Raw genomic sequence first — 57671 nt, 5'->3', positions numbered from 1 at the left:
TATGCCGTTAGCGTGGCGCTTTACGAACACGGACTGCCGGTAATCGGCGTGGTGTATGAGATCAATCGCGGAGAAATGTTTTACACCTATAAGGGCGGTGAGGCATTCCTCAACGGTAAGCCTATCCGCGTTTCAGCTACAGAGCGGCTGGGGCAATCTTTACTTGCAACGGGATTTCCTTACTATCAGTTTGACAAACAGGAAGCTTATATGAAGCTCTTTGGTCAAATGATGCAAAGCTGCCATGGGCTGAGGCGTATTGGTTCGGCGGCGGTAGACCTGGCGTACGTGGCCTGCGGTCGGTTTGATGCCTTTTTTGAATATAATCTGAATGCCTGGGATGTAGCTGCTGGTGCGTACCTTGTGCAACAGGCCGGCGGAAAGGTTTCTAATTTTAGCGGGGGAGATGAATTTGTTGATGCCAGGGAGATTCTGGCCTCAAACGGGCTGACAGATCAGGAAATCCTTGAAATGATGCGTAACCATTTCAAGGATTAATATTCGATCGGCGTTTATAGTGCCTCGGAGATAACTTCTTTTACTTCTGGAACCATGCGCTGTAACAGGTTTTGGATACCTGATTTAAGCGTAATGGTAGAGGACGGGCATCCGCTGCATGAACCTCTGAGCTCTACAGTCACCACGCCTTCGTTTTCGTCGAACGACTTGTAGCTGATCGCACCGCCATCTTGCTCTACAGCCGGACGCACATAGTCGTGCAGGATCTGCTGAATCTTAATTTCGGTGTCGGTGCCTTCAAACGCAGGTGTTTCTTCAGATGAAACGTCTTTGATCTTGTATTCCGATTCCACAGCTCCTTTAACAAACTCTTTCAGGATCGGCTCTACGTCGGCCCATTCCGCGTCGTCTGTTTTGGTGATTGTTACGAAGTTGCTGGCAAAGAAAACACCGTTCACAAAATTGAATTTGAAAAGCTCCCTGGCGAAGGGTGATTGCTCTGCGCTTTCCCTTGTAGGAAAGTCTTCACTACCGTTGATCAGTAACTTATTGACCATGAATTTCATGGTTGCAGGATTTGGTGTCTGCTCGGTATATACGTTGATCGTCATTGTCTTATTTTTTTATACAAAAATAGAGAATTGATCGATGCAATTCCAGACCTGATGTCTGTTTTAGGTCATATGTTAAAAGACGCCGGTATAGTTAAACGGGGTGATCTGTTTGAGTTCAGACTTTACGCTGTCACTCACGTTCAGTCCGTCGATAAACGTCGCCATCGTTTCCGCAGTGATCTTTTGATTGGTGCGGGTCAGATCTTTAAGTGCCTCGTACGGATTAGGATAAGCCTCTCTCCTTAAAACGGTTTGAATGGCTTCTGCTACCACTGCCCAGTTGTTTTCAAGGTCGGCATGGATGGCCTCTTCATTAAGCAGCAGTTTGTTTAAGCCTTTCATTGTCGACGCGATGGCAATTGCGGTATGAGCCATAGGCACACCTACATTCCTGAGCACGGTAGAGTCCGTAAGGTCGCGCTGCAAACGTGAAATGGGTAGTTTGGACGCAAGGAATTCAAACATCGCATTGGCGATACCTGCATTGCCCTCTGCATTTTCAAAATCGATAGGGTTCACTTTGTGCGGCATTGCCGATGAACCTACTTCGCCGGCTTTGATCTTCTGTTTGAAGTAGTTTTTAGATATGTAAGTCCAGATGTCGCGATCCATATCAATGAGGATATTGTTGATGCGCTTTAAGGCATCGCACTGTGCGGCAAACTGGTCGTAATGTTCAATCTGTGTAGTATGTTGTGCGCGGCTGAGTCCGAGGATCTCATTGACAAAATGATTCGAAAACGCTACCCAGTCGGTGCCCGGGTAAGCAATATGATGCGCATTGAAATTTCCGGTAGCGCCGCCGAATTTGGCGCTGTTAGGTATTTGCTTAAGGTTGTTGAGCTGAATTTGTAAACGCTCGGCAAAAACGATGAACTCTTTCCCTAATTTGGTTGGTGAGGCAGGCTGACCATGGGTATGCGCCAGCAGGGGCACATCTTTCCATTCGGTAGCCAGTTCTTGAATCTTTTCTATGAGCTGGGCTAGCTGCGGGTAATAAACCTCGTTTAACGCCAGCTTAAACGTATATGGAATAGCGGTATTGTTGATGTCCTGTGAGGTTAGTCCGAAATGGATAAACTCTTTGTATGGTTCCAAAGCAAGCTGGTCGAATTGCTTCTTAATAAAGTATTCTACGGCCTTAACGTCGTGGTTGGTGATTTTCTCTGTGTCTTTAACTTCCTGTGCATCGCCATCGGTGAATGACTTGTAAATTTCCCGAAGTCGAGGATAGTTGTCTTTAGGGAAATCTGCCAGTCCAGGCAAGCCGGCCTCACATAACGCAATGAAATATTCTACCTCTACAAAAATACGGTATCTGATAAGTGCAGATTCTGAGAAGTACTGTGCCAGATCTTGTGTGGTGTTTCTGTAGCGCCCGTCGATAGGGGAGATCGCCTGAAGGGGAGATAAGGTCATTATGCTTTATACGTTTACGAGCGCAAATGTAGCATTCCTGGGGGTAATAAAAAAGGCCCCGGGTTATCCGGAGCCTTTTCTATACGGTCAATTTAGCTTAGTGAGCTGCAGAGTCAGTAGTAGTTGTAGTAGTAGTTACTGTAGTATCTTGTACAGTTGAATCAGTTACTGTAGTGTCAACTTCAGTGATAACTGCTGAAGAATCAACCATTGTAGTGTCTGAAGACTCGCCTGATTTTTCTGAGTTACAAGCTGCTACTGATAAAGAGATTGCTAAAGCTAAAAAGCCAAATTTAAATGCATTTTTCATTTCGATTCTGTTTTAAATAATTAATTAATTTTACAGCTTAATACCACAAAGTCTAAAAGGTAACCCGGGTAACCCGAAAAAAGTGAAAAAATATTTCAGCATTTTTTTTCCTATCATTGGGTTACCATTCACGTTAAAATGTATTAATTGGTGAGTAATAAGTTAAGCAGTTCAGTTCCAACGGATAGAGAGGTTGTTTTAGGGATTCTGAATAACTCAGAAGATGCACTGAATAAATTGTATACCGGGTATTTTCCGATGATTTTACAGTTTATATTGAATAACAACGGTGACGAAGATGATGCAAAAGACGTGTATCAGGAAGGAATCATCGTTTTATACAATAAAATAAGGAGCGGGGATTTTGAGTTGAGCAGCAAATTGAAGACCTACCTGTACTCTGTGTGTCGGCGCATCTGGCTGAAGAAGCTGACGCAGAACAGCAGAAAGACGAGCAATGTTTCAGACTTCGAAGATGTGATCTCGGTTGACAGTGATCTGGAGGTACATGAGGAAAGGGACAGGCAGTTTGAGAAAATGCAATCGGCACTGGTTCATTTGGGCGAACCCTGCAAAACAATTATTCAGGACTTTTATATACACAATTTGTCGATGCAGGATATCTGTGAAAAATTCGGTTATACCAATACAGATAATGCCAAGACTCAGAAGTATAAATGTCTGCAACGGTTAAAGAAATTATTTTTTCAATTATAACGGGAATGAAGAACGAGATTGAGTTAGACAGTATTATTGAAGATTATCTGAACAACAGGCTTACACCGGATGAGACTGCTGCGTTTGAGAAATTGCGCAGTAATGATCCGGCTATAGATCATAAGGTTGTTACCCATAAGGCCTTTCTGGACGCATTGAAGGAGTTTGGAGAGGTCGCTGAATTGAAGCATCGGATGAACTCAGCGCATGATCAGATTGATGTTCCAGCCTTGAGTGCGGCGTTGGGCCCACATCCTTCATTTATAGTTAACCTGTGGCGGAAGAACAAAGCTGCTATAGCGGTGGCTGCTTCGTTTGTTTTGTTAACGATAGTTACTTTATATTCGATTAACCAGAATACGGAACAAATCGGCAAGGTTGAACTGATGAGAAATGAGCTTGGTAAGATTAAAAACTCGCAAAGCAGCCTGATCAGGAAGATCAATTCAAGTTCGCAAAACACGACAAATGAACGTCCGGCTAATTACGGCGGTACAGGTTTTGCCCTTACCGAAACCGGTTTTATCCTCACTAATTTGCATGTGATCGAAGGCGCAGAGGCCATATCAGTTCAGGATAACCTCGGTAAGTCGTATAAGGTGAGTGTGGTAAGAACAGATTCTCAATACGATCTGGCTATCCTGAAAATTACCGATACGGCATTTCGCGCATTGCCAAATCTTCCTTACCGTTTAAAAGGCAATACTGTAGGTATGGGTGAGGAGGTTTATACGCTTGGTTTTCCGAAGGACGACTCGGTTTATGGAAGAGGGTATGTAAGTTCGAAAACCGGATATAACGGGGATACAACGCAGTATCAGGTTTCTATTCCGGTGAATCCTGGCAACAGCGGTGGGCCGTTGCTGGATCAGCAGGGCAATATTATCGGGGTGATTAGTGCAAAACAGAGCCAGGTTGACGGTGCTACCTTTGCGGTGAAGTCAAGGTATATTCAGGAAGCTTTGAATTCCATTCCGAGCGATTCTTTAGGTAACAGCGTGCCGTTCAGTAAAAAGAACTCACTGCAGCACCTGACTAAGGTGAAACAGGTAGAGAAGCTGAAGAACTATGTATTTATGATCAAAGTATATAAGTAAGATATAAGACCCCAAATCTTCTATAAACCCCGAAACTTTTTTGTAAGTTTTGGGGTTTTATTTTATACGCATTTTAATATGGATTTCGGAAAGCTTGCATCTGCTGAACTCAAGGACGTTGATTTTACATTACCCGCCGATGGGAGGCAGACCTTAAACATACTTTCGTCTGCGCCTGCTAAAGATCCGGCTTTCTATGTGGGCTGCGCCAAATGGGGTCGGAAGGAGTGGGTAGGCATGATTTATCCGCCGAAGACCAAAGAAGCTAATTTTTTGGATGAATATGTGAAGCATTTCAACTCAATAGAGTTAAATGCGGTCTTCTACAGTATCCCGAAGCCGGAGCTGATTCGCAAATGGCGCGAAAAAGCTGATCAAAGCGGTCAGACAGACTTCCTCTTTTTTCCAAAGTTCTCAAGAACGATCAGTCATATCAAGCGGTTAAAAAACGCCGGGGAGGCGACCGACCAGTTTTTGAAGAGTATTTATGAGTTTGGCCCTTATCTGGGTCCATGCTTTTTGCAACTGGGCGATAATTTCGGTCCTAACAATATGGATGTGCTCCAGGCCTATTTAGAAAGTTTACCGTTGGACCTCAGGGTATTTGTAGAGGTAAGGCATCCCGCGTGGTTTGCCGATCCGGATGCGAACAGGCAGTTGTTTGCGATGCTTTCTGATTTAAAAAAGGGGGCTGCTATTACCGACGCCAGCGGCAGGCGCGATTGTCTTCATATGGAAGTGACAGTACCCCAAACCTTTGTCAGGTTTGTGGGCAACGGCAGCGAACATCAAGAATCGGACTTCCGGCGCATCGACGACTGGGTGCAGCGAATAAAAATATGGATGGAGGGCGGACTAAGCGAGGTTTACTTTTTTCTGCATCAGCATGATGAGAAGGATACGCCTATCCTGGCCGACTATACGATAAAGCAGTTTAACCTCCACCTGAATGCGAGAATCCCTGAGATCCGCTTCCTGGGTGGTTCTGATAATTCAGGGCAAAGTAATTTATTTACATAGTATACTGGAATTGTAGACTTTTAGTTATTTTGCACGATAGACAATGTTTCACTTAAATATACCATTATGAGTTTAAGAATCGGGGACACCGCTCCCAACTTTAGGGCACAAACTTCAATTGGCGAAATTGACTTTTATGAATACCTGGGCGATAGCTGGGGTGTTTTGTTTTCGCATCCTGCAGATTATACACCGGTATGCACTACCGAACTTGGCCGTACTGCCTCATTGAAAGGGGAGTTCGACAAGCGTAATGTAAAGGTATTGGCGCTTAGCGTAGATTCGGCAGAGTCTCATAAGGGCTGGATACAGGACATCAATGAAACGCAAAATACCAATGTTGAATTTCCGATCATAGCTGATGAGGACCGGAAGGTGGCAGACTTGTATGATATGATTCATCCGAATGCGTCTGACACCCTGACGGTACGTTCGTTGTTTGTGATCTCGCCTGACAAGAAGGTTAAACTTACGCTTACTTATCCGGCTTCTACGGGCAGAAATTTTAACGAGGTGCTGCGTGTGATTGACTCGTTGCAGCTGACAGCTAACTATAGTGTGGCTACGCCGGCCGACTGGGAGGATGGTCAGGATGTGGTTGTAGCCAACAGCATCAAAACCGAAGATATCCCTTCCAGGTTTCCTAAGGGGCACAAAGTCATTAAGCCATATCTAAGGACAACGCCTCAGCCAAATAAATAATCTAAAGCACTATGCAGGACTACAAGAACCACATCCAATTCTACGCACCCCACCATTTTGTTTTTTATCCGGTGATTTTAGGAGCGGTGATTTTTTCCGCCATTCAGGCGGCTTCTGACGAACGGAATCGTTTGCTGTGGGTTCTTGTAGCCATTTGCTTTGCTGTAATCGGCTGGCTTTCTTTCCTGCTCAGACAGCACTACGCACTGACGCTTCAGAATCGGCTGGTTGTTACGGAAATGCGTTTCCGGTATTATGTTCTCACACAGCAGCGTTTAGAAGAGCTTGAAGATCGTCTGAGTTTCGGACAGATTGCGGCTTTACGCTTTGCTTCCGACATGGAATTACCGGGTTTAGTTGAGGCTACGATATCGGATAATTTGAGGCCTGACGACATTAAAAGGAGGATTAAAGTTTGGCTTCCAGACCACAATCGTGTGTAGTTTGCTATGTCATTTTAAAATCCTTTAATCCCATTATCAATTTTTATTTCCTTTTTTCAAACAATTTAATTATAATTTAAGTTACCTTTGTAAACAATTTAAAATATCATTATGCAAAAAGGAACAGTAAAATTCTTCAATCAAACAAAAGGCTTCGGTTTCATCGCTCCACTTGACGGCGGACAGGAGATTTTTGTACACGTTACAGGTCTTATCGACGAGATTCGCGATAATGACACTGTTAACTACGATGTAGAAGAAGGCCGTAAAGGCTTAAACGCGGTAAATGTAAAAGTAGCTTAAGAAGACTATATAAATTAATCGTGAGCATTTCCCAAAACGGGAAATGCTTTTTTATTTTGTAATTGCTCATCATAGATGAGCTTAAATCATATTCAGCCTATGGCAAAATCGCAAGCGAGCTTTATGAAAAAGCAGTTGGAGACCAATAAGAGAAAAAAACACGAAGACAAAAAGCAGCGGAAAGAGGAACGTAAGAAGAATTCCCCTGGTGGCGGATTGGAAAATATGATGGCTTACGTGAACGAGTATGGAGAAATATCATCAACACCCCCCGAAAAGCGTTAAAATAGTATGGTCATTATTTTTTTCTTTGTGGCCCACTGGTTCACATCTTTGTTTTTTCAAACGTTCTTTCTGCACCGTTATGCATCCCATCGCATGTTTACAACCAGCAGGGCATGGGAACGGGTATTTTATATCATGACTCTTGTTTTTCAGGGATCGTCATTTCTTAACCCCCGCGCCTATGCGTTGATGCACAGGGAGCATCATGCCTACAGCGATACTGAACAGGATCCTCATTCGCCGCATTTTGTACGCGACGTTTTCCAGTTAATGATGATGACACTGCGTACTTTTAAAGATCATGAGCAACGTTTAAAGGCGCCTGAAGCACGGTTTGGCGGACATTACCCCGAGTGGCCGGTTATCGACCGTATCGGCTCTTCCATTGCTTCACGGTTATTTTTTGGTGTGCTTTATACAGTATTTTATATCGTTTTTGCTACAGAATGGTGGATGTTCCTGTTGCTTCCTGTACATTATCTAATGGGACCAATTCATGGAGCTATAGTAAACTGGTGCGGACATAAATATGGTTATGCAAACTTTGATAATAATGATAAGTCTAAGAATACCTCGCCTTTTGATTTCTTAATGTTGGGGGAGCTTTTTCAGAATAACCATCACAGATATCCAAATAGTGCAAATTTTGGTAAACGCTGGTTTGAAATAGACCCGGTGTACCCGGTTATGAAAAGCTTGCATCACCTTGGTATAATCAGGCTGCGTAAGGCCATTTAAATTTTTTTTCGTCGTGTGTAGCAAAAAGCGAATTAGGAACGTCTAATCAGAAACGATTACTCGAACAAAGCATACACACTATGGAACGTTTTCAGGCATTAACAAACCAGCAACAAGTTGCAAATCAAGACGCTTCGTCGCCTTTTCTAATTGTCGACAGTGACGATACCCAACGTATTCAATCGCTATCGGTCATGTTTCCCCGACTTGGAATGATGATTAAAAACAATAGGAATAAAAATCTGGTATTGAACTTCAGGGACGAAAAACAACGGTCATTAATTATTATGGTCGTTTGTAAGCCGCCTGTTGAAATGGCAAGCTGATATATATGAGATATTTTTTTGTAGTTCTTACGGTAGTTGCAGCCCTATCCGGGTGTAGCGTTAAGCGGGCGGGTCAGTCGGCTCACGTTTCATTGGCCGGAACTGTTGAAGAGCTGGGCATGACGACCTTTCAGTATGGAACCCATTTATTAAAAACAGGTGACAAGTCTTATGCGCTTAAAAGTGACAAGGTCGACATAAACAAGTATGTTGGAAAGCCGGTTAAACTGGAAGGCAAAGTGGTTGATGGCTATCCGGTTGAAAACGGTCCACAACTGATTGACGTTAGCAAGATGACTGAGCGATAAACATGTTGGATATCATTTATCAGGATGATCACCTGATCGCGATCAATAAGCCGCACGGCTTGTTGGTTCACCGCTCGCCGATTGCAAGCGATGCAAAAGAATTCGCACTGCAAATGTTGCGTGACCAGGTGGGGAGACATGTCTACCCCGCCCATCGGCTTGACCGGAAGACTGGAGGTGCTTTGTTGTTTGCTTTTGATAAAGAAACTGAGATCGCTATGCAGCAACAATTTATGAATGGCTTGGTGACAAAGAAATATCTGGCAGTCCTGCGCGGACACGCGCCGGATCATCAAATCATAGACTATCCGCTTGCAAAGGAGAACGGTACGCTGCAGGATGCGACAACGGTTTTTACGACATTGAAGCGTGCGGAATTGCCGGTACCTTCTGGAAAACATTCAACCTCAAGATATTCATTGGTGGAGGCCACACCCACAACAGGCCGTATGCACCAGTTGCGGCGCCATTTTGCGCATATCTTTCATCCGATCATCGGCGACCGGCCGCATGGCTGCAACAAACAAAACAAGCTTTTCAAAGAAAAATGGGGTATGACCACAATGCTCCTTCACGCGTCAGAGCTTTCCTTTAGGCACCCGCTAACGGGACATCCGATCATCTTGCGGGCAGGGCTGCGATCAGAGTTTAAGGCAGTGATGAATTTGATGGGCTGGTAAATGCCCGGTATCGTATATTCTGTTCGATATCGAACACTTCTTATCTGATTAGTTATATGTAAGACATTGTTTAGTAGATAGTTATGATTGGTATCTGGATTGCCTCTTATGGGGAAACCAGACAATAATGGATAAACCAATCGAACACTCAGTTCTATTAAAGAAAAGGCGAAGAAAGATCGCTGCGATCGTAACAATCGTTCTGGCATTGACAGCTAGCCTGGTCCTGTTGCGAGGCTATATCAAGCCTTCAATTAAGCGCTCCTCTTTCACTACGGCTATTGCAGAAACCGGAGACATAGAAAATACGCTTGATGCCATGGGCGAGGTGTTGCCCGAGTTTGAAGAGGTATTGGTGAGCCCTATAAATGCTGCCGTCCGCGAAGTGCAGATGGATGCGGGTATGAAGATACGGTCGGGACAGTCCATTCTCACGCTTGACAAATCCGCTGCTCAAACTGAATATGAAAAGCTAAGTTTCCAGATCGAGTCAAAAGAAAATGAGATACGCAAGCTAAAGCTGGACCTGGACAAGAGCTTTTATGATATTAACTCGAACAATAAGATCAAGGAACTTCGCATCAGCAATTTTAAGGATGCAGTCTCGAGTGCCCAGCGGTTGTACAAGGCCGGGGGTGGAACAAGAGAGGATATTGAAGCGGCAGAACTGGACCTAAAAGTTGCCATACTTGAAAAGCAGCAACTTGAAAATGAAATTAAAAGCAAGCAGCAGACGATGAAGATCGAAATCAGGGAGGCTGAGATTGCGCTGGCGATTCACCGGAGTGATCAAATGGCTTTGAAAAGGAAGCTCGATCTGGCTAATGTGACCGCCACGCGGGACGGCGTAATTACCTGGGTGAATAAGAATATCGGAGCGAGCGTAAGCGAGGGAGATCCCCTTGCCCGTATTGCCAACCTGAGCAGCTATAAAGTCGCCGGCAGCATATCTGATGCACAGCTCGGTTCCATCAGATTGAATATGCCCGCCATTATCCGGATTAATCAGCAACAGCTTCGTGGGATTGTGAGCAATATATCGCCCTCGGTGAAGAACGCTATAGTTTCGTTCGACGTACAACTGGACAAAAAGAATAGCAAGCTGCTGAGGCCGAATATGAAGGTGGATGTGTTTTTGGTAACCGAAAAGCGAAATGGGGTAGTGCGTGTTGCAAACGGCGCTGCATTCAAAGGTGCCGACAGTCAGTATGCCTTTGTGCTGTCAAACGGAAAGGCGTTACGGCGCGAGATAAAGACCGGTATGAGCAATTTCGATTTTATTGAGATTGTTAGCGGTATCAATCCGGGTGAAGAAGTCATTAATTCCGATATGGAAAAGTTTGAATATACCGGGGAAATAACTATAGAACACTAGAGATATGCGAGCCCTGTTCATCATTTTATTTCTCTCATTGCCCGGCCTAGCTCTTGTGGCGGCAGCCTCATCTACGGTCAACAGGCAGGATGATACGCTCCGGCTAAGCCTGAGTGAGGCAGTTGCCCGGGCAAAAGCCAATTCCATTGCTGCTAAACAAGCAATTACACAAAAAGAAACCAAATATTGGGAATGGCGGACCTTTCGGTCAAACTATCAGCCGCAACTGGCGCTGAGCGGGATTTTGCCTGGCTATAACAAAACCTATGCACAGGTACTTCAGCCGAATGGAACGATCCTTTTCCAGCCGATCCGCAACGACAATTCTTCGCTTACGCTTGATTTTACGCAGAGTATCGCGGCTACAGGGGGGACTATATTTGGTACGACAGAGTTGCAGCGTTTCAGTGATTTTGATCGGAAGACCGTATTGTATAATGGTACGCCGTATGGTATAGGGTATACCCAGCCTTTGCTGCAGTTCAACCGCCTTAAATGGGATAAGAAAATAGAACCGCTCAAATATCGTGAAAGTCAGCAGGCTTATATTGAATCACAGGAGGAGATTTCCATGCAGGTAGCCGAGTATTTTTTCGATTTGCTGCTTGCACAGGAAAACCTGCGCCTGGCTGAGAGCAATTTTGCCAATACAGAAAAGATCCTGAGCATAGCCAATACCAAGTTCGAATTGGGAAAGATTGCAAGAAATGAGATTTTACAGCTTCAGCTTGAGCGGCTGAACGCTCAGAAGGCCGTGGGCACTGCCAACCGTGATGTGGAGATTGCCACGCTGAATCTGAGAACCTATGTAGGGATCGAAGAGGGTGACCGCCTATCGGCGATCATGCCCGGACTGGTAGGAGATATCAGCATTCCCACAGAAAAGGTACTTGCCGAAGCCTATGAGAACCGCTCGGATGCCATTGCCTTTGCCAGACGTTTGGCTGAAGCAAAAAGGGATGTTGCAAAAGCAAAGGGTGAGAATGGTCTGAATGCCACATTGAACGCCAACCTGGGATATTCCAATGCCGGCAACCGGGTGTTCGATGTATACCGCTCACCAAAAAGTCAGCAATCGGTGGTACTGCAGCTTTCCATACCGGTGCTCGACTGGGGGCGGTCCCGTTCGAGAGCCAAAACCGCCCTGGCAAATGAGCAACTGGTGGTTTATGAGGTTGAGCAGGCGCGGCTGAATTTTAAGCAGGAAATTATTACACAGGTTACGCTTTTTGATATGATGAAGGAGCAAATGACGCTCACCGCACATGCTGCGGAAATTGCGCTGGAAAAATACCAGATAGCCAGTGAGCGATATGTGCTCGGGAATCTCAGCATCACGGATCTCAGTATTGCCTTTCAGGAGAATGACCGCGCTAAACGCGATTATATCGCGGCGCTTAGAAATTTTTGGGGCGCATATTACCAGTTGCGGTACCTGTCGCTTTACGACTTTGAAAAAAATGAAAAGATAAGATATGATTAAGAACTATTATTATGATACAACTACAAAACATTGAAAAGGTGTACCGCACCGACACGGTTGAGACACTCGCCATTAATAACATTAGTTTGGATGTAGCACCGGGTGAATTTCTTTCCATAATGGGACCCTCCGGCTGTGGCAAAAGTACACTGCTGAATGTAATCGGACTGCTGGACGAGCCATCGAAAGGCTCGGTGCGGATAGACGGGCAGGAGGTTACCAGCTATGGAGACCGGCAGCTGGCACGTTTCAGGAATCAGAAGCTGGGATTCATATTTCAAAGCTATCACCTGATCAATGATCTGCAAGTGTTAGACAATGTAGAGCTGCCCCTTCTTTACAGAAACGTTTCGGCCTCGGAGCGCCGCAGGCTGGCTGCTGAGGCTCTGGAAAAGGTAGGGCTGAGCAACCGGCTTAAGCATTTTCCTACCCAGTTAAGCGGCGGTCAGCGGCAACGGGTTGCCATTGCGCGGGCTATCGTGGGCAACCCGCGGATCATTTTGGCAGATGAGCCCACTGGTAACCTGGATAGTGCCATGGGCAATGAAATCATGAATATACTCATCGGGTTAAATCAGAAGGAAGGCACTACCATTGTGATGGTTACGCATGATGAACAAATGGCGCTGAAAACACACCGCTTGGTTAGGTTATTTGATGGATCCCAAGTATTATAACTATGCTTAGAAATTATTACAAAATAGCGATTGCGGTGCTGAAACGGCGGAAGTTTTTTACTTTCATCAGCCTGTTCGGCATCAGTCTCACACTAACCGTGCTCATGGTTACGACCGCATTCATGGACAAGATTTTTAGCCCTGCGTATCCGGATGTAAAAAGAGGCAGGTCTTTATTTATAACCAAGGGGTCGCTTACGAATACCAAAGAAGGCTGGTATAATGGTAGTTCAGTATCTTTTGATTTTCTTTATCACTATGTCACCAAGTTGAAGACGCCGGAAAAGGTTTCGATATTTACCTTCTCCAGTTCCACCAATGCCTATGTAAATAACCGGAAGCTTTCCATAGAATATAAGTTCACTGACGGCGCTTTCTGGGAAGTAGCCGAATTTAAGTTCCTGGAAGGGCGCTCCTATACAGAACCGGCAGTGGAACGGGCCGACCGCGTGGCTGTAATCACTGCACGCACGCGAAAGCGATATTTTGGCGACGATGCAGCAGTAGCAGGAAAATACATTGAGCTGGATAATGTGAATTACCGTGTTATAGGAGTGGTGGCCGACTTGCCCAGAAGCAACCGCAACTATTACAGCGATGTATACCTGCCATACACGGTTTCCAAGATCGATTACCGGCGTGTGGGACAGCCCGGTATAAACAAGATATCTTTGGTCGACCGCTACCTCGGTGGATTCGGAGCTGTAATGGTGGCGCGTTCAGAATCTGAGGTGCCAAAGATGCGTCAGGAATTTAAGCAGATGCTTGCCAGATCGTTTAAGCCGGATACAGAATATGACAAGCTCTATATCCATGCGGATACGCCTTTCGAGGAATTTTCGAGAAACATTTTTGGCAACGACGAGAGCACCGGCCTGGCAGCAACCATAGGTGCCGGGATCCTGGTGGTGTTACTGTTTCTGTTGTTGCCCGCCATCAATCTCGTCAATGTCAACATTACGCGAATTATGGAGCGGTCATCAGAGATCGGCGTCCGTAAGGCTTTTGGCGCATCGTCCAAAATGCTCGTTTATCAGTTTCTTGTGGAAAATGTGATCCTAACCTTGATAGGAGGCTTGATAGGCCTGGTGCTATCGGCTATCTCGATATACTTCTTTAACCAGTCGAGTCTACTTCCCGATCTGGACCTGGCGCTCAATTGGACGGTTCTGGGGGCCGGTTTGCTGTTGTGCCTGCTGTTTGGGCTGCTTTCAGGTGTCTATCCCGCCTGGCGGATGTCAAGATTCAACGTGGTCCATGCACTGAAGTCACAATAATGGTATTTACACTTAAAAAGCACACATATGTTTAAGCATTTGTTTAAATTAATTTGGAATAAACGCCGGCAAAATTTTCTTTTCCTGTCGGAGATCTTCGTCTCCTTCCTGGTGATCTTTGCCTTATGTTCAATGTTGGTTTACTATTTAATAAACTATTCAAAACCACCTGGCTTTGAGTATGAACGCGTATGGAACGTCCGGTATTCAAATCCATTCAAATCAGAGAATAAGGATTCGCTACAAGTATTTTATGAGAATATCAGACGAAATATCCTGGCGTTTCCGCAGGTTAAGGAGGTAACATTTACCAGTGCCAACTTTCCTTATTCTACCAGTCATTCAACCACCGGAATAACCTTTAAAGGTCAGCAAATAAGTATGCTCAACTTCTATCAGGTTGAAGATGATTATCAAAAAGTACTCAATATGCAAGTGCTGGAGGGGAGGTGGTTTAACAAATCGGACGCCTCTGGCAAAAAGGCCATCGTAATTAATTCCTCGATGAGAAAGAAGCTGTTTGGGGAAGAAGCCGCAGTTGGCAAGGTTATCGGCGACTATGACGATAAAAATCCGATGCGGATCATCGGTGTAGTGGCAGACGTAAAAGCAGACGGAGATTTTCAGCCTGCGGGTCCCGGGTTTTATAACCGTATGGACACAACAGCCTTCAACTGGATAGATCATATGCTCATACAGGTAAATGCAGATGCGGATGCGGCTTTCGAAAGCCGCTTAAGTAAGAAGCTCTCGCAGCTTATGAAAAATTCCGATCTTGAAATACAGCACCTGACGGAAATGCGCGACGCTAAGAATGGTAATACCGTCATGCCGATGATTATATGTTTAATGATCGCAGGTTTTCTGATCATCAATGTCGCACTAGGCCTCTTCGGCGTGCTATGGTACAGTATCAGTCAGCGACGTGCCGAGATAGGTTTGCGTATGGCCATCGGTGCCAGTCGTTCTGCAGTATCCAAACAGCTTGTTGCTGAGGCGCTGGTATTAACGACCCTTTCCTTAGCGGTTGGGGTGTTCTTCGCTATTCAGTTCCCTATTCTCCACGTTTTCAATGTTCCTGCGCTGGTATACATAATCGCGTTACTGACTGCCATGGCATTCGTGTACATCCTTGTCTTCATATGTGCGCTTTATCCGGGCAGACAAGCTGCGGCAATACAACCTGCGGTCGCACTGCATGAGGAATAATCAACTATATTTGGATATGATTCTGATTGTCGACGATGATATCGCTGTGCGGACTTCCCTGGAGCTACTGCTTGAACGCAGTGGTCACCAGGTGCTTACAGCAGACAACCCTGCAGATGCGCTATCTATCGTTGAGCAGGTGCGGCCACGTCTTATCGTCCTGGATATGAATTTTTCGATAGACACGTCGGGCCACGAAGGCATCTCATTACTAAAAGCCATCAAGGGAATAGCGGCTGATGTTCCGGTGATACTCATCACTGGCTGGGCCAGCATAGATCTGGCCGTACAAGGGATGAAACTTGGGGCGGCAGACTTTATACATAAGCCCTGGAGCAACGAGCTTGTATTACAATCGGTAGCCACCTTACTCGAGCTCGGCGCGTCGAAGCCCAGGCATGTGGGCAGAAAGGCGCTGGACGAGCAGTTCTACTTCCGGCAGATTGTTACGGAAGATCCTGCAATGCTCGATATTCTGGAAACTGTGGGCAGGGTTGCCACCACCGATGCCTCTGTCCTGATTCTTGGCGAAAGTGGCACTGGGAAGGAACTCATAGCAGAGGCACTGCATGAAAACAGCAACAGGCGCGAACGGCCTTTTGTAAAAGTGAATCTGGGTGGTATCTCATCTACCTTATTTGAGAGCGAAATGTTCGGCCATGTAAAAGGAGCTTTTACCGATGCGCGTTTTGACCGTACAGGAAGATTTGAAGTAGCCCATAAAGGAACGATATTTTTAGATGAAATCGGTGAATTGGAAGCAGCAAGCCAGGTTAAATTGCTGAGAGTGCTTCAGGACCGCACCTATGAAGTACTGGGCAGCAGTAAAAGTAAATCGGTAGACGTCAGGGTGGTGTGTGCAACAAATAAAAATCTCCCGGAGATGGTCGGTGCGGGCACTTTCCGCGAAGATTTGTTGTATCGCATCAACCTGATTACCATCAAGCTGCCGGCCTTAAGAGAGCGGAGAGGTGATATCCCTTTGCTTGTCGACTATTTTGTCAGAAATCTGCGCGAGATTTATGGCCGTCCCACGCTTAGTGTTGACCCTGCGGCACTAAAATGGCTTCAGCAGTCGGATTTCCCAGGCAATATCAGGCAGTTGAAGAATATCGTTGAAAGAGCTTTGCTGGTGAGCAGATCAACTAAGCTGGAAATCGCCGACTTTAAGGCGCAGCTTGACATGTCCGGCTCCGGTAAACGCACAACGCATCAATTGCCAGTGGTAGGAACTATGACTCTTGAAGAAATGGAGATCGAGATGGTCAGAAAAGCAATGAGTTTTCATAACAACCGGATAACAAAAGCTGCGGCCTCTCTTGGTATCACGCGGAATGCGCTGTACAGGCGGCTGGAGAAGTATCAGATACCTTTTCATGACACTGAAGACTAAGTATATATTCTTTATCGGCTTTTTACATCTGTTATTGCTGGCATTAAGCTACCTCGCTTTCAAGGACGATAAACCGTTGTTTCTCGCAATCGAGTTTATTGTTATCTGCGCTGCCGTGGTAGCAATAAGGTTGTACCAACAGTTGCTCAGCCCCCTTCAATTGATTAAGGAAGGCATAAATGCCATTCGTGACCAGGATTTCAATGTGCGTTTTGTACCCACTGGCAAACGCGAGGTGGATGAGCTTATAGAAGTTTATAACCAGATGATGGACGCTTTGAGGGAAGAGCGGACGAAGCAAAAAGCGCAGCATTTTTTTTTGCAGAAGTTGATTCATACTTCTCCTACGGGCATCATTATATTGGATTTTGATCAGCAAATTAAGACGATCAATCCTAAGGCAGCACTGATTTTAGCTGAGGACCAGAACGCCTTTATCCGTTGTATAATGACCATGAAGGCCGGCGAATCTCGGATGCTTAAGGTGGGGAGCATAAAGACCTATAAAATTCAAAAATCAAATTTTATTGATCGTGGTTTTTCGCGGTTTTTTGTGATGATCGAAGAGTTAACTGCCGAAATTGCCGAGGCTGAAAAAAGTACCTATACCAAGGTGATAAGGATGATGGCCCATGAAGTCAATAACACGGTGGGCGCTGTAAATTCTATCATTGGTCAGGTATTGGTTGATGAGCGGTTTTGGCAGGATCAGCCTCCGGCCCTGAGAAAGGCCCTGCGTATTGCATCAGAGCGGAACGAAAACCTGAATATCTTTATGCGGAACTTTGCCGAATTGGCTAAGCTTAGCCCGGCAAATAAGCAGCAGGTGGATCTTTGCCGTTTAATGGAAAATGTGATCAGCCTGATGCAGGTGTTTGCAGAAAGAGCGCAGGTGCGGTTCACGTCTGATTTGCCTTCATCCGCCTATTTTATTCATGCCGACGCGCAGCAAATCGAACAGGTACTGCTTAACATCACAAAAAATGCAATCGAAGCTGTTGACGGGTCGGGCCTCGTACATTTTAGATTAGACGCGACTGCCCACATACTAAGCATCAGTGACAGCGGTCAGGGTATTCCAGCAGGAGTCCAGGACCAACTATTTAACCCGTTCTTTAGCACGAAGAAGGACGGTCAGGGTGTTGGCCTTACGCTGGTTCGCGAAATCCTGCTAAGTCATGGCTTTGATTTTTCCCTTGGTAGTCAACAGTTTTCCGATGAGCGTGAGCAGTTGCAAACAAGCTTTGTAATTAAATTAAAGCCTTAATGGAGCCTATATTCATATTCGTGTCATAACATCCCCTTCCAACCTTCATCCTGACTTTTATACTACAATATTCAGTAGTTGAGTAGTAACTTTGCGTCAATTTCATGGTCTAATTACCAAACAACGAAATGAACGTAAACTCTTATTATACATATATATTGTCTTTCCTGACGCTTCTATTCAGTGCTGTAATGCCGGTGTGGGCACAGCAGACTGTGGTAAGTGGAACCGTCATAGATGCCTCGACCAGAGAAACTATTCCTTATACCAGTTTTATTCTGATGCCAAGCGGCAAGGGTGGTAAGACTGATGTTGACGGCAAGTACAAAATTACCTTAAACAGTGGGGATAGTCAGATCAGGTTTAGCTATATCGGTTACAAATCAGAAACAAGAGCAGTAAAACCAGGAGTTTCGCAGCAGATAAACATCCAGCTCCAGCCGGAAGCTATGCAAATGAATGAGGTGGTTATCCGGGGGGCTAAGAAGCAGCCCTATCGTAACAGAGATAATCCCGCGGTTGAACTGATCCGGAACGTAATTGCCAACAAGGAAAAAAACAGGGTCCAACACTATGATCATCTGGCTTATCAGAAGTATGAGCGGATGCTTTTCTCTATGAGCAATGTGTCTGATAAGTTTAAAAGCAGGCGGATTTTCCGCAACATGCAGTTCATGTTTAAGGAACAGGACTCTAACAAAATAGGGGGTAAGCGCATGCTGCCTCTGTTCCAGCAGGAAAAGGTTTCCGACAATTATTACAGCAAGAATCCAGAGGAAACCAAAACGATAGTCCAGGCCGATAAACAAGTAAATTTCGACGACCGTTTTATTGATAATAAGGGTATCAGTTCATATTTCGAGCGTATGTATCAGGATATTGATATATACGACAACAACATTATGATTGTAAGCAATCAGCTGTTGAGCCCGATATCCGATTCCTCCCCGGCCTTTTATAAATTTTTTATAACCGACACGATTAAAACGCAGCAGCCGTACCTGGTGGAACTTTCTTTTACACCAAGAAACAAGATGGACCTGTTGTTTGAAGGAAAGTTGTACGTAACTCTTGATGGCAACTATGCTGTTCAGGGCGCCTTTCTTTCTGTAAATAAAAATATCAACCTGAATTTTGTCCGGGCACTAGAGGCGAAGCTCGATTTCGAGCAGAACCCGGATAAGCGTTACCGCCTGGAAAAAACAAATCTTGTGGTCGATTTCGGTATTACAAAAAATTCCGGAACAGGCTTTACAGCAGAGCGCACCGTAACTTACAGCAATTATAAAATCAACGAGCCATTTGCAGATCCAGTGCTCAAAGATGAAAACGTAGTAGTTGCAGCGGAAGCAGATAGGCGGAGCGACGAATTTTGGTCGGCCAAAAGGCCTGAGGCCACTGCAGCTTACACCGATCAGGTTTATAAAAACCTGGACACCCTGCAAAGTCTGCCTTCCTTTAAACGTACCATGGATATTGTCACGCTGCTTTTTGCGGGTTATAAGGACTTCGGACCGTTTGAGGTGGGCCCGGTAAATACCTTTTACAGTTTCAATGAAGTGGAGGGTTTTCGTCTCCGACTGGGTGGAAGAACGACGCCTGCTTTTAGTAAGCGCATTTATTTTGAAACCTACGGTGCCTATGGCTTTAATGACGAAAAATTAAAATACTTCCTGAGCGGTACGTATTCCCTGAACAGCAAGTCGATCTATGCTTTTCCGCAGAATTATATCCGGGCCAGTTATCAGCGCGACACACGTATTCCGGGTCAGGAACTACAGTTTGTGCAGGAAGATAATTTCTTTTTATCGTTTAAACGCGGTGAAAACAATATGATGTTGTACAATGACTTTTACCGGATAGATTATTTGAGAGAATTCGAAAACCACTTTTCATACAGTGTCGGTTTACGTAAATGGGTGCAGTCGCCTGCCGGTGGCTTATACTTCAATAACTCAGTCGCCAATCAGTTCAGTCGTTTGTCTCAGATCAGCACCTCAGAAGTATCCCTGGAGCTGAGATATGCGCCGAATGAAAAGTTCTATCAGGGCAAAGTGTACCGTACGCCGTTAATAAGCAAGTATCCCATTTTTAATTTAGGATATACCGCCGGCATCAAAGGTGTGCTTGGGGGCGAATATAACTACCACAACTTGCGGGCAAGTATCGACAAACGTTTTTACCTGAGTCAGTTAGGCTATACCGATATGACACTCGAAGGAGGTTACATCTTCGGTCAGGTGCCATTTCCACTGCTTTCCATTCACCGGGCCAATCAGACTTATGCGTATCAGCTCAAGTCTTATAACCTGATGAACTTTATGGAATTTGTGAGCGATCACTACGCCAGCATCAATATTGATCACAGCTTTAACGGTTTCTTCTTCAACAAACTTCCTTTGCTTAAGCATCTTAAGCTGAGGGAAGTGGTATCCTTTAAGGCTTTGTACGGGGGCTTGAGGGATGAGAATAACCCAGCCTACAACAATGGTACACTTCAGTTTGTACGAAATGATGAAGGCGTTCCGATCACCAATTCCCTGAACAGCGAGCCTTATATCGAAGGAAGCGTTGGCGTGGCCAATATTTTCAAGATACTCAGGGTTGACGCCGTGAGGCGGTTTACCTACCTCGACAATCCAAACGTCTCAGAATGGGGAATCAGGGCGAGGGTCAAGTTTGACTTCTAGCCTACTCCTCCCGGTTTAGTTTTCCCTGCGGAGTGGCGCTTTTCGGCTGCTCCCTGGCCATGTTGTCTTCCATCTCGTCATCGCTGGTCAGGTTGGGCATGCGTTCCGGGTCGTCCGACTGGTCGCCGCTTCCCTGCTGTTGCGAGTAAGCTGCCGCATTGATGTCTGCTGCTTTATCCCCTGCACGCTCTGGTTCAAGGTTATTATCCAGGCGCTCGTTCCATTGGTCGAGACCCGTTTTGTTCTCTTTGTTTTCCATGTTAGTATTGTTTTATACATAACGGCCATGCCCGCTATATTGTTTAGTGTGGTTATTTTCCTATTTTAGAGCGACCTTTACACACAACCAAATGAAATCAGTAAGTTTTTTGTTTTGCGCCTTTGTTGGCCTGTCCGGTTCTGCCTTTAGTCAGACGCTTTTTAATCCCTCCGATCTAAAGCTCGTGAGCAGCCAGTTTTCCTTTACGGAGGGTCCGGCAGTCAATAAAAAAGGTGAGGTGTTTTTTACGGATCAGCCTAACGACAAGATATGGAAATATGGAACGGACGGGACATTGTCGGTTTACATGGACAAAACAGGACGCGCTAACGGATTGCATTTTGATCGTAAGGGCAATTTGCTCGCCTGTGCCGATGAAAAGAACGAACTATGGTCTATCGACAAAAATAAACGTGTTACCGTGCTTATCAACGATTTGAACGGGCGTAAGCTAAATGGCCCTAATGACATGTGGGTCGATAAAAGCGGGGGCATCTATTTCACTGATCCTTACTACCAGCGCGATTATTGGACAAGAAAGAAGCCGGATCTCGAAGGCCAAAATGTGTACTATCTTCCCAAAGGGGCGAAGCGCTCTACCAGCATCATAACCGTAATTGCCGACATGAAGCAACCGAACGGCATTGTTGGAACACCTGATGGGAAATACTTATATGTATCCGATCTGGGTGCCCAAAAAACCTACCGCTATACCATTTCCGGGAAGGGTAAGCTGGAAGAAAAAAAGCTGATGTTTAATAAGGGTTCCGACGGCATGACGCTGGATGAGCAGGGCAATATTTATATTACCGGGGGCGGTGTTACTGTGTTTGATCCGAACGGGACGCAAATCGCCCATATTCCGCTCAAAGGCTGGACGGGTAACGTCTGCTTTATCGGGAAAGACAGGAAAACGCTGTTCATTACGTCATCAAAATCCGTTTATACCCTTCCTATGAATGTCAGGGGTATTGAATAAGGCAGAAAGATTCCAGATTATATAGGACTTTTTTTTGTTCATGTTGTCTATTTATTGGAACTTGTGTATTATTATTCACTCGTTTAACCAAACATAACCAACATGACGAATGTAAACCTGGTTCGGGCTGCCGGCCGACGCCTTAGTTACGGTCTATCTATGGTATATTTGCTTTTCACCGGGTGCTCCCCTTCGGGACAGTCAGACTCGGAAAAAGTGGTCGAAAATCCGCTGTTCAAGCTGCTGGATGCCAGTCAGACCAACATCAGTTTTGCAAACACCATTGCTGAGAACTTTGATCAGAACATCTTTAACTATCCAGCCTATTATAATGGGGCCGGGGTAGCCGCGGGCGATCTGAATGGAGATGGTCTAGATGAACTTTATTTCTCGGGGAACATGGTGGGTAATAAACTTTATCTGAACCATGGCAACATGCAGTTTTCCGACATTACCGACGTTGCCGGGGTTGCTGGCCGAGGTGCCGAAGGTTGGAAGAACGGTGTAAACATGGCTGATGTTAACGGTGATGGCCAACTGGATATTTATATATGCTACTCCGGTCTGCACGATGGTGAACAGCGGAAAAACCAGCTTTTTATTCACCAGGGTTTGAATGAGAGCGGTATTCCGGTGTTTAAAGACGAAGCCGAGGCCTACGGTTTGGCAGATTCTGCTTACTCCACCCAGTCTTTTTTCTTTGACTACGACAAGGACGGCGATCTCGATCTTCTGCTGGTCAACGAAAACATAAAAGTATTGTCAGAACTGGATGATTCAACCATTCAGGAATACCGGGCAACTAAAGACCCGATGTCAGGCAGCAAGCTATACCGGAACGACAATGGCCGGTTTAAAGATGTTACCACGGCAGCGGGAATTTCCAATTCCGTCCTTTCATATGGCTTAAGCGGAGCAATCTCCGATGTGAATAATGACGGCTGGCCGGATATTTATCTATCGAACGACTATTCGATTCCAGATCATCTTTATATCAATAATGGTGACGGAACCTTTACGGATAAGCTAACCTCCACGTTAGATCATATCTCCATGTATTCCATGGGAAGCAATATCTCTGATATTAACAATGACGGGCTGCAAGACATCTATACGCTCGATATGATTCCTGAAGATAATAAGCGGCAGAAACTTTTGCAGGGCTTTGACAACTACGAATACTTTTACATGAATCTTCGTAACGGTCTCTATTACCAGTATATGCGCAATATGCTGCACGTGAACAATGGCAACGGTGGCTTTAGTGAGGTGGGGCAATTGGCCGGTGTGTCTAATACAGACTGGAGCTGGGCGCCTTTATTTGCGGACCTCGACAACGACGGCCACAAAGACCTTTTGGTGACGAACGGATATCTGCATGATTTTACGAATATGGACGTCATAAAATACAATGACAATTATTTCAGAAGCCTCAATGGACAGGTGGAGCCAAAGCATATTCTGGATATGCTTAGTAAACTTCCATCTTCCGATGTTAAAAATTACGTCTATAAAAACAACGGCAATCTAACCTTTAGTAATAAGATCGTAGAATGGGGGATGAGCGAGCCTTCCAACAGTAGTGGTGCCATTTATTCCGACCTGGATAATGACGGCGATCTCGATCTTGTGGTGAGCAACCTCAACAAGCCAGCCTTTGTTTATCAGAATCAGACCGATACGGCAAACCGCTATCTGAAAGTCAGGCTGGAAGGGTTGAAGGGCAATACGGACGGTCTGGGCGCAAAAGTGACCATATACCACAAAGGGAAATTGCAGTTGCTCGAACAGAGTCCGGCACGGGGCTACCTGTCCAGTGTTTCGCCTACGCTTCACTTTGGCGTCGGAAAAGCGCAGCAAATTGACTCCTTGAGGGTGGTATGGCTCAGCGGCAAACAGCAAGTGCTCACAAATGTGGCTACCAGCCGCTTGCTCATCCTGAACGAAAAGGATGCCGCCGGTAAATATTTTCCGCCTAAACCTGCAAAGCCAGTATTCGAAGAGATTACTTCGCCTGTGGGTTATGCCCAGGAAAAAAACAGGCGTAACGACTTCAAACGGCAGCCTTTACTGGTCAACGCCATCTCTTTCTCAGGTCCCTGCATGGCCAAGGCAGACGTGAATGGCGATGGCCTCGAAGATGTATTTGTAGGGGGCGAAGCGAACCAGCAGGGCGCCTTGTTTATCCAGCAAAAGAATGGCAAGTTTTCCGTAACAAACCCTTTTGGGGCCGACAAGGGAAGTGAGGATACCGATGCCTTGTTTTTTGACGCAAACGGCGATGGGAAACTCGATTTGTATATCGTGAGCGGTGGGTATCATGACTTTCAGGAAAATGATCCTCTGCTGCAGGATCGTCTGTATCTGGGCGATGGAAAAGGCGGATTTAAAAAGTCGACCGGTACGCTTCCGGCGATGGCTTCAAGCAAGAGTTGTGTAGTTGCAGGCGATTTTAATGGCGACGGCAAGGCCGACCTTTTTGTTGGCGGACGGGTTATACCGGGCAGATTTCCAGAAACACCTAAAAGTTATCTGCTTATTAATGACGGCCGTGGCAAATTCAGTGACCGTATAAAGCAGCTTGCACCAGAACTTGAATTTGCGGGCATGGTTACCGATGCTGCTGTTACAGATCTGAATGGCGACAGGAAGGCGGATCTTATTGTGGTGGGCGACTGGATGCCGGTTACTGCCTATATAAATGAGGGCGGAAGGTTAAAGGACAAGACCGATCAGTACTTCGATAAGAAATATAGTGGGTTTTGGAATACGTTGCAGCTTGCAGATTTGAATGGCGATGGCAGGCAGGACCTGATCATCGGCAACCTTGGCTTAAACAGTCAGTGCAAGGTAAGCGACTCACAGCCCGCCGAGCTCCTTTATAAAGACTTTGACGACAATGGGGCTGTAGACCCGATCTTGTGCTTTTACCTGATGGGCAAGAGTTATCCGTATGTAACGCGCGATGAAATGTTGGATCAGATGAGCGTTATGAGGCCCAGGTTCCCTGATTATAAGAGTTACTCGGAAGCCGGTTTGAAGGAAATCTTCACTGAGGAAGAGTTGGAGGGCGTAAAAAAGCTCAGTTCCAATTATCTGAAAACCGCCTTCTTTGAACGGACAAAAAATGGAAAATTTGCGCTAAGAGAATTACCTGTTGAGGCACAGTTCTCACCAGTATTTACCATTACGCCGGTAGACTACGATAAGGATGGCGTTAAAGATCTGATTCTCTGCGGAAACCTGAATCAATCGCGCCTCCGCTTCGGTAAATACGACGCCAACCATGGTGTCCTGCTTAAAGGGATTGGTGGCGGAAGGTTCAGGTATATACCCCAAGCAGAGTCTGGTTTTAAGATAAAGGGAGATGTCCGCAGTGCCTTGATGGTTAACAACACCCTTCTTTTAGGCGTCAACCAGGATAAGGTGAAAGCATACCGGCTAAGCGGTAACTAATCGTAAGAACCAATCATAAAACAAACTATACAAACCAAAAATGAACAAAATCTTTATTAAACGTTACGCAAGACTCTCTGCGGTATTCTCGCTGGTACTTGCAACAACAGCGGTGAGTACGGATGTGCGCGCACAAGGCTGTGTGGCCATCAGAAGTACAGGTGGCATCTGTGCCATGACAGAGCATCCTGATGATGAGTTGGGTAGTAGTGGAGCATGGGTGTTTAATGCGAACAACCGGTATTTTAGATCTTTCAGGCATTTCAGGGGTTCTGTCGAGCAAAAAGAGAGACTAGAAAACAATACCGAAGTAATTAATCATCAATATGCGTTAGACCTCGCTTTAACAAGAGTTTTCAATGACCGGTGGTCGGTAATGATTGATGTACCAATCATATCAAACGCCCGTTCTTCTCTGTATGAACATGCCGGTTTAGAGCGTCGGAGTATGCACTCTTTCGGTCTAGGGGATGTAAGAATAGCCGCTTACAGATGGTTGCTGGATCCTGCAAAAAGTAAGAAGGCAAATATCCAACTAGGCTTGGGTATCAAGTTGCCAACGGGCGACTACGAGGTTAAGGATTATTACCATAACGTAGGCGGAACACCGGGAAATACACAGTTACAAAACGTGGATCAGTCCATTCAACTTGGTGATGGAGGTACGGGAATTACCGCAGAACTCAATGCATTTGCAAGTTTGAGAGAGAACCTCGGTGTATATGGAAATTTCTATTACCTGAGCAACCCACGTGGTCAAAATGGTGTCAGAACCTATCGTTCTAATCCTTACGAACAGATCATGAGCGTCCCAGATCAATACATGGCTAGGGCAGGGGTAAATTATGCTGTAGACGGACTGGTTATATCTGCCGGTGCCCGGATAGAAGGAATCCCGATCAGGGATTTGATCGGTGGCAGTGGTGATTTCAGGCGTCCGGGCTATGTGTGGTCGGTTGAGCCGGGATTAACCTATCAGTTTAAACGAGTAGCTGTTTATGCAACCGTTCCTGTTGCATTATACCGTAGAAGAACGCAGAGTGTAACGGATGAGATTCGCACGGCAGCGACAAACACTTATACGAACGGCGACGCCGCATTTGCAGATTATTCCATAAACGCAGGTATATCCTTCAAACTTTAAGCATTTGCCGGTGATATTGCTTATCTTGTCATGCGAGGATCGTATGTACAGGGCATGAAATATCACCGGCTGCTTTTTTTAGCATTTCCTTTATTCACGGGTTCTGCCGAAGTCTCTCCTATAACGTTCGACCCGATTACAGTCGACATTACAAACGTTAAGCAAATACCTACGTCATGCGGACAGAACAATGGGGCGGTCACAGACATCTTAACTGATGCTACCGACTTTCGCTGGTTTGTAGAGGCAGATCCGCAGGTCACCATCTCCACTGATCGCAATCTGATCAATGCTTCCCCTAATTTTTACATGCTCGAGTTAAGCAATAACAGTGGCAGCGATACTACCATAGGGCCTTTTCATGTTACCCAAGGAAGTCCGGCGATCGAACTGTCTGCCCAGCCTGTAATTCAAGCTGATGCCTGCGGTTTGCAAACCGGTAGCATACGGGGACTAAGAGTCAGTTCCCCGGTCAGAAGTTACGTCTGGCGGAATAGCTCCGCGCAGATAGTTGGAACAACTGCCGACATCACCGGCATGCCCGCCGGGCAATATTCACTTAGGGTGGAGAATGACGATTGTTCGAGAGATTTTCAGTTTACCATTCCGGCACAGTCCCGTCCGATAGCCGCTCCAACTGTGGACGATATACTGATGTGCGCTCCGGGCAACGTCTTGATTCGGATAACTGCCTTGACCCAGTTTGTTGACGCCCCCCCTGTCTACCGTCTTTATAACGCTGCGGGAACATTAATTCGGGAGAGCGCGCAACCAGCATTTAGGGTCAGTATCGAGCGGGCTGGCGACTACTATGCGGCGGTTGCGACCGGTAGTTGCGAGAGCCAGCGTACTGCTTTCAACATCAGCTTTGGTGCACTTGGTCTGGGTATTCCAACCGCCTTCAGTCCAAATAACGATGGCACGAATGACGTATGGCAAATCAAAGGAATTGAACAATACGACCGCCCGCAGGTAGTGGTGTATAACCGCAACGGCAATATTGTTTTCGAAAGCCGCGACCCCCTCAAAGCATTTGATGGCAGGCGAAACGGCAAGGATTTACCTGTAGGTGTCTATTTTTACAGGATCGTTATCGCCGGGAACTGTCCGCCTGCTACCGGAAGCTTAACCATCGTTCGCTAATTGTCCAAACCGGCCACAACTTTAGTGTTTGATTTTTAATAAGTCCTTGTTATATTGCGTTTATAACCAATTATCTCTCTGTACAGCTGAATATGCGCTCCAATGAACGACTATAAATCATATAATGATTACGAATTGTGCTCAATGTTCGTGTCTGGCGACGATCGTGCTTTCAGGGAAATTTACATCCGTTACGACAAGCCCCTGTATTTGTATGCCTATCATAAAGTAGGGAATAAGGAGGAGTCGAGAGATCTCGTTCAGGATGTTTTTGCCTGGATGCTCGAAAACCGGACGCGCTTAGACCTCAATACGACGCTCTCGGGCTATCTTTATAAGTCAGTGCTCAACAAGATTTACAATTTATATAAGCACAAGGGCGTAAAACTGAAATATTCAGAAGACAATCCCTTTAATGATCAGGAAGCAACCGGAACAGATTTTCTGATCAGGGAAAAAGATATCCGTGTGATGATTGCACAAAGCATCGCAGCGATGCCCCCGAGGATGCGTGAGATCTATGAGTTGCGCAGCAATCAATACATGACCGCCAAGCAAATCTCTGAGTATTTGCAAATTGCCGAAGGTACCGTAACCACGCAGTTGAAACGCGCGTTCAAACACCTGAGGCTTAGAATAGGCGGACTAATGGCGTTTTTTGGTTTTTTTTAATTTTTTTTCCAGCCCGTGTACCCAAATGGTTCTTTAGGATTGCCTTTGTTTAAGAAGACGGCATGAAATGAATAAAGAAACCAACAACGAACAACGTGAAAAATATCACCTTCACTATTTCAGAAGGACTGATATACCTGCGCTAACCGAAGAGGAGCTTGAGCAGGAAAGCGCGGAGATTTATGCCAGAATCCGCCCGGCTCAGGTTGGCAGACCAAGGCGCTTATGGTACGCCGCCGCTGCTATTGTTGCCATAGTGGGTATAGCCCTCGTCATTCATTCATCTGCAACGAGAGATATTGCTGCAAACCCGTCACTGGCCGCAACGCCGGGTGCAGAGATAGGTCCGGCTGTACGAGCTGCAACACTGGAACTGGCCGATGGAACGCGGCTGTCGCTTTCGGGACTTAAAGATGGGCACATCGCCGGTCAGCGCGGTGTCAGTATATCTAAACTGTCGGGAGATATCCTTCTATATACCAAACAGGCGGCGACGCCTGCTGAAGACAATACCATAGAATTCAATACGCTGTCAACTGTTAAAGGGCAGCAATACCAGGTCTGTTTACCAGACGGGACGAAGGTTTGGCTTAACGCCGCCTCGTCTATTACGTTTCCTGCATCTTTTGCACATCAGAAACGCCGGGAAGTTAGGCTCACAGGTGAAGCCTACTTTGAGGTGGCAAAAGATAAAGAACACCCATTTATTGTGAACACCGAAAAGCAGAAAGTAGAAGTACTGGGTACGCATTTCAACATCAGCGCTTATGCTGATGAGGCCACTGCGAAAACCACTTTGCTTGAAGGTTCTGTTCGGGTGTCGAACGAGCGGGAAACAAGAGTATTGCTGCCCGGCCAACAGTCTCAAGCTACAAATGGCGATATCGCCGTGTCCCGTACCGATCTGAAAGAAAGTGTAGCCTGGAAGAATGGGGAGTTTATTTTCAATAACGAAGCACTTTCAGATATTCTAAAAGAAGTCGCACGTTGGTACAGCATAGAAGTGATTCAGCTTGCAGACCATAAAGATCTGAGGCTTAGCGGAACCATATCCCGGACTAAAAACCTTTCTACAGTACTCAGAGCATTGGAAATGACCGGCAACATCACGTTCAGGGTAGAAGGAAAGAAGGTTTATGTAGTAAAATAGACGCTGTGAGGTATCCGATTGTTTTCGCCTTTTGCCTGGTGGTTACGCTAAACGCAGTAGCACAAAGGATCACCATCAACGAAAAAGCGATATCTCTGCCGGCCCTGTTTAAAGAGATCAGAAAGCAGAGCGGCCATGATTTTTTATACAACCAATCTGCAATTGCCCAGGTAGGACCTATCGCCTTGCAAAAAAAAGATGCTACGGTACAGGAAGTGCTCGACGCGGCTTTATTTAACCAACCTTTGCAGTATCTTATTGAAGATAAGGTTGTGATGATCACGGAGAAAAATACCACAGGTGCAAAAAGTGGTTTTGCCATATCCGGTCTGGTCAGAAACAAGCAGGGCGAGACACTTCCTGGCGCAGCAGTTTTGGTAAGTAATTATCAGATAGGTGCCGTCGCAGATAACGAAGGACGCTTTAATCTTCCACAGCTTAGGCCCGGAAATTATACATTGGTGATTAAGATGATAGGGTACCAGCCTAACGAACAGAAGGTGACCATCAGCAATCGCGACATCAAACTGGAGATCGTTCTGGATGAGGATGTCAACGTTTTGCGTGAAATAGTGGTAAAGCCCGACCGCTACTGGCTTGCGCGTATGAGGGTTTTCCAGGAAAACTTCATCGGTACATCACCCAACGCTGCAGGGTGCAAAATATTGAATCCGTCGGTTGTCTCATTTGAATATGACGACGAGCAACGCATTTTGAAAGCCAGGGCCGACGACTTCATTGTCGTAGAAAACAAAGCCCTGGGCTATCGCATCCGTTATTTTTTGAAGTATTTTGAACGGGACGACGAAACCCAGGTGGTTCGCTTTTTCGGATATCCTTTTTTTGAGGAGCTGGAGGAATCACGGGCTAAGAGGAAGAAGTATCATAAAAAGCGGGAGACCGCTTACAACGGCTCTCCGCAACACTTTTTTTCAGCGCTGTTCAGCAATACCTATGCAGATCACGGTTTTGTTGTAAACCGCATGATCAAGTCGAAAAACCCGGAAAAGTTATCCGACAGCCTGATTAACCGGAAGATTGAAATGTTCACCAAAGAGGTAAAGAGTCGCAAGGAGCGGCGACGCAGAATGGATTCCCTTGCGCTGTACCTTAAAATGAAAAGCGCGCCAGATACCGTGGAAATCCTGATCAGGGAAGACATTCCCACACATGAACTGGTAAAACGCAAGTCGGCCGTACTGCGCGAAATTGACTTCAAAGACGCGCTTTACGTGACCTATAAGGGTGAGCGTGAAACAAAAAGTTATGCCAAATACTCCGGCTATAAGATCAAACGTCCGGATGACCTGGCTCCATACCAGGTATCACTGGTATACAGAACCGCTCCGGAAGTAAATTTCTTTGAAAACGGGGCAATTTATGACCCAGGTTCACTGCTTTACGAGGGCATGTGGGGATATGAACGCGTCGCTGATATGCTGCCGCTGGATTATCAGGCTGAACCTTAAGAAATCAAATAACTAACCAGAAAAAATATGAAACGCTATCTCACCATCACATTTCTTTCCGTAGTGGGTTTACTCTTGGCCTTTATGCCCAGGCAGGAGAATCCTGCGGAACGTATCGCGGGCATCCTTCAAAAGTGGATTGCAAGCAATCCTCAGGAGAAGGTCCACCTTCATACAGACAAGCCCTACTACGCCGTAGGCGATACCCTTTGGTTTAAAGGCTATGTTACGCTTGGAGCGAAAAACGAGCCTTCAAAAAAAAGCGGAGCACTCTACGTGGACCTCATTAACGACAAGGACTCCATCATGAGGTCTTTAAAGTTTCCCGTTACCTCAGGTACAACCATGGGCGATCTTGTCCTGCTCGATGAGTATCCAGCCGGCAATTACCGGCTACGTGCCTATACCCAATGGATGCGCAATGCAGGTCCTGAATACTTCTTCGAAAGAGCCGTTTGGATAGGCGATTCATTTACAGGGTTCAGCGATACAGACCAGCCGGAGGTGGAAGCTTCCGGCAAGAAGAAAAAGAGAAATGAAACGCTGGAGAATAGCAAGCCCACTTTGCTGTCCGAGAGCGATGTGCAGTTTTTCCCGGAAGGCGGCTATATGGTGAACGGGATTCGCTCAAAAATTGCGTTTAAGGCAGTAGCGCCAAATGGGCGCGGCACACCAGTAAGCGGCGTCATTTTGGACGGTCAGACAGAAATTCTGCGTTTCAAAAGTCTCCATGCAGGCATGGGCAGCTTCATGCTAAGCCCTGATGTAAGCAAAAACTATCAGGCCAGAATCCGCTTTGCCGACAGCACCGAGAAGATCGTAACGCTACCGAAAGCACTTCCACAAGGTTACGTACTCTCCGTTTACCAACCCAATCCCGATAGTTTACTTGTCAGGATATATGCATCCGCGGGCTCGTATGGAAGCAAAGCCTCGCCTCGAAACGTGTATCTCGTCGCCCAGTCCGGCGGCGAACCCGTAGCATCCCTTCAGGTAGGACTTACCCGGGCTATGACTTCCGTCTGGTTAAAAAAAGATGATTTTCCAAATGGTGTTGCCCAGTTCAGCCTTTTCAATGGCCAGTACGAACCACTCAATGAACGACTCGCTTTTATAAAAAACAGCAGGAAAATGGACGTCTATATCCGGTCCGACAAACGCAGCTATCAGCCCAGAGAGAAGGTACAGCTTAAATTAAGCTCCACAGACGAGTCCGGATCGCCGCTGGCCGGCAATTTCTCTGTTTCTGTGGTCGACGAAAGCAAGGTGCCGCACAACGAGGAAAACGGGCACAGCATTCTTTCAGACCTGCTGCTTGTTTCTGACATTAAAGGATACGTAGAACAACCAAACTACTACTTCACAGATAAATCGCCGGACGCCCCTCAGAAACTCGACAACCTGATGCTAACGCAAGGCTATAGGCGGTTCGACTGGAAGGAAGTGATGCGGGCAATCGGTAATACGGCGAGCCCCAACCCATCGCAGCCGAAATTTGCCGCAGAAGGCCTTGGTACAGAAGTTAGCGGAAAAGTACTCACACTTGCGGGACAACCGGTTCCCAATGGCACGGTAACGCTGATGTCGTTACGACCCGGGTTTTTAGAGGTCATCAAAACAGATGCAGCCGGAAAATTCCAGTTCAATCCAATCATGATTACCGACAGTCTGAGTTTTGCCGTTCAGGCGACAGGCAAGAAAAACACCAAGAAAGTAGAGATCATACTGGACACCGTCGCCAGACAAAAAATTACGCCTGGCAAGATCAAGCCCGATTTCCTGGGTCAGGATTCTTCTGCGATGGAAACCTACCTGCAAAATGTCAGAAGGGAGGACGAACAAATGGTTAACCGCGGGTTCTCAGGTCGCGCAACACGCTTAAAGGAAGTCCAGATCAAGGCAAAAAAGCGCCAGCAAGAGTTAACTGCATTTACACAAGGCCCCTTCCATATCCCGGATGGGCACGCAGATCAGACCTATAAGCTAAAAGACACGGAAGGCTGCCCCACACTTGGAGACTGCCTGAAGCGTATCGTGGCCGGGGTTCTATTCAAGCCAAACTTAGATGGCGGTGTATTTAATTATCCGTATTACCTTGAAAATGGCAAATATCAACCCATGGCAGTTTTCCTTAACGGTAGAATCCTCACCAATGATTCAGAGATTTCAGATCTGCTTGATAACAATATGGTTTCCCTTGAGGATGTCATCAAGGTGGATGTCGTGCTTAGAAATAGGGCTTTGATGATGGTTCTCAGCAGTGGCCCAGCATTGCTCATTTACACCAGGCCCTTTAAAAAGAAGGTATATATACCAAACGTTGCCAACATTAAACCCAAAGGCTTTAACCGGGCACGCTTCTTCTATTCCCCTAAATACGATAAGCCCGGGATAACGAATCAGCTGGCCGACCATCGGTCTACCATCTACTGGAATCCTGGCGTCCGTACTTTCGGCAATGGAACAGCTACGCTCAGCTATTTCAATGGAGACGGACCAGGAACCTACCGGGTCACCGTAGAAGGGATCAGTGCCGCGGGTGATCTGGTGCACCAGGTCTACCGTTATGAGGTTTCCGGGCCGGCTCCATCGGCATCGCGTAAGCCGGTGACTAAAGCAAGTGAACAATCTTCAAAGATCATATCAGCTTTTAGCAACAACCAAAAGCGCATGCCCGGCGAGAAGCTTTATTTACACCTCGACAAGTCCGCCTACCAAATTGGCGATACCATGTGGTTTAAGGCCTACCTGGTCGATAATAATATGATGCCATCAAAAAACAGCGGCATTTTGTATGTCGACATCAACAGCGACACGGGTTTTACGGCAAGGCGGGTAAGCGTTAAACTGCAGTCGGGCATAGGATACGCCCAGATCCCTTTAAACCCCAAGATCTTCCGGGAGGGTGGATACACCGTACAAGCCTATACCAACTGGATGCAGAACTTCGGACCAGCATCCTTCTTTACACAGCGCTTTTATCTTGGAAAACCCACCCGCAACAGTTGGCTCGTCAACTCCTCGGTGGCCACAAAAACAACGGGAGATGGGCATAGTATCCATGCAGACCTGGCGCTGAGGCGTTTCGATCAGTCGCCCGCAGGGCTAAGAGATGTTGATGTCCTGATTATGGAGGGCGACCGGGAAATCAATAAGCAGCGACTTCAGACTGCTGTCGACGGGTCGCTTCAATTTACCTACCCCCTTAAAGAAAAGTACGACGCACGGAGCATAAGGGCCGTGATTAAGAGTGTCCATCCAAACGATGGTAATCAGGTGCTTAAAGTGCCGTTAAGCCTGCAAAGGGAGAAATATATCGATCTGCAGTTTCTGCCCGAAGGGGGGCACCTGGTAGCAGGGCAGTCTTCCACTGTCGCTTTCAAGGCATTGGCCGAAGATGGATATGGCATCCACGCAGAAGGCGAAATTTGTGATTCATTAGGGCGTGTAGTAACGACGTTCAAGAGTTTTTACAATGGCATGGGCAGCTTTTCCTTTACGCCGGTTATGGGTCAGAAGTATATCGCGAGACTTATGCAGTCAGGCGGCATTGTAAAAACATTTCCTTTGCCGGAAGTTAAAGCCTCCGGGTCGGTACTGAAAGTATGGAATCCCCTGGCGGTCGACTCCATCAGGGTCTTTGCACGGATCAGTCCGGCGCAGGGGCAGTCTCCAGACAAGTTTACGCTCATTGCCACCTCGGGGGCAACAGTAACCTTTGTACAGGATATTCTCTTAGCCGATAGCGCGAGTGTGAACCTCCATAAAGATCTGTTTCCCACAGGAATTACCCGCATTGCACTCCTCAGGAATGAAAAGCCGGTCAACGAGCGCCTGATATTCATAGATCACCGCGACGCCCTGCAGATCGCCCTCAATACAGATCGCCAGTCCTACGCCAAGCGTGATTCCGTTAGCATTGGTATTGAAGTTAAAGACAGCTATGGAAAACCTGTATCGGGTGAGTTATCCGTTTCTGTGACCGACGACAGCCAGATCCACGGGGACACCATGGGCAATGACGCAATCACTACCCGTTTATTACTCCAGGCCAATCTGAAGGGACATATCGAAACACCGGGTTTTTATATGTATGGAGCAGGGAAGGACCGTTGGGAAGCACTGGATAATCTTATGCTCACACAGGGCTGGACGGGTTACCGCTGGGAAACGGAAGAACAAGCGCCGGCTCAACCAGCGTATCTTGCAGAAAAGGACTTGAAAGTCGCCGGTATGGTCACCAACCTTTTTAAAAAGCCGGTGGTCGGCGCCCGCATGCTTGTCTCTTCACAGAATCCTGCCTTCATTGCCGAAACAGTAACAGATACCGCCGGCAGGTATATCATAGAAAATCTGCCGCCAATCGATTCCGGAGCCTTCTTTATTCAGGCACGCACGCCAAAAGGAACTTCCATGAACTTCGGGGAGGTATCTGTTGAACAGTCGTTTAAGCCAGCCCCTTCCTTACTGAATTACCAGAATCAGATCGCCCCCTGGTACGTAAACGCAGATGCTGCCCGACTGAACCAGGTAAAGTATCTCACCCTCAACGAACCAGAATTTAAATTTCAGGGTGGTATTACCCTGAGAGAGGTTGCGGTAAAAAAGGTAAAAAGGCGACCCGGTTCGTTCAATGCTTTCCCGAAGGACACAGATTATTGGTTCACCGAAAGCGATATCAAGGAATCGACCACAACCGATCTCTATGAATTCCTTATGCAAAAGCTGCCCGGATCACGATTGGTTAACGATTATTCTAAAAAAGGGCGTGGTGGCATTGTGGCTTTCAAATGGAATGGCTTCACAACCATACCCACCGCCGACATTTACATCGATGGTGAATCCCTGGCAAAAGTGATGCAAATCCATAACGTCACTTCGATTTCGGAGGTAACTGAGGGACTAAGAAGTATAAAAGCTGTTTCATTGAAGGCTGTAGAAGTGGCGCGCGGATATGCTGTAAAGCGTCGTGAAGACGTAGGTACATTGTATCTGCAAACGAAAAGCGGCAGGGGCTGGTACAGGGTGAGTGAACCGGATATTGCCCATTATAGGCCGGTGCCTACGGTCCGTCCACAAGCGTTTTACAGTCCGAAATATACGGTGGCCCAACCCAGCGCGGCAGACAGCGATTTCCGGTCGACAATCTGTTGGAAGCCCGATATCACTACAGATAGTGAAGGCAAGTCGAGGATAAGTTTTTACACTTCTGATGTTACAGGAAGCTATACGCTCAACATACAAGGCACAGATATGAACGGCCACTTCGGCAGCACCACAATGAAGATCAAGGTTGGTCAGGCCAGCGATACCAGCGCAAAAAGCGCAAGTAAGCTTTAGGTATAGCCGAGTATTTTCAACACCTGCTTGCTGTTCTGCTCCTCACCAAACACCTCAAAGTTGAAGGTCTCGTCGCGGTTCCTTCTAATGATCACATGTTTAGGGCTGGGGAGCAGACAGTGGTGTATCCCGCCATAACCGCTAAGCACTTCCTGGTAGGCACCCGTATTAAAGAAGCCCAGGTATTGTACTTTACGCGTCTTAGGCATAAACACACTGTTCATATGCGCCTCCTGGTTGTAATAATCCTGCCCGTCGCAGGTAATACCGCCAAGGTTAACACGCTCGTACTCAGAATCCCAATTATTTACCGGCAACAGGATATACTTCTGGTTCAGCGCCCAAACATCAGGCAAATTGGTAATGAAAGAACCATCCAGCATCAGCCATTTTTCCCGGTCGTTTTGCTGCTTACGGCCCAGAACTTTATAAAGAATTCCGGAAGCCTCGGCCACGGTATACTTTCCAAACTCCGTAATAATGTCCGGTTCAATCACATCGTGCTCCGCACAGATCTCCTTAATACGTTTCACGATCTCATTCACCATATACTCATAGTCGAAATCGAAAACCAGGGAATCCTTAAACGGCATACCACCGCCTATATCCAGCGTATCCAGTTCAGGGTTTACCTTTTTAAACTTGCAGTACAGCGTTACATACTTTTCAAGCTCGTTCCAGTAATACGGTGTATCAGAGATACCCGAATTGATAAAGAAATGCAGCAGCTTTACCCGGAAGTTCGGATTCGCAGAGATCTTATTGTTATAAAAGTCGATCACATCCTCCATCCTGATGCCCAGGCGGGAAGTATAAAACTGAGAATCCGGCTGTTCCTCAGAGGCGATCCGGATCCCTAGGTTACAAGGCGTATCCATCTCAATCTCATCGTCGAAAAGATTAAATTCCTCCTTGTTATCCAGTACCGGGATAATATTCTTGTAGCCATCATGCAGCATGTCGATGATATACTGCTTATACTGATAGGTTTTAAAACCGTTGCAGATCACGGTGATATCCTTCGTTAAAGCGCCCTTTTTCTCCAGCGCCTCAATCATAGGCATATCAAAGGCCGAAGAAGTCTCCAGGTGAATCCCGTTTTTAAGCGCCTCTTCCACGATATGCTTAAAGTGCGAACTCTTGGTACAATAGCAGTATTTATAGTCGCCCCGGTAATTGTTTTTCAAGATCGCCGTCTGGAAAAGAATCTTCGCCTGCTGAATCTTCTTCGTTACCATAGGCAAATACGTGAAACGCAATGGCGTACCATAAGTTTCAATCATCTCCATCAGGTTCAGGTCCTGAAAATACAACTCATCATCTATAACGCTGAAACCTTCCTGCGGAAAACCAACGCTTAAATCAAGAAACTCGGAGTAACTCTGCATTTATATTTAAAAGTTTTTGCAAAAATGTAATTTTAAATTGACATGTACTTTGTACGCTAAATATTTTTAATGTCAAAAATGCTAGCGCTCAGCTAAGGGAAGATGTATCTCCGCAAGCATGCAGCGCGCGCTTCCGCCACCGTTTTGTTCAATGGTATATAAAGGCGAATAAACGATCCTGGCATGCTGTTCAAGCACAGATACCTGGTCTTGGCTTAGCGATTTAAAAGCCTGTTCAGACATAACCAGTAAAGATTCACCTGCTTCATTCCTTACCTGCAGCATGTTTCCCGCAAAGCTGCCCATTTGCTGGAAATCGATCTCGATCAGCGCTTTACCAGTATCCCGCAACCGCTGAGCCACTAAGGCCCGCTGTGCCGGGTCGGGTATCGCCTCCAGACATATCACAGCGAAGGTATCACCAACGCACATCATCACGTTTGTGTGGTAAATCGGGAATCCGCCGGCATCCAAAGCACTGAAAACAACCGCAGTGTATCCAGACTGCACACAAAATTCATGAAGTACAGCCTCGTTGGTACGTAAAGACAGGCAGGCATATGCAATTTTATGATCGCGGTCCAGCACCATGCTGCCTGTACCTTCCAAAAACATCTCTTTCTTTTCGTAGGCCGAGAGGTCGCCAATATCCCCAATCCTGAAACGCGTACCCAACTGCGAAATCACATCGCCCCGTCGCTCATTCCTGCGGTTTACCGAGAACATCGGGTATAGATATACCGTGCCATCATCATGGAAAGAGACCCAATTGTTTGGAAATATTGAGTCGGGCGTTTCCGGCTGCGGCGTGTCATCGATCACTGTGACATTTACACCGTTGCTTCTCAATACCTCAACGAACTGATCAAATTCCTTAAGCGCCTGCTCGTGCACCTGATCCTTCAAATCAGAGGCTTTCTGAAACTTGTTGTTTTCAGCAGTCTGTTCGTTAAACCGGAAGTTTACCGGACGGATCATCAAAATATTACGGGTTGTCTGCATAACTATATCGTATCTCTAAGAATAGGAAGACTCATACAATGGAAACCACCGCGCGCCCTCGAAAGTTCGGCGGAAGGCATCAGGATCAACGTATCCGTAATCTCATCCACATTTTTCGTTCCGTTTTCCAACTCCTGCAGCAAATCCTGAACTTTCACCACCGCAAAACCATTGCTTTTAAAGGCCTCAACAGTTTTGTCGTTCCGGTCGTACCCCAGCACCACACCCTCTTTTATGGCAAGCAAATTACAGGAGTCCGTCCACTGCTCCCGCGCATCGTAAGGGAAGGCACCGTTGCCACTGTAAATAAACCTGGTAGGCGCATCGCTTTTCAGATCATTCTGACTGATGTCGTCCAGCAGCGCCTCAATATTCTCAAAGCTGATCGGCAACTTTTGTCCCTTCACAAACTGTTTAATCTCCGTCGCATCCCGGTTGTCCGGCTCCAGCAGATACCTGATCGGTTCCTCATCCGAGCTTTGCTGATTCCGGAATATCGTACTCAGCAGCGTCCATACATTACGTTTCACTTGCGTAAACACCGTGTCTATATGCATAAAATCCCGCTTGTTAGGGATCTTGATCACCGTCACCTTCTCCACCACGTTGTTATCAAACAACAGCTTGATCGCTTCATTGGCACCATAAGCCGAGGTTCGCTCACTGCAGCCAATCAACACATGATTCGGGCTCACCATCATCACATCGCCACCTTCAAGTGTGGTGCGGTGATCCTCTTCCTCACCCGGACGCAGAAAATGCTGCGCTGTATCAGGTATCTCCAGAATATTGTCGCGATAAGCCTCAAAAACAGGGTGATTAAAAAACACATAACGCATCAGTAAAGTCTCCCTGCTGCGCGCTTTCTTTGCCGGCTTGTTGAGCAGGATATGCTTATTGATCGTAATGCCCACATCACGCGTAAATATCAGGTTAGGGATCGGCGCAAAGATCATATGCTCATCGTCCAGGCTCCCCGAAATAAAAATCTTCGCAAGCTCCTTAGGATCCGTATCAATCATCTGCTGCTGAAGGCGGTACGTACAGCCCTCAATCGCACACACCGAAGCCACCAGCTTTTTGCGGATCGAGTCGTCTGCCAGAATATCCGCCAGCAAATTCTGAATTTCGATCACCGAAGAAGAGTTATGGAAATACGCGTGGTCCGGCTTATAAAAGCCACGGTTTGCTTCCTCCGAATCAATATTTTTCAACTTCCCTTTAATCTTATCCGGATCAAGGAAATACATCAAAAGTTTAACATAGTAGTCGTATTCATGCCGCCGGATGGTATCCAGGTGTACAATATCCTCAAAAAGCCAGTCCTGAGCCTTTGATGGTACAACTTTTCCTAGGCCGCTATCCGGACTATGGATCAGAAGCTTACGCAGCCTGCCGATCTCGGTGCTTACGCTTACACGAAAATTTTGGTTTTGCTCGATCATAATAAGTTCTAGTTATGGCAAATCTACTCAATTTATGTACTTTTGACCATGGAATTTATCATCAGCGCTGCAGTAGAGGGAATCAAGCATCTATACCAGGAAGAAGTACCCCGTAGTGTCATCAATATACAAGATACAAGAAAAGAATTTGAAGGACAGGTCACCATTGTCGTGTTCCCTATAGTCCGCCATTCCAAAAAATCGCCCGAGCAAACCGCACAAGACCTGGGCAATTACCTCGTCGAAAAGCTGGAAGAAGTCACCGGCTTCAATGTCGTAAAAGGCTTTCTAAACCTGAGTATCTCCGATGCATTCTGGGTTAACCTGTTCAATACAGCACTCTTACAGCCCGACTTCGGTACCTTCCCCTCCAACGGCCGTAAAGTGATGGTAGAATATTCCTCACCCAACACCAACAAACCACTCCACCTGGGGCATGTCAGGAATAACCTGCTTGGTTATTCCGTGGCAGAACTGCTTAAAGCTGTGGGATGCGAAGTTACTAAAGTGAACCTGGTGAACGACCGCGGCATCCATATCTGCAAGTCGATGCTCGCCTGGCAGAAGTGGGGGAACGGCGAAACGCCCGAAAGTACCGGAATGAAGGGCGACCACCTGGTAGGGAAGTACTATGTGGTGTTCGATAAAGAATACAAGAAGCAGATCGACGAACTGAAAGCCGCGGGGCAGACAGAAGAAGAAGCCAAGAAGAATGCACCGCTGATCAAAGAAGCGCAGAAGATGCTCCAGCTCTGGGAATCCGGCGATGCCGGGGTGATCAGTCTGTGGGAGACCATGAACGGCTGGGTGTATCAAGGCTTTGGCATTACCTATAACAAACTGGGGGTCGATTTCGACAAATATTATTACGAAAGCAATACCTATCTGCTGGGTAAAGACACGGTAGAAGAGGGGCTTGCCAAAGGCGTGTTCTTTAAGAAACCTGATGGTTCGGTTTGGATTGACCTGACGGCCGACGGACTCGACGAGAAGCTTGTGCTCCGTGCCGACGGCACCTCTGTGTATATCACCCAGGATCTGGGAACCGCGCAGATGAAATATGACGATTTCGGTACGGAGGAGTCTATCTATGTAGTAGGCAATGAGCAGGACTACCACTTCAAGGTCTTGTTCCTCATTCTTGAGAAACTAGGTAAAAGCTGGGCCAAAGGACTGTATCACTTATCCTATGGGATGGTCGACCTCCCCAGCGGTAAAATGAAATCCAGGGAAGGAACAGTGGTAGACGCCGACGATCTGATCGAAGAGATGGTCGAGACCGCCAGAATCAAAACAGAAGTATTGGGTAAAACCAACGATTTCGACGAAGCTGAAAAAGCCAACCTCTACTACAACATCGGTATGGGCGCCTTAAAATATTTCCTGCTGAAGGTTGAACCCAAAAAGCGCCTGCTGTTCGATCCTAAGGAGTCTATCGACTTCCAGGGGAACACCGGTCCCTTTATCCAATACACCCACGCAAGAATCCGCTCCCTGCTGGCTAAGGCAGCATACGTAGAAAACAGCCCTGTGGAAGCAGCCATCAACGCCTCAGAACGCGATATGGTGATGTTATTGGCTAAGTACCCGGCCGAATTACAGGAAGCAGCTGCGGCACATAGCCCTGCTACACTGGCCAACTATCTCTACGAAGTAGCCAAGCTGTTCAATAAATTCTATCACGAAGTACCGCCGATCATTAAAGAAGAAGACAACGATATAAAGCAGTTCAGGTTAAACCTCTGCGCGGTTACCGCCAGCATACTCAAAAGAGGTATGCGCCTGCTCGGCATAGAAGTGCCAGAAAGAATGTAGGGGATAGGCTTAGTCCTTCTCCTTCGTCTTTTCCACGCCAGGTTTGGTTGATACATCCTCCTTCTGCCGCTGCTGTCTCGAAACCATCGGACTTTTGGCCGGGCGCTCATCGCCCAGCAATACGCCCCATTGCTTAAACATCTGCGTACGGTCGAAGATCACCTTCAGCACAGCGATCACAGGCATAGACAGAAACATTCCTGAAACCCCGGCAATGCTGCCGCCTACAATCACCCCCAGAATGGCAAATAAAGCATTGATCTTCACCTTAGAGCCCACTATTCTCGGCATCAAGATATTATTGTCCAGAAACTGCACCCCGGCAATAACCAGCAAAACGGTAATCACCGGCCACAGCTCCGTAGAAGAGGTCAGCGTAAGCAATACCCCGATCAGGTTTCCGATCAATGCCCCCACATAAGGAATCAGGTTCAGCACCGCGAAAATCACACCGATCAGGAGCGCATGCTTAATCCCCACCAGCATTAAAATACCACCCAGCAAAATCGTCATATACGTCACCTGGATCAGCAAACCCACCAGGTAATTTTTAATAATCGCTTCCGTTTCATACACCGCCTCCTTAACCTTCGGGTGATGCGCCTCATTAAACCACATGAACACAAACCTCAGCAACAAGTCCTTATAGAACAGCATCAGGTAAATGTATATCGGCAGCAAACCCACAAAAACAAAGATCGAGCTTAAGGTCACCGCCGTACTGCTCGCAGCCTTTCCGGCCATACCAAGCAGGTCGTTGCTCTTATCATTAATAAACTTGATCTGCTCCTTTGTCGAAAAATCACTGATCCTGCTGATCCATTCGCTTAAAGCATTCAGGTGAATGGCCACGTTCTCCTTAATCTGCGGAAAATCCTTTACCAAAATGCCCACCTGGGCAGAGAAGAACCAAATGATCCCAGCCAGAAATATGGCCAGCAGGAGTATCGGCAAAATGATCGCCAGCGCCTCCGGCATTCTGATCTTCCTCAGGTAGCGGTACACCGGCAACAAGACGATGCTGATAAAAAATGCCATGATAATAGGCATGATGATGTCATTTCCCAGTACCAGGATATAACCCAACAACACAATCCCTAAAAGCTCAATGGAGCGGCGAACGGTAAGCGGTAAATTTGACATGATGCAATCTTAACACTACAAGGTATAAAATGTTTGTCTAGTTTTGTACAATGATCACAAATGAAACCATCGTCGCTTTATCAACCCCGCCCGGCGCAGGCGCCATAGGCGTCATCCGACTATCCGGAAAAGAAGCCGTTTCAATCGTCAACAAAGTATTTGCCGGGAAAGACCTCAGCAAACAAGCCTCGCACACCCTGCATTTCGGACTGATCAAAGACGGCGATACCGTGATCGATGAAGTCGTGGTGGGCCTGTTCATCGCCCCGAAATCATACACCAAAGAAAACGTCGTCGAAATCTCCTGCCACGGATCCAATTATATCATACAACAGATCATCAGTCTCCTGATCCGCCACGGCGCCGCTGCCGCCAAGCCCGGCGAATTTACCTTAAGAGCCTTTTTAAATGGGGGATTAGATCTGTCTCAGGCAGAGGCCGTTGCCGATCTTATCTCATCAGATTCCGAAGCCGCCCACCAGGTAGCCATGAACCAGTTGAGGGGAGGGTTCAGTAACGAACTCAACGAACTGCGCGAACAACTTATCCATTTCGCTTCCATGATAGAACTGGAGCTCGACTTTGCAGAAGAAGACGTAGAATTTGCCAATCGCGACCAGCTGCAGGAACTCATCAGCAAGATCACCGTCGTGCTCAACAAACTCATCCGCTCCTTTGAACTGGGGAATGTGATCAAGACAGGAATCAATACGGTAATCGCGGGCCGACCAAACGCCGGAAAATCAACCCTGCTCAACGCCCTGCTCAACGAAGAGCGGGCCATCGTGAGCGATATTGCCGGTACCACCAGAGACACCATAGAAGAACTGCTCAATATCAACGGCATCAACTTCAGGCTTATCGATACCGCCGGAATACGCGAAGCCACAGACACCATAGAAGCCATAGGCGTAGAAAAAACCATGCAGAAGATCAGTCAGACCGCCCTGCTCGTCTACCTCTTTGACGCCGCTGAACTTACCCAGGCCGAAATCCGCGAAGACATCCTGCGCCTGTATAAACCCGGCGTACCCTTCCTGGCCATCGCCAACAAATCCGACCTATCAGCATTTAAGCCGGTGAACCTCGACCTGCCTTCAGATATTGCCTTCTTGTCGGTCTCCGCCAAAGAAAAAATACATATCGAAGAACTAAAGCAACTCCTGTACGAAAACGCCATCGGCGACAAACTATCCACAGACCAAACCATGGTCACCAATATACGCCACGTAGAAGCCCTGCAACGCACTAAAGCCGCACTAGACAGCGTATCAGAAGGACTAGTCAACCCCGTTACCTCAGATTTCCTGGCAATGGATATTAAGCAGGCACTGCACTACCTTGGAGAGATTACTGGGCAGGTTACCACTGACGATTTGCTGGAGAATATTTTTAGTAAGTTTTGTATCGGGAAGTGATACTATAGTATTAGTAATAGGCATAAAGTTAGTACAACTATTACCATGATGTTAGTTAACGGTTCGTTGCATTGTGATCTCAGAATCCATCTCTGGATTACGAAGACTTACTGAACCTCACAGGAGCCTTAACTAAAGACATCAGGGAGGTCGAGCAAATGTGCCGCCTGGCCGTATTCAACGTACCCCGGCTTATGATCTTACCTTTTCCAGCGGCCCGAACGGCGAGCAGAGCACCATGGTAATGGGCGAAGGTCGCAATCCAAAAATTACGGATTTAATTAAGCTTGGTTCGGATGCTAAACTGTCCAAAAGCTTTGTAAAGGAGACTATCGATCAAACGAAAGATGCTTTAAATGGATGGAGTACCTTGGCTAAAAATCATCATGTGGCAAAGGCTAATGTTGACTTGGTCAACAAGGCCCTAACAAATCCGATCTATCAGAATTCAAGCCTGTAGACCTCGATCTGCCTTCAGACATCGCATTTCTAGCCGTCTCCGCCAAAGAAAAAATACATATCGAAGAACTAAAGCAACTGCTGTACGAAAACGCCATCGGCGATAAACTAAGCACCGACCAAACCATGGTCACCAATATACGCACGTAGAAGCCCTGCAACGCACCAAAGCAGCCTTAGATAGCGTATCAGAAGGACTAGTCAATCCCGTTACCTCAGACTTCCTGGCAATGGATATTAAACAAGCATTGCATTATCTTGGAGAGATTACAGGGCAAGTGACGACTGATGATTTGCTGGAGAATATTTTTAGTAAGTTTTGTATTGGGAAGTAGGAGCTACGGCATAAAGACGACTACATAATTTGGTTAACCATACCCTTGTGACTCGAAACAATGTTTCAACTTCGTTAGTTCAATATTTGCGGATAGTCTTGTGCTTCATTACTTCGAATGTTCCCCTCCAATAGCCAGGGCCAGGTATATTTCAGGACAATTCTATTTAGCGGCCTACGGCATCGTTCAGTGATTATTTAGGTTACAATAAACTATTAATTACAATTGTCAATAATAATTTTAACTTTACAATTGATGCGAGAAAGCAAGTAAAAAAAGATAGCCTTACCATCGAATAATTCTCTCAAAATGAAAGCTACTAAGTCTGTATCGATTAGATCTATTCTACTTGGCGAGTCAGTTACATTCTTAAGCCAAGAAAACATGAACTGCCTGATAACCCAAGACGGCCTTGTAGAATTAATTAGCCAGTTGGTTTATTACAAGGAAGAAGGGAAATCACTTTATCCTGAGATTTATATTTTTGACGAGATTGAATTAATTAAGAAAGTACTACCATTGTCGCAGTTTTGTACGATTGGAGAGGGTGGGAAAACCAAAGAGACAATGTTGACTGCTTTAAAGAAATGCGCGCCTCTGACAGAGGGGGGCTGGGCTATTTATATACTTAGAAAAGTCACCACATTTCAATATGGCGTTTTTAAAGCTGGATCAACTATACTATCCGTATCTATTTCTCAAACATTGATTGACGCGGGAACGGATGAACTGAAGGCGATTTTGATTCATCAAGTTGCTGATAGGCTAATTGAAGTTAAGGGCGTGACTGCTGATTCTCTCATAATAAGCTTCGGTAGTCACGATGGTTCTGCCAAATCACCAATTAAGATTCAGGATAAATTTATTGATGCAATCTTGAAAAATGTCAACGAAGATATAAAGGAGCAAGCTAGAAATTTCTACCAGAAGATTTTTTTGGAAGTCTTGCAAAAAGGTCACGGCACTTTGGCGTGTGTAATAAATTCAAATAAGAAAGAGCTGCCTAAAAAGCTATCAGATGGAATTATTCTTCCAAAAACAATCAATGTCGTAAAAACAATCAGTGATCTATTGGAAAAAAACGACCTTCAAGCTAATTCTGTATTGGAGGGCCAGTTCTCACTTATATCGGGAATGATGCAAAGTGATGGTATAACTGTGTTTAAAAATAACGGTTCTGTGGTTGCATATAATGTGTTTGTAAAACACCCCGCTAAGGTTATGAAAACGGCTACCTCCGGAGGGGCAAGAAGTAGAACTTTTATAACATTAACTGATTTAATCGGTTCTGGAATTGAATCGGCTTATCTACAATCACAAGACGGGAATATAGAAGTCAATTAAAATGGAAACAACATCAGTAGTTTTATGGAAAAGTTCGGAATTAGTTGTATTGCCGAAAAAAGTTAATGAAATATCGGAATTGGTCAATTATGGTCAGCAATTATCACAACGGGACCAAAATCAAATAATTAAAGCTTTCAATGACGAGTCATATGAGATGGTTTCCAGTTACATATGGACAAAGTCAATAAATTCCTTAAGAAATCAGTTAGGGAAGATGGGGATTTCATTTATTGCTGAGATGTTGGATAGGCCTGATATTAACGAACATACGAATCTTCAGCAAGCAATCTCCGAATTCGAAGCAATAAGATTAGCGGAGGAACTTGGAGTAATTAGTGGTACGTCAGCCTTTCGATTAAAAAAGGCTATGGAAACTGTTTCTCATTTTAGTCAACCTGAATTAGAAGATGATCCTGAAAATGATCTAACTGAAGAAGAAACAAAAACCATAATTAGGTCTTGCATTCAAGGAGTACTTGGTTACAGCAAGATCGAAGCCGCTATTGATTTCAAAAATTTTAGGGAAGAATTAGAGCAAATAACCTTTACTGAAGAAAGTCCTTACTTATTTAAATTGATTCAAAGTCCTTATTTCTTTCACAGAACAACAATTAGGATTTTGCTGTCTCTAATCAAAACAAATAGCGGGGCACAATTAGAAAACACCTTAGCAAATGCAAATCTCATAATTCCAAAAATATGGGATGGGCTACAACATCCTGAAAAGTATCAAGTAGGGAGAAGTTATTCGGAATTATTTATTGATGGGAAAACAAAAGCTTCTAGTGGATTGAGACAGGTCTTATTAAAGGTCAAAGGTTTTGATTTTGTGCCAGAAGACTTACGGTCGTCATCATTTATCAAGGTTGCGAATGAAATTCTAGTGGCACACAACGGTTTGAACAATTTTTATAATGAACCTGCTCCGGTCAACACTTTATATAAGATGGGGAGCACCATTCCAATCCCGGCTTTTCCTGTATGCATGACGGCAATAATATCTGTTAGGTTAGGTAATGCGTACGGAGTGTCAAACGCTGCTCAAGCAAACGTAAACTCCATGCTCAAAAATGTCTCCCATGATCGATGGGTATATTTCTTTAAAGAATGTTTAGCGTCTGATGAAAGGCTACTCTATAAACTTACTCAATACGCTCCATCAGAAAGGTGGCTAAATTTATTCAGTAAGGGGTTATTGGAAAGAATATCTTTAGAACTAAAAAATAAGGATGTAATAAACCTCATAAAATTCACAATTGAAGGGAAGAAAGATAAAGTACGGAACATAGCTTCTTCTATGTATGAAAAGCTAGGATATGGTAATGGCTAATAGCTATAATGTAACAGGATAATAAACCAAACGCTAACTTGGTCGTAGAAGAAGCGATTAGTAGGTATTCAAAAAAGCGTTAGTAAGAAATGCGCGATGCTAATTCACAATTGGGGACGGCATCCTAACAATTATACATTAGTCTGGCGACAGAAGGCTCTGAGCTCTGAGCGGCGTCGGTTTGTAACTGGCACAGTTCGTCCTAGAATTTAGGGTAAAATATTGTCGCTATCGTCATCTGGAAACAATGACGAAAAATATTCCAGATTTAAACAATTATTAAAAAACTCTTGGGCAGAGCAATTTTGAACAATTATGTTCCCTGTATCTATTTTTAGCAAAGCACTTAAATTATTTATGTAAGGGTCCTGATCAAAACTGTCACCCTCGTAAACATTCACTAAAATCCTTTTATTGGAATCAAGTTCGATTGCACTTGATAAATTATCATTGATATGCTGATCGTAAAATCCGTACCCACTTATAACAATAAGCTCAGACCTTATGCACGCTTCACGAAATGCATAGAAATAGAATAAATATGGATCATACGATTGGAGCTTGTTTTGCACACCAAATATGATTTCCATATTTAAAGGATTTATTGAAGAAATAGAATCCGAATAGGTCAGCCTGTTTTGAGTATTTCTTTTCCAATCCAAAGAGCCATGTAATTTATAAAGGAAATAGCTTATCTCTTGCTCTTGAGCGGGTTCATATCTTCGATAGTCCCAAATTTTATCCTCTCCAAAACCCCGTTCGATATTTTCCATTCCAAGATTTTCCTCAACACACATATCATAATTTAACGAGAAGATACGCAATGGCATAGTATATCCAGTTTCTTTTAACTTCTTATAATAAGCGCTCTTTCTTTTAAAGTCATCAGGGCTAAGCCATGTATTCTTTAACTTACTTAAAATCTCCTCTTTAAATTTTACCGCCAATTCAAGTTTTTGGCCCGCGACAACAAGTAATTCCTTTTCCCAACTCCCAATAAAAGGATATACATCGACCTTTTTTTCAGAAATATTTATGATAACATTAAGCAATCCTACTAAATTCTCTATGTTGAACATTATCGATTTTGAATCGACACCTTTGATTCTCTCCAGATGATAGTGGGAACTTTGTATATAGTTGTATAAATCCTTAAAACTTGACCATTCTCCTTTTAATAGGGATTCAATGTCTGTTATCATTTGGGTTGAATTACGCATACCTGCGTCACAGCTCGCCCCGGCACCCAATAGGATTATAATTTTGTCCTCTCCGAATTGCTTATTCATATTACAAGAACCAAGGTTTTAAATTGTTTATATCGATGTGGCTTAATTCATATTGTCTGAACTTGCTGATAAATTCAGAAATTCGTTGGCAATAAAAGACAGATACAGGCAACTGTTTTGCCTTAAATCCACGCCAATTCGCACCGGATAAATTGATACAATCTTGAAGCAAGGACTCTTTATAATCAATATCTTGAAAGGATTGGGGGTTATTTGTGTACCAAAATTTTATTGAAAGAGGATTGCCGAATCTCTTGGTGATTTTAGGATTGGACGGCTGAATGCCCTCAAACCACACTAGATATTCTTGACCAGACAACTTAATAAAAGTGCTCTCAAAAGGCACTAATCCATTGTTTGATGCATCAAATCCAAAAAAATCTGTTTTATCGTTAATAACCAAAACTGATAACTCTATATTGTGATCGATCAGTTTAACAACTTTATCTAATACCTTATCTTTACTCAATCTGAAAGGCGTATGAACTGCTATCTTTTTATACTTCCCATTATTTATAATACCAGCAATGTTGTTTACAAGTTGCGTGTAATAAGAATCATCGGTAGTTACCCCTTCACTCAGAACCTGTAGATCTTTAAATATCCCACTAGAATCAGTTAGCACCGAATAAGTAATGTTTTTCTCAACCTTATTTCCATCCTCTGTAGTCTCTATATTATATGATTGACCAATTCCTATAATAAGATATTCAGTAGTAGCTGGTTTCATTTTCCAGGGAATTCCGCCGGCTTTAGCAAACATCTGCAATGCAATATTTCCCAATGAAAACTTTAGCGCATTATCATTGATAATCAAATCCTTGGTTACAACCTGACAAGGTATGCCCTCATTTGTGAAACGATGTTTTATAGAAAAATATAATTTATCATCACTATCTTCTTTTTTAGAATTTGTTATAATTACAGGTAAAACGTTATTTATTTCAGCTTTTATATCCTCAACTATTTTTGAAATATTAGGCTCGTCATAATCGTCTAAAGCAAACCCTTTTATATGATCATTGGTAAAAGGTATTTTGAAGAATTTTTGAATTCCGCTAAAAGTATTAGGATGTGATTCACCTCTTAGGCCCTTTAGTAAATTCACAGCTATGCTACGATCTGATTTTCGGTATATAAAATAAAATTTGGTTTCTTTTGATACGGTTTGTAAAGGTGCGTATTTAGATAAGCCAAAATATGAACTATTATCAATCCTGTTGTCATTAAATATGTACTGTTTAGCGTCTAACAAGTATGATTCAACTGAAAATAGGGAACTGTTGATCGCATTATTCAAATTTAAATTTATGTCTGGTAAGATGTTTTTTATGAAAGTCGTTATATGATTATACTTGAAGAGATAAAAGTCCAGATTGCTTAATCCACGAGCATTTAATGAACCGCTTGCAATTTGAATATCTCTATCGACTTTATATCCGCCACTTAATACATTTTGGCTTACAATAAATTGGAATCCAATTAATAGGCCCCATACCTGCTTGCTCTTTAGAAAATAAGGCTCCACCCAAACGCACTTTCGACCTTTTGGGTGTGGCTCAATTTCAAAATGGATGCGGCGATTATATTCTTTTTCTGGATGTAATATGAACCTACCGTTAACGTGATTCGAGGCATCTATAATTTTTTCGTAGAGTTTTTTAGAGACCAATCCAACGTTCAGATATGACGGTAGCGTAAAAGAACTATAACCTACGAGTGCTTTATCAGAAATTTCATATTTAACATTTCTTCCGTCAACCTCGAAATCATAATAACTAAATCCGTCCTTAAAAACTCCAGCTTCTGCCTCTTTTCTAAACACAGTGGTGCCGAAATCCTGATTTTCGAATTTCAAAAAATTAAGTAGAATATTCCTCATCAATTATAGTTGGCTTTAAGAGATCATTCATTAGGTCTAATATAATCTTAATTTTCGAATAAGTTTTTACGGGAATCCGTATGAGAATAAGTGAGCATTTTAGTTTGGCGAAAAGGAATCAATGCAGTATAGTTTACGCAATGAAACCAGAACAAATACGTAACGGAGCGAAATTTTGCGATTTCAAAAATAGTTCGGAAAATGCTTCTGTAACTCAGAAATTGTCGGGTGAAAAGAGTGGAACACTAATAATATCTTCGAGCCTTATATCCATTGCCTCCCTTAAAATGGTCCTTGTGGTAGCCAACACCTTTACCCAAACGCTCTTAGTGAAATGTCCGAATATTCACCTTGACAGCATACTACCGTAAGTGCACCGTATGTTATTCTTTTTATTACGTTGATTTTCAATAGCTTGGGTATCATCGCAACCAAGTGCTTGGCAGCTGGTTGTTGGTTGAACACCCTTTGTACCGGCGCATAGTTACAGGAGAAATAATATCCTGCTAAAGTTTGATGTTAAATAATACTCTGAAAATACTCCAAAGTCTCCTTATCAGTGCAAAAAATATAACAGCCTTTCATTCCCCTGGTCATAAGAGTCCGATACGTATTTTTAATTATCATATCAAGCGTCTTTGCTCCATCAATGGGATCTTGCGCCAATAATTTCTTATAGCCACGAATGGATGAGTCGTTTTTAGAACGTTTGTTTGGATTGGTAATCACCTCGCCGTTTCGTACAATTAAGTCATCACCGATAATAACGCCGATGTAATCAACTTCAAGTCCCTGGCACGTATGTATGCAGCCAATTTCATGAACTGATTGCGGACTAATGATCCATAGGCTTCCGTCACTCGCTAAGTTCCACTTCATGCTAAAATCGAATTCAGGGATAATCACATCATCAACCGCCGGATTGTTCTTACTTTTCCAGTCCCAGCAGTAACCAGCCACCATTCTTGCTTTGTTATTTATCAGGTTTTTTTCCAGGATCGCATTTCTAAGCGCTATCGGGGAGTCAAAAACTTTGAATTCATAACCGGTGCCTGCTAGAGTTTGGTTTGCTGTCTCTCTTAACTGAAGCACATGGTCTAACCAGGCAATATACCCGTCAGATCCTCCACAACGGAATTGTGAACTCAACTCCATTTCCTCCACATTTGCTCCTGCAAAATCAGCCCATTTGCGTATTTCGTTGATCGAACCGATATCTTTTAGATGAATTCTTTGGTCCTCATCCAGAAAAAAGACGCTGCACTGGGACGCATTAATAATTTCCTTTATTTGATTGGTTCCCAGATTTGCGTACAAACCAGACTTTTCATTCAGCCGGTGCGCTTCATCTACAATAAGGGTATCAAACTGGTTGGCTTTACTTTCAATATAGGCACTAGATCCGCCGAATAAATTTGATATCACACTCTTCTTCAATGAGCCGGTCAATTTGCTCTCATACACTGCCCGAGGGGCGGCATTTTTAGAAACATATTTTGTTAAAAGCCCCCTGTTAGTTAATTCTACAAGAAGATTCACGGCGACGACAGATTTACCTGTTCCAGGTCCTCCCTTAACAATGAGTACTTCTTTCTGATTTATGCTGGCTTTCGCTGACAGTTGGAGTACGGTCTCGTAAATCACCTTTTGATCGTCAATCATCACAAACTCAGGCTTCCCGTTGAGCAAAGCGACCATGCTGTCTGCCAACATTTTTGAAGGCCGGATTCTACCCTGATCGATTCTATACATGATCTTACGGTCGTCACCATATTTCACATATTGCTTGATGAAATCACGTAGTTTAATGGCTTCCCCTTTTAAAAATAAAGGCGCTTTTTCAATATGAGGTAGATAATGCTGGTTTGCAATAACGTCATCCGACTCATAGTTGTGCAGATAGGCGCAGGGCTTAACTTGAATGTCGTCTTTTTCTATGGTCTCATTGAAATTTTCGAGCAAAGCGCAGTAAGACCAGGCTTGATAAGAAGGATGTGTGCATTCTCTTATTCGTCCTCCGACAAAGGAATTTACTACAGCGTCTTTGGTGGATAAAGTTGCCTCAGACCACTGTTTAAGCTCAATAATAACAGCATACTCTTTTTCATCAACGCCTCTTCCGGTCAAGATGAAATCTATTCTATTCGACGTTTGAGGAATCTGAAACTCTATAGACACGCCGCAGGTGTCTGGGATAGCCGGATCATTTAAGACCCTGTCCATATACTGCATTGAGTTCTTCCAGGAGAGCACTTCCTGCAGGCCGGTTTTACGATTTAGGTTTTGCTTAAAGAAACTATGTATTTTCGTTTCAATTCGATCATTAAGTACGTCGTCGGAGAAGCTTGCTTTTGTTGCCTGGTAAACAATCATGTATGGAGAGGTTAAAGTTCATTGTATTTCTTCGCTGAGCCCTTCGCTTTATCAACAGGGTATTTTTCTGCATTTTTAGCGATTTTATCCAATACAATCTGACTGACATTCAAATTGTATTTCTGAGCTAACAGGAGCGCATACGCCAGTACATCGGCCAACTCGTCTGCTACCTTTTCATGGTTAGCATCTTCAGGCTTCTTCCATAGAAAAAGCTCGTTTAATTCAGCCGCCTCTATGGAAAGGGCCAGAGCAAGGTCTTTTGGGTTATGAAACTGTTCCCATTCACGCTCATTTCTGAATGCAATCAGAGCTTCTTGCAATTTCTTCCAATCTTCCATAGTGGATATAAAAATATGGTTGAAAGTAGGAAAAAATTGCGAGGTTTAGCAATACCTTTGGAAGCGGCACCCTCCGGGCGCCGCTTCCAAATCCAAAATAGCCTCACCCCACCAAAATCTCACCCAAGTACTGCGTTGTGCTCACTCTCTCCCCATCGGCACTTACATACTGCAAGTACCCATGAACGGCATCGCCCGAGAAATTCTTATGCATAGTCAGGTGTTCAAGGGGCGGTCATTGTGAGGTCACTACCTAGCCCACAAGAACACGTATTTTTCTAAGTATTTCATCTAGACTGCTAGTTAGACTCTCATTATCAATACCGCTGTATCTCACGACGCGTAACGTTATGAAATCGACCACCGTACACACTGTCTTGCTCACCTGGTACTCGGCACCCTTATTTTTTGATAGGTACCTATAAAGCGCGTCTGCAAAAACCGCGAGATTTTCCCGCTCAAACTTCTTCTTCTTACCAACGAACAATACAGCACCTATCATTTTAACTCCTTTGTCTTCGAAGGATACTATGTAGTCGGGCTTGACTTTAATAGGAAGGTCTTCGATGATGAGCGGCATCTTCTCGTCTAAACCTTTTAAAACCTCAAAAGGTGTCCTAGGTTGCAGTGTGGAGAAGTCGAAATCTTCGAAGCCGTGTAGTATATCCAAGTTCCTTTGCCAACGATCTTTGTTTCGTTGGATTTTTTCAGCTCTTAGTGTCTTCTCCAACTGAGTAATTTTTTCAGAAATCGGCAGGTGGCTATCCTTCTTCAATGCGCTTTTAATTGCACTGAGGCAGTTAGCCCAATAGTTTCCACCTCCATCTTTCTTTTCATCAGAACTTTTAGGTTTTTTCAACTTATTTGCCATCGTCACCTGTGAGGTGGGCGACTTCCTACTAAATTCAACGACATCCCCAATAGATACCTTCTCAATCATCGCTTATAGATATTAATTAACGGCTTTTATTTGACTGGCTCAAAATTGACGCAGCAAGTTGCTTCGTCTGATCACTGTATTTATCGCTGTTTAAAACATGAGACGCTTTGCTTTCCAGGTTAGAGCCTGTTTGGTGAGAAGGAATTCTCTGAGAAAGCGCCGACGCAGCTAGTTCTTTAGCTATGGCCGAGGAACTTGGGTTTCTTAAAACATCTGAGGCCATGCTTGCAATTGGAGCGGAGGTGATTTTTGTATTCTTTTTCATAACTAACTCATATTTACATCAGTAGTGCATTAACTATGCCGAGAGATTGGTGTAAACTAATAAATTTGGTAAATAAGACGAAAAATATGTCTTTTTGGCAAATTAAATAGCAAAAAACTGCCGTTTGACTAAAACGTTCCGATTTTCCACATGGCTGTTTAATAGCGATTTATGTGAAATATACTTAACTATGTTCCGGAATTTTGTGGAAAATCCATCCCGTAGTGTGTATTGTTCTCAACGTCCCAATTGTAGTGCGGGTTTAGGCTTTGTTGTCGAGTCATAAGGAATGAAGCGGCACCCTCCGGGCGCCGCTTCCAAATCCAAAATAACCTCACCCCACTAAAATCTCACCCAAATACTGCGTTGTGCTCACCCTTTGCCCATCAGCACTTACATACTGCAAGTACCCATGAACGGTATCGCCCGAGAAGTTCTTAGGCACCGTCAATCGTGCCACGCCCTCAGCACGGTCGGCGGCGTTCTCAAAAGTGACGAACTTGCCCTTTGCCGGATTATACACAATAATGGTGGCCTTGTCGTCTTTGCTGCAGAAGACGGATTCCTGGATGTCGTCCCACATGATCTCTATCAGGCATTTGATCAGCGAATGTATTTCCCGGATCAGGGAAATGATGAGTTCACCGCGACTAAAGATCGCTTTCGGGAAATCAATCCTGTAGTAGTCCGGCGCGTCGCCAAGTACGGCCTCGGTGAGGTGATAAGACATGGCGCCGTTCATCGGGGTTTTTGCATCGGTGATGAACTTGTACCCAATCCATATCAAATCCCTGAGGGGTTTTAACCAGCCGCTTACCAAAGTGAACTTCGCTTGTTGTATAAGCTGCGCGTCTGTTCTTTCAAATGGGGCCGGTTTACTTCGCATGTAGTCAATGCCGCGCCAGGAGGCGCCGACTACCTTTCCGACGGTCCCGCTGAAGCTGCCGTTTATGCCATCTTTATATCTAGCCATAAATTTTATCAATTAAACCATTTTGCGTATTGGGCTATGCTGCGTCGGTGCCGCAGTCTGCGGTATACGCCTTGCCCTTCCCGGCTTCCGGCCGGGTTTGTGTTTCCTTCCAGGGTATGGACCATGTCGCCCTGCGTTCTTTCTACAATCCCGCAATGGGCGATGCGTTTTAGCTCGGGATAGTAAATCCCAAAAACCAGCCCGGGCTCCGGAGCCTGAACCGCCCTGCGCTGCGGGAATAGGGAAGGGCTCCACGCGCTACGTGGCGCCGGCCAACCGGCCTTTCCAAAGCACCAGCTTACCCAGGCGGCGCACCAGGGGTTCCCTTTTTTCAGGCCGGAATAGGCCAGGTATTCCTCAACCATGGGGCCGTCGTTATTGCCGGTAAGTTCTCGTACGCCTACTTCGGCTGCTGCTACTTTCAGCAGTCGCGCGGCTTCGGCGCTCGTTACAACACGGCTACCAAAGCTCCTGTTGCTGCCAATAAAAGCAAGGCAAAGGAAGCAAAGTAAAAACTTAACTGCTGCCATAGTTCAAGGGTGTTAAATTGTGCAAACATCCTGCTCCGGGCAGGTAACTTCATGGCGGTCCAGAATCGCTGCAATAGCCACCAGGCCAGGCCGGTCATCATCAGGAAGGAAATCACGGCCAGTAGTACCAGCATCCAGATGCTCTGATCAATCAGCCCCGCGGTATGGTCTAGCAACTGGATCATATTGGGACTTAGCCCCCACAACAGCAACAAGGCGCCCAGCAGGGTATGCTCTTTCTTTATGCTGCCTGCCATTTTTAAACTTAATTCTCTCATATTATTGATTTATAGTTAAGAAGGCGGCAACGGGATGCTGCCGCCTTCAGTACCCTTATAAAAAGGGGATAGCCTACATTACAGGTATTTCGCCGAGGAATACGCTGTCGTTCACTTTCTTGCCGTTTGCTGCGGCAAAGAAAGCCCAAACTGCAACCTCGTCGCCGCTGAAGTTGAGCGGTAGCGACATCTCATAGCTGCCGGTGGAGCGCGCCACGACACTGATTGCCGTGACATACTTGTTTTTAACCGGGTTGTATACCACGATGCTGATTTTATCCGTGGCGTTGCTGTTCTTATCCGGAGTGGGCGCATTATCTACCCAGGTAAGGCTCAGTGTCGACTCCTCGTCGGACGCCACGCTGATTTCCGGGCAGTCGAGCAGACTGCCACGACTCAGTTCTACCTGGGGATAGTTGATTTCGACGGCCGGATATACACCGGTGATCGCTTTGTCCATAATACTGCTGAACGCGGCATTATAAGGCGTCTCACCTTTGTTGTAGGCCTGGAAGCCGAGGTTTACCACATCGGTGATGGGCCGCAAAAAGCTGGTTACCAATGCAAAGGTGTCGCGTTGTTTCTGCTGCTCTTCCGTAGCAGGTTTATTTGATTTTTTTGGTCTGCTGCGCATATAATCTATGCCTTTCCAGCTGGCACCAACCACAGTGCCAATCAGTCCTGAGAATGAGCCCAGGATCCCTTTTAGATATT

At 45.2% G+C, this 57671-nt stretch carries 52 protein-coding genes (2 of these 52 running past the window's edge); 34 read left to right on the top strand and 18 right to left on the bottom strand.

Annotated elements, in window-relative coordinates; genetic code table 11:
- Positions 1-498, top strand: partial view of an inositol monophosphatase family protein gene (locus QEP07_RS04090; RefSeq protein WP_285008652.1) — the 3' portion only. It extends 303 nt beyond the left edge of the window; the window shows 498 of its 801 coding nt (coding positions 304-801); the start codon falls outside the window, past its left edge; the stop codon is at positions 496-498.
- Between the two features lie 14 nt (positions 499-512).
- Here QEP07_RS04090 and QEP07_RS04085 read toward each other — a convergent pair whose 3' ends face one another.
- The 3 genes from QEP07_RS04085 to QEP07_RS04075 all read right to left on the bottom strand — a co-directional run bounded on the left by QEP07_RS04085 (position 513) and on the right by QEP07_RS04075 (position 2802).
- Positions 513-1070 carry a NifU family protein gene (locus tag QEP07_RS04085; RefSeq protein WP_285008651.1) on the bottom strand — a complete coding sequence of 186 codons (558 nt, stop codon included), beginning with the start codon at positions 1068-1070 and terminating at the stop codon, positions 513-515.
- Positions 1071-1145: 75 nt separating this feature from the next.
- On the bottom strand, positions 1146-2492 hold the full coding sequence (gene purB, locus QEP07_RS04080) for an adenylosuccinate lyase (protein ID WP_285008650.1): 1347 nt from the start codon (positions 2490-2492) through the stop codon (positions 1146-1148).
- 97 nt (positions 2493-2589) lie between these two features.
- Positions 2590-2802 (bottom strand): hypothetical protein, encoded by a 213-nt coding sequence (locus QEP07_RS04075; protein WP_285008649.1) that lies wholly within the window; start codon positions 2800-2802, stop codon positions 2590-2592.
- Between the two features lie 150 nt (positions 2803-2952).
- On the opposite strand from QEP07_RS04075, the gene QEP07_RS04070 reads away from it, so the two are divergent.
- The 19 genes from QEP07_RS04070 to QEP07_RS03980 all read left to right on the top strand — a co-directional run bounded on the left by QEP07_RS04070 (position 2953) and on the right by QEP07_RS03980 (position 20792).
- A complete protein-coding gene (locus QEP07_RS04070; protein ID WP_285008648.1) occupies positions 2953-3519 on the top strand; it encodes an RNA polymerase sigma factor in 567 nt (188 codons plus the stop codon).
- 5 nt (positions 3520-3524) lie between these two features.
- Positions 3525-4616 carry a S1C family serine protease gene (locus tag QEP07_RS04065; protein WP_285008647.1) on the top strand — a complete coding sequence of 364 codons (1092 nt, stop codon included), beginning with the start codon at positions 3525-3527 and terminating at the stop codon, positions 4614-4616.
- 78 nt (positions 4617-4694) lie between these two features.
- Positions 4695-5636, top strand: a complete 942-nt coding sequence (locus QEP07_RS04060) for a DUF72 domain-containing protein (RefSeq protein ID WP_285008646.1) — start codon at positions 4695-4697, stop codon at positions 5634-5636.
- Between the two features lie 66 nt (positions 5637-5702).
- Positions 5703-6338, top strand: a complete 636-nt coding sequence (locus QEP07_RS04055) for a peroxiredoxin (protein WP_285008645.1) — start codon at positions 5703-5705, stop codon at positions 6336-6338.
- A gap of 11 nt (positions 6339-6349) precedes the next feature.
- Positions 6350-6781 (top strand): DUF6526 family protein, encoded by a 432-nt coding sequence (locus tag QEP07_RS04050; RefSeq protein ID WP_285008644.1) that lies wholly within the window; start codon positions 6350-6352, stop codon positions 6779-6781.
- Positions 6782-6892: 111 nt separating this feature from the next.
- Positions 6893-7084 carry a cold-shock protein gene (locus tag QEP07_RS04045; RefSeq protein ID WP_285008643.1) on the top strand — a complete coding sequence of 64 codons (192 nt, stop codon included), beginning with the start codon at positions 6893-6895 and terminating at the stop codon, positions 7082-7084.
- A gap of 99 nt (positions 7085-7183) precedes the next feature.
- Positions 7184-7369, top strand: coding sequence for a hypothetical protein (locus tag QEP07_RS04040; RefSeq protein ID WP_285008642.1), 186 nt, complete (start codon positions 7184-7186; stop codon positions 7367-7369).
- A gap of 6 nt (positions 7370-7375) precedes the next feature.
- Positions 7376-8107 carry an acyl-CoA desaturase gene (locus QEP07_RS04035; protein ID WP_285008641.1) on the top strand — a complete coding sequence of 244 codons (732 nt, stop codon included), beginning with the start codon at positions 7376-7378 and terminating at the stop codon, positions 8105-8107.
- 80 nt (positions 8108-8187) lie between these two features.
- Positions 8188-8433 (top strand): hypothetical protein, encoded by a 246-nt coding sequence (locus QEP07_RS04030; protein ID WP_256005138.1) that lies wholly within the window; start codon positions 8188-8190, stop codon positions 8431-8433.
- A gap of 5 nt (positions 8434-8438) precedes the next feature.
- Positions 8439-8741 carry a hypothetical protein gene (locus tag QEP07_RS04025; RefSeq protein ID WP_285008640.1) on the top strand — a complete coding sequence of 101 codons (303 nt, stop codon included), beginning with the start codon at positions 8439-8441 and terminating at the stop codon, positions 8739-8741.
- Between the two features lie 2 nt (positions 8742-8743).
- Positions 8744-9421, top strand: coding sequence for a pseudouridine synthase (locus QEP07_RS04020; protein WP_285008639.1), 678 nt, complete (start codon positions 8744-8746; stop codon positions 9419-9421).
- 127 nt (positions 9422-9548) lie between these two features.
- A complete protein-coding gene (locus QEP07_RS04015) occupies positions 9549-10796 on the top strand; it encodes an efflux RND transporter periplasmic adaptor subunit (protein WP_285008637.1) in 1248 nt (415 codons plus the stop codon).
- A gap of 4 nt (positions 10797-10800) precedes the next feature.
- Positions 10801-12279 carry a TolC family protein gene (locus QEP07_RS04010; RefSeq protein ID WP_285008635.1) on the top strand — a complete coding sequence of 493 codons (1479 nt, stop codon included), beginning with the start codon at positions 10801-10803 and terminating at the stop codon, positions 12277-12279.
- An 11-nt stretch (positions 12280-12290) separates the two neighbouring features.
- The gene (locus QEP07_RS04005; protein ID WP_256005148.1) at positions 12291-12956 is read left to right on the top strand and encodes an ABC transporter ATP-binding protein; all 666 of its coding nucleotides are present in this window, start codon (positions 12291-12293) and stop codon (positions 12954-12956) included.
- A 2-nt stretch (positions 12957-12958) separates the two neighbouring features.
- A complete protein-coding gene (locus QEP07_RS04000; protein WP_285008634.1) occupies positions 12959-14233 on the top strand; it encodes an ABC transporter permease in 1275 nt (424 codons plus the stop codon).
- 27 nt (positions 14234-14260) lie between these two features.
- Positions 14261-15442: an ABC transporter permease gene (locus QEP07_RS03995; RefSeq protein ID WP_285008633.1), complete on the top strand. Its 1182-nt coding sequence runs from the start codon at positions 14261-14263 to the stop codon at positions 15440-15442.
- A gap of 16 nt (positions 15443-15458) precedes the next feature.
- Positions 15459-16835 (top strand): sigma-54-dependent transcriptional regulator, encoded by a 1377-nt coding sequence (locus QEP07_RS03990; RefSeq protein WP_285010726.1) that lies wholly within the window; start codon positions 15459-15461, stop codon positions 16833-16835.
- Positions 16819-18102 (top strand): sensor histidine kinase, encoded by a 1284-nt coding sequence (locus QEP07_RS03985; protein ID WP_285008632.1) that lies wholly within the window; start codon positions 16819-16821, stop codon positions 18100-18102. The genes QEP07_RS03990 and QEP07_RS03985 overlap by 17 nt, the downstream gene beginning before the upstream one ends.
- Before the next feature lie 128 nt (positions 18103-18230).
- Complete coding sequence (locus QEP07_RS03980; RefSeq protein ID WP_285008631.1) at positions 18231-20792, top strand: DUF5686 and carboxypeptidase-like regulatory domain-containing protein; 2562 nt, start codon at positions 18231-18233, stop codon at positions 20790-20792.
- A gap of 1 nt (position 20793) precedes the next feature.
- On the opposite strand, the gene QEP07_RS03975 is transcribed toward QEP07_RS03980, so the two are convergent.
- A complete protein-coding gene (locus QEP07_RS03975; protein ID WP_285008630.1) occupies positions 20794-21051 on the bottom strand; it encodes a hypothetical protein in 258 nt (85 codons plus the stop codon).
- A gap of 91 nt (positions 21052-21142) precedes the next feature.
- Here QEP07_RS03975 and QEP07_RS03970 point away from each other — a divergent pair, with 91 nt between their 5' ends.
- The 8 genes from QEP07_RS03970 (at position 21143) to QEP07_RS03935 (ending at position 36404) form a co-directional block, all read left to right on the top strand.
- Complete coding sequence (locus QEP07_RS03970; protein WP_285008629.1) at positions 21143-22030, top strand: SMP-30/gluconolactonase/LRE family protein; 888 nt, start codon at positions 21143-21145, stop codon at positions 22028-22030.
- 102 nt (positions 22031-22132) lie between these two features.
- Complete coding sequence (locus QEP07_RS03965) at positions 22133-25486, top strand: VCBS repeat-containing protein (protein WP_285008628.1); 3354 nt, start codon at positions 22133-22135, stop codon at positions 25484-25486.
- Between the two features lie 40 nt (positions 25487-25526).
- The gene (locus tag QEP07_RS03960; protein WP_285008627.1) at positions 25527-26630 is read left to right on the top strand and encodes a hypothetical protein; all 1104 of its coding nucleotides are present in this window, start codon (positions 25527-25529) and stop codon (positions 26628-26630) included.
- 54 nt (positions 26631-26684) lie between these two features.
- Positions 26685-27773, top strand: coding sequence for a T9SS type B sorting domain-containing protein (locus QEP07_RS03955; RefSeq protein WP_285008626.1), 1089 nt, complete (start codon positions 26685-26687; stop codon positions 27771-27773).
- 102 nt (positions 27774-27875) lie between these two features.
- Positions 27876-28445 carry an RNA polymerase sigma factor gene (locus QEP07_RS03950; RefSeq protein WP_285008625.1) on the top strand — a complete coding sequence of 190 codons (570 nt, stop codon included), beginning with the start codon at positions 27876-27878 and terminating at the stop codon, positions 28443-28445.
- Between the two features lie 67 nt (positions 28446-28512).
- Positions 28513-29595: a FecR family protein gene (locus QEP07_RS03945; protein ID WP_285008624.1), complete on the top strand. Its 1083-nt coding sequence runs from the start codon at positions 28513-28515 to the stop codon at positions 29593-29595.
- A gap of 5 nt (positions 29596-29600) precedes the next feature.
- A complete protein-coding gene (locus QEP07_RS03940; protein WP_285008623.1) occupies positions 29601-31064 on the top strand; it encodes a carboxypeptidase-like regulatory domain-containing protein in 1464 nt (487 codons plus the stop codon).
- 27 nt (positions 31065-31091) lie between these two features.
- Positions 31092-36404 (top strand): hypothetical protein, encoded by a 5313-nt coding sequence (locus tag QEP07_RS03935; protein WP_285008622.1) that lies wholly within the window; start codon positions 31092-31094, stop codon positions 36402-36404.
- On the opposite strand, the gene QEP07_RS03930 is transcribed toward QEP07_RS03935, so the two are convergent.
- From QEP07_RS03930 to QEP07_RS03920, 3 genes are all read right to left on the bottom strand, one after another.
- Positions 36401-37792 carry an arginine decarboxylase gene (locus QEP07_RS03930; protein ID WP_256005186.1) on the bottom strand — a complete coding sequence of 464 codons (1392 nt, stop codon included), beginning with the start codon at positions 37790-37792 and terminating at the stop codon, positions 36401-36403. The genes QEP07_RS03935 and QEP07_RS03930 overlap by 4 nt on opposite strands.
- Positions 37793-37873: 81 nt before the next feature.
- Positions 37874-38794 (bottom strand): citrulline utilization hydrolase CtlX, encoded by a 921-nt coding sequence (ctlX, locus tag QEP07_RS03925; RefSeq protein ID WP_285008621.1) that lies wholly within the window; start codon positions 38792-38794, stop codon positions 37874-37876.
- 2 nt (positions 38795-38796) lie between these two features.
- Positions 38797-40239, bottom strand: a complete 1443-nt coding sequence (locus QEP07_RS03920) for an arginine deiminase family protein (protein WP_285008620.1) — start codon at positions 40237-40239, stop codon at positions 38797-38799.
- A gap of 48 nt (positions 40240-40287) precedes the next feature.
- Here QEP07_RS03920 and argS point away from each other — a divergent pair, with 48 nt between their 5' ends.
- Positions 40288-42054: an arginine--tRNA ligase gene (gene argS, locus QEP07_RS03915; protein ID WP_285008619.1), complete on the top strand. Its 1767-nt coding sequence runs from the start codon at positions 40288-40290 to the stop codon at positions 42052-42054.
- 9 nt (positions 42055-42063) lie between these two features.
- Here argS and QEP07_RS03910 read toward each other — a convergent pair whose 3' ends face one another.
- On the bottom strand, positions 42064-43197 hold the full coding sequence (locus tag QEP07_RS03910) for an AI-2E family transporter (protein ID WP_285008618.1): 1134 nt from the start codon (positions 43195-43197) through the stop codon (positions 42064-42066).
- Between the two features lie 50 nt (positions 43198-43247).
- Between QEP07_RS03910 and mnmE the strand changes: the two genes are divergently transcribed.
- The 5 genes from mnmE (at position 43248) to QEP07_RS03885 (ending at position 48086) form a co-directional block, all read left to right on the top strand.
- Positions 43248-44615, top strand: a complete 1368-nt coding sequence (gene mnmE, locus QEP07_RS03905; RefSeq protein ID WP_285008617.1) for a tRNA uridine-5-carboxymethylaminomethyl(34) synthesis GTPase MnmE — start codon at positions 43248-43250, stop codon at positions 44613-44615.
- A 160-nt stretch (positions 44616-44775) separates the two neighbouring features.
- Positions 44776-45075 carry a hypothetical protein gene (locus QEP07_RS03900; RefSeq protein ID WP_285008616.1) on the top strand — a complete coding sequence of 100 codons (300 nt, stop codon included), beginning with the start codon at positions 44776-44778 and terminating at the stop codon, positions 45073-45075.
- A 154-nt stretch (positions 45076-45229) separates the two neighbouring features.
- A complete protein-coding gene (locus QEP07_RS16535) occupies positions 45230-45409 on the top strand; it encodes a hypothetical protein (protein ID WP_350223375.1) in 180 nt (59 codons plus the stop codon).
- A gap of 309 nt (positions 45410-45718) precedes the next feature.
- Positions 45719-46753, top strand: a complete 1035-nt coding sequence (locus QEP07_RS03890) for a hypothetical protein (protein WP_285008615.1) — start codon at positions 45719-45721, stop codon at positions 46751-46753.
- A gap of 1 nt (position 46754) precedes the next feature.
- Positions 46755-48086, top strand: coding sequence for a hypothetical protein (locus QEP07_RS03885; protein ID WP_285008614.1), 1332 nt, complete (start codon positions 46755-46757; stop codon positions 48084-48086).
- 209 nt (positions 48087-48295) lie between these two features.
- On the opposite strand, the gene QEP07_RS03880 is transcribed toward QEP07_RS03885, so the two are convergent.
- The 10 genes from QEP07_RS03880 to QEP07_RS03830 all read right to left on the bottom strand — a co-directional run.
- Complete coding sequence (locus tag QEP07_RS03880) at positions 48296-49375, bottom strand: SIR2 family protein (RefSeq protein WP_285008613.1); 1080 nt, start codon at positions 49373-49375, stop codon at positions 48296-48298.
- A gap of 1 nt (position 49376) precedes the next feature.
- Positions 49377-51233 (bottom strand): Piwi domain-containing protein, encoded by a 1857-nt coding sequence (locus tag QEP07_RS03875; RefSeq protein WP_285008612.1) that lies wholly within the window; start codon positions 51231-51233, stop codon positions 49377-49379.
- A 543-nt stretch (positions 51234-51776) separates the two neighbouring features.
- Complete coding sequence (locus QEP07_RS03870) at positions 51777-53630, bottom strand: DUF2075 domain-containing protein (RefSeq protein WP_285008611.1); 1854 nt, start codon at positions 53628-53630, stop codon at positions 51777-51779.
- A gap of 11 nt (positions 53631-53641) precedes the next feature.
- A complete protein-coding gene (locus tag QEP07_RS03865; protein WP_285008610.1) occupies positions 53642-53971 on the bottom strand; it encodes a nucleotide pyrophosphohydrolase in 330 nt (109 codons plus the stop codon).
- Positions 53972-54224: 253 nt separating this feature from the next.
- A complete protein-coding gene (locus tag QEP07_RS03855; RefSeq protein ID WP_285008608.1) occupies positions 54225-54911 on the bottom strand; it encodes a hypothetical protein in 687 nt (228 codons plus the stop codon).
- 16 nt (positions 54912-54927) lie between these two features.
- Entirely contained in the window at positions 54928-55176 is a 249-nt protein-coding gene (locus tag QEP07_RS03850) for a hypothetical protein (protein ID WP_285008607.1), read from the bottom strand.
- A 334-nt stretch (positions 55177-55510) separates the two neighbouring features.
- On the bottom strand, positions 55511-56149 hold the full coding sequence (locus QEP07_RS03845; RefSeq protein WP_285008606.1) for a DUF6266 family protein: 639 nt from the start codon (positions 56147-56149) through the stop codon (positions 55511-55513).
- A gap of 8 nt (positions 56150-56157) precedes the next feature.
- Positions 56158-56679 carry a C40 family peptidase gene (locus tag QEP07_RS03840; RefSeq protein WP_285008605.1) on the bottom strand — a complete coding sequence of 174 codons (522 nt, stop codon included), beginning with the start codon at positions 56677-56679 and terminating at the stop codon, positions 56158-56160.
- Complete coding sequence (locus QEP07_RS03835; RefSeq protein ID WP_285008604.1) at positions 56598-56957, bottom strand: hypothetical protein; 360 nt, start codon at positions 56955-56957, stop codon at positions 56598-56600. Before QEP07_RS03835 ends, QEP07_RS03840 begins: the two co-directional genes overlap by 82 nt.
- Before the next feature lie 73 nt (positions 56958-57030).
- Positions 57031-57671, bottom strand: partial view of a DUF6266 family protein gene (locus QEP07_RS03830; protein WP_285008603.1) — the 3' portion only. Its footprint extends 7 nt past the window's final position; only the last 641 of its 648 coding nucleotides appear in the window; the start codon falls outside the window, past its right edge; the stop codon is at positions 57031-57033.

Source organism: Pedobacter faecalis, from assembly GCF_030182585.1.
GTDB lineage: Bacteria > Bacteroidota > Bacteroidia > Sphingobacteriales > Sphingobacteriaceae > Pedobacter > Pedobacter faecalis.
This window is presented reverse-complemented; position numbering and strand designations above follow the sequence as displayed.

Coding starts and splice junctions, on each gene's coding strand:
- QEP07_RS04045 (WP_285008643.1), top strand. CDS start 6,893: ATGCAAAAAGGAACAGTAAAATTCTTCAATCAAACAAAAGGCTTCGGT.
- purB (WP_285008650.1), bottom strand. CDS start 2,492: ATGACCTTATCTCCCCTTCAGGCGATCTCCCCTATCGACGGGCGCTAC.
- QEP07_RS03950 (WP_285008625.1), top strand. CDS start 27,876: ATGAACGACTATAAATCATATAATGATTACGAATTGTGCTCAATGTTC.
- QEP07_RS03990 (WP_285010726.1), top strand. CDS start 15,459: ATGATTCTGATTGTCGACGATGATATCGCTGTGCGGACTTCCCTGGAG.
- QEP07_RS03985 (WP_285008632.1), top strand. CDS start 16,819: ATGACACTGAAGACTAAGTATATATTCTTTATCGGCTTTTTACATCTG.
- QEP07_RS04060 (WP_285008646.1), top strand. CDS start 4,695: ATGGATTTCGGAAAGCTTGCATCTGCTGAACTCAAGGACGTTGATTTT.
- QEP07_RS04075 (WP_285008649.1), bottom strand. CDS start 2,802: ATGAAAAATGCATTTAAATTTGGCTTTTTAGCTTTAGCAATCTCTTTA.
- QEP07_RS04050 (WP_285008644.1), top strand. CDS start 6,350: ATGCAGGACTACAAGAACCACATCCAATTCTACGCACCCCACCATTTT.
- QEP07_RS03970 (WP_285008629.1), top strand. CDS start 21,143: ATGAAATCAGTAAGTTTTTTGTTTTGCGCCTTTGTTGGCCTGTCCGGT.
- QEP07_RS03870 (WP_285008611.1), bottom strand. CDS start 53,630: ATGATTGTTTACCAGGCAACAAAAGCAAGCTTCTCCGACGACGTACTT.
- QEP07_RS03965 (WP_285008628.1), top strand. CDS start 22,133: ATGACGAATGTAAACCTGGTTCGGGCTGCCGGCCGACGCCTTAGTTAC.
- QEP07_RS04010 (WP_285008635.1), top strand. CDS start 10,801: ATGCGAGCCCTGTTCATCATTTTATTTCTCTCATTGCCCGGCCTAGCT.
- QEP07_RS04015 (WP_285008637.1), top strand. CDS start 9,549: ATGGATAAACCAATCGAACACTCAGTTCTATTAAAGAAAAGGCGAAGA.
- argS (WP_285008619.1), top strand. CDS start 40,288: ATGGAATTTATCATCAGCGCTGCAGTAGAGGGAATCAAGCATCTATAC.
- QEP07_RS04055 (WP_285008645.1), top strand. CDS start 5,703: ATGAGTTTAAGAATCGGGGACACCGCTCCCAACTTTAGGGCACAAACT.
- QEP07_RS03955 (WP_285008626.1), top strand. CDS start 26,685: ATGAAATATCACCGGCTGCTTTTTTTAGCATTTCCTTTATTCACGGGT.
- QEP07_RS04020 (WP_285008639.1), top strand. CDS start 8,744: ATGTTGGATATCATTTATCAGGATGATCACCTGATCGCGATCAATAAG.
- QEP07_RS03855 (WP_285008608.1), bottom strand. CDS start 54,911: ATGATTGAGAAGGTATCTATTGGGGATGTCGTTGAATTTAGTAGGAAG.
- QEP07_RS03845 (WP_285008606.1), bottom strand. CDS start 56,149: ATGGCTAGATATAAAGATGGCATAAACGGCAGCTTCAGCGGGACCGTC.
- QEP07_RS03865 (WP_285008610.1), bottom strand. CDS start 53,971: ATGGAAGATTGGAAGAAATTGCAAGAAGCTCTGATTGCATTCAGAAAT.
- QEP07_RS04065 (WP_285008647.1), top strand. CDS start 3,525: ATGAAGAACGAGATTGAGTTAGACAGTATTATTGAAGATTATCTGAAC.
- QEP07_RS03850 (WP_285008607.1), bottom strand. CDS start 55,176: ATGAAAAAGAATACAAAAATCACCTCCGCTCCAATTGCAAGCATGGCC.
- QEP07_RS03945 (WP_285008624.1), top strand. CDS start 28,513: ATGAATAAAGAAACCAACAACGAACAACGTGAAAAATATCACCTTCAC.
- QEP07_RS03975 (WP_285008630.1), bottom strand. CDS start 21,051: ATGGAAAACAAAGAGAACAAAACGGGTCTCGACCAATGGAACGAGCGC.
- QEP07_RS04035 (WP_285008641.1), top strand. CDS start 7,376: ATGGTCATTATTTTTTTCTTTGTGGCCCACTGGTTCACATCTTTGTTT.
- QEP07_RS03920 (WP_285008620.1), bottom strand. CDS start 40,239: ATGATCGAGCAAAACCAAAATTTTCGTGTAAGCGTAAGCACCGAGATC.
- QEP07_RS04025 (WP_285008640.1), top strand. CDS start 8,439: ATGAGATATTTTTTTGTAGTTCTTACGGTAGTTGCAGCCCTATCCGGG.
- QEP07_RS04005 (WP_256005148.1), top strand. CDS start 12,291: ATGATACAACTACAAAACATTGAAAAGGTGTACCGCACCGACACGGTT.
- QEP07_RS03835 (WP_285008604.1), bottom strand. CDS start 56,957: ATGAGAGAATTAAGTTTAAAAATGGCAGGCAGCATAAAGAAAGAGCAT.
- QEP07_RS04040 (WP_285008642.1), top strand. CDS start 7,184: ATGGCAAAATCGCAAGCGAGCTTTATGAAAAAGCAGTTGGAGACCAAT.
- QEP07_RS03960 (WP_285008627.1), top strand. CDS start 25,527: ATGAACAAAATCTTTATTAAACGTTACGCAAGACTCTCTGCGGTATTC.
- QEP07_RS04085 (WP_285008651.1), bottom strand. CDS start 1,070: ATGACGATCAACGTATATACCGAGCAGACACCAAATCCTGCAACCATG.
- QEP07_RS03930 (WP_256005186.1), bottom strand. CDS start 37,792: ATGCAGAGTTACTCCGAGTTTCTTGATTTAAGCGTTGGTTTTCCGCAG.
- QEP07_RS03910 (WP_285008618.1), bottom strand. CDS start 43,197: ATGTCAAATTTACCGCTTACCGTTCGCCGCTCCATTGAGCTTTTAGGG.
- QEP07_RS03840 (WP_285008605.1), bottom strand. CDS start 56,679: ATGGCAGCAGTTAAGTTTTTACTTTGCTTCCTTTGCCTTGCTTTTATT.
- QEP07_RS04030 (WP_256005138.1), top strand. CDS start 8,188: ATGGAACGTTTTCAGGCATTAACAAACCAGCAACAAGTTGCAAATCAA.
- QEP07_RS03935 (WP_285008622.1), top strand. CDS start 31,092: ATGAAACGCTATCTCACCATCACATTTCTTTCCGTAGTGGGTTTACTC.
- QEP07_RS03880 (WP_285008613.1), bottom strand. CDS start 49,375: ATGAATAAGCAATTCGGAGAGGACAAAATTATAATCCTATTGGGTGCC.
- QEP07_RS03995 (WP_285008633.1), top strand. CDS start 14,261: ATGTTTAAGCATTTGTTTAAATTAATTTGGAATAAACGCCGGCAAAAT.
- QEP07_RS04000 (WP_285008634.1), top strand. CDS start 12,959: ATGCTTAGAAATTATTACAAAATAGCGATTGCGGTGCTGAAACGGCGG.
- QEP07_RS03980 (WP_285008631.1), top strand. CDS start 18,231: ATGAACGTAAACTCTTATTATACATATATATTGTCTTTCCTGACGCTT.
- mnmE (WP_285008617.1), top strand. CDS start 43,248: ATGATCACAAATGAAACCATCGTCGCTTTATCAACCCCGCCCGGCGCA.
- QEP07_RS03885 (WP_285008614.1), top strand. CDS start 46,755: ATGGAAACAACATCAGTAGTTTTATGGAAAAGTTCGGAATTAGTTGTA.
- ctlX (WP_285008621.1), bottom strand. CDS start 38,794: ATGCAGACAACCCGTAATATTTTGATGATCCGTCCGGTAAACTTCCGG.
- QEP07_RS03890 (WP_285008615.1), top strand. CDS start 45,719: ATGAAAGCTACTAAGTCTGTATCGATTAGATCTATTCTACTTGGCGAG.